Below are 57,671 nucleotides of genomic sequence, written 5' to 3'. Positions count from 1 at the left end.
TCTCGATATCGCGATCGGCGACGAGGCTGCGGCTGTCTATCCTAAAATTCAGGCGCTCCAAGCCCCTAAGGGTGTTTCGGCACTGCATGTTGTAAGTAACATATTCTCCGATCTCAGCCCGCTTCGTGAAAGCATTCCGCTGTACGAATACATTCTCCTCGACGAGAACCAGGGCACCGACACGGGTGTGCAGATCACTGTCAAGGACGGAAAAGTGAAGGCGATTTATCTGAATAGCGGCAAAAAGCTCGACCAATGGCCGGAAAAACAAAAAGCGGCTTCGTCCGTCCGTACAGGTGACGACGTGGCGGCGCTTTATGGAAAACTCGCCAACATCCGCGACATGAAAAATTATTCATCGAAATTCCAGCGTATCTTTCTGATGACCAAAAACCTGTCTACGACCTATGATCCGGCGATGGGACGGTCGCCGCAATGGTATTTCGGCTATGCGACAGGGCAGGACGCGATGGATCAGATCCAGGTGCATTTCCGGGCCGGGAAGGTAGCGAAGATCCGGATTGACCATTACTCGAAATATTGATATTTAAGAGGTGTCGATTATTTAATTGAAGCCAAAAAAGCGGACGATCCTACGTCCGCTTTTTTTGGCTTCATCAGGTAGGGAATCATGCATACTTTGGCCAGTCGTTGTTACGCATATTTCCGCTGGCAATTTTCGCAAAAATAGCTGCGCCGCTTGGTACGCCCGAGATATTCCTTGTGAAACGGAATGTCACATCGCGGACAAATTTTCCTGGTATGTGCCAGCCAATGCCTTTTTAAAGTCCCTTCCTTCTTCCATTTCAGAAAATCAAAAGCATAATTCCGTGTCTCCCGGACTATTTCCTTCAATTTGGTATCGGGGATTTCGCCAGCAACGCTCAGCGGGTGAATGCGGCAGCGGAAGAGCACCTCGTTTTTGATGATATTTCCACTGCCCGCGAAAATGTCCTGGTCGAGCAGCGCGTCGCAGATGAGCACTTTCGGCTTTGCTTTCAACTTTTTGAATGCGGCTGCCGGCTTCCAGGTTTCGGACATGATATCGGCCGACCAGTCGTACAGCTCGTCGGCCGGGGCCTCGATAAGCTGGATGGACGTAGTGTAAAAATTCAATACGTGTTCGTCGAATAGCAGGCTCAGGTGCGGGGGAGCTTTTTTCCGGTCGTCGATATAATAGGAGCCGAAGAGCAGGAAATGGATCCGGACCGTAAAATTTTCAAAGCAGATCAGGAAATGTTTTCCCCAGGATTTGAAACCGGTTACTTTCCGGTTGGTCAACCGGCCGATATCGATGCGTGCGGTGCCTTCGGCATGCCGCACGGTTTTCCCGCTCAGGTGCAGTGCTTCAACAGTCTCTCTCAAAATGACAATGGACGGTCCTTCGGGCATAATCGTTTTTTTTGATCGCTCGTTCTAAAAATGTGCCAGGGGGAGGGCGGAAATGAGAAAAGCGAGGAAGGGAAGGATGCGACATTCCCCCCCTTTCCCCTCCATCTGGCATCATTCTTGATGGGAATTTGAAAATCAAATACCACAACTATGCGCAATTTCATGATTACCATTGCCTCCACATCGGAGGAGAATATCCTGACTTTTGAACGCCACATCATCGAATCGGAAACGTATCCGAGCCGGTCGTATATCACGAACGTTGTGAACCGCGGGGGCCCTGAGCAACCCCGGGGCGAGGTGATTTCGATCGTCGAATTGTCCGATCAGGATGTTAAGGAATATGAGGGCGTCGAGTAATTCGCACCCCGGTCATCCGGTATCCCGCGTTGTTAAACCCTTACTTTTCATTTCTGATACCTTGCCATGGGACTGTTTTTCAAAAGTCGCAAACGCGAAGCGGGACCGCTCATGGAGCGCGATGGTTTCCCCTTCTACATCAAAGCCCCGATGGTCCTCATCGGGCTTTACCTGTTCTTTTATATCCTCAATCTGTTGCAGGAGATCATCGTCCCGTTTGCATTCGCCGGATTGATTTCGGTATTGCTCAACCCGATTTACAATCGTTTTCAGAAATGGAAATTCAACAAAATCCTCGCTATCGTGCTGACGATCTTCATCGCCATTCTGATAGTAGGCGGGATCATGTTTTTTCTTTCGTCGCAAATCGTCCAGTTCGGCGACATGATTCCGCAGCTGGAAAAGAAAACGATAAAATTGCTCGGTAACCTGCAAGCATGGCTGTCGTCGACCTTTGGTATTTCCACGGAAAAGCAAATGAGCATGCTCGACGACGCAATTAACAACAGCCGGGCGTACGTAGGTAAAACCGTGAACACGCTTTTTGGCATCATCAGTTATTTCGTACTGATACCGCTTTATATCTTTCTGTTGCTATTTTATAAGCCGTTGATCCTCAATTTTATATTTGAGGTTTTTGATGAGAATAATTCCGAACAGGTTGCCGAGATTTTACAGGAAACCAAAGGCGCCGTGCAAAGTTATATTGTGGGGTTGATGATCGAAACTTCCATTATCGCCGCATTGAACTCGATTGCATTGCTTATTCTGGGGGTACCGTATGCGCTGTTGCTGGGTGTCATCGGCGCCATTCTGAATTTAATTCCCTACATCGGCGGCATCATCGCCATCGCATTGCCGGTACTTATTTCATTCATTACCAAGGACGGATATACCACTCCGTTACTGATCATCGGCGCCTATACGGTGATCCAGTTTCTGGACAATAACATCATTGTTCCGAGGGTAGTATCCTCAAAGGTTTCCGTGAATGCGTTGATTTCCATTCTCGTGGTGTTGCTTGGCGGCACTTTGTGGGGAGTGAGCGGAATGTTTTTGTCGATCCCGTTCGTGGCGGTACTGAAAATCATTTTCGATCGCATCGACGAACTGAAACCATGGGGCAAACTGCTCGGCGATACCATGCCCGACGATCCTCCTGCACAGGTCGTGAACCCGCGCGAAGCAGAGGACAAGGAGCGGACATTATTCTAAAAAAACAGGCAGATATTCGCCGGAATATCTGCCTGTTTCACATCGATTGTCAATTAAATCAGTAACTCAGTTTCTGGATCGTGCCGTCGAAATAGCTTAGGACATAGAATGTCCGGTCGCCGCTACGCTTGATGTCGGTAGGCATATTGAGGCCGCTCAGCAGCGTCATACCGTCTTCGTTGAGGATCGAGCCCGTGCCGGGAACGAATCCGACCGGAGGGCCGGGAGGCGGCGCGAAATTGGCGAAGTGAAGCACGAGCGGCTTGTTATTGGCCGTCAATGTGAGGTGGGTGAGGGTGGTAAAGCCTGTTTTATAAGGACTAACTTGTCCCGCCGGCGTCACCTGGAAGATGCTGGCGGCACCTGGTGCGAACGGAAAGCCCGTGAGCGTGCTCAGCAGGAATTTACTGCCGTCGAAAACGATGCCTGTCGGGACCGCGTCGGTGGTTGGGGCAGGTCCGGGGATCTTGGCGAATACCGAAAGCATTTTGGTATCCTTGTCCCGTTTGATGATCGCATTCGCGCCGGCATCAGCGATATACAAATGGCCATCCGGACCTTTGGTCAGGCTGTACGGGTTGGAATTAAGAGGATTAGTGAGGTTTTGTGTCAGCACGAAATCGGCGATATTTTCCGTTGGAACCAGATTTTTGGCCAGCGGTGGGTCGCCGGCGTCGAAATTCGATACGTCGACGATGTACAACAAGCCCTCAACGCCGTGGAGCACATACAGCGTGCCGTTTTCGTAATACATGTGGCTGATGCCCTCGGGTCCTCCTTCCGGGCTCGAACTGGATTTGAAACCACTCAGGACGGTGGTCTTGACGCCGCCCGGCGTGATCATAACAACGGCGCCGTCGTTATTGCCGGTTCCGGCCTCGGATACCCAGAGCTGGCCTTTTTCGTCGACTACCAGTCCAATCGGAAAATGCAGGCCGCCGGTGAAACCGGAAACCGAGAATTGCGTCGGTTCAGGGATAGGTTCTACGTGGTCGGTACAAGCCACCATCAGCGCGGTGGCTGCCAGCACGGCAAAGGCGAGGAATGAGAGGAAATACTTTTTCATACTGGTTGAGTTGGTTTAAAATGGAAAAGATCGGAAAGGAATTAGCAAGAGGTACAGGCAAAAGTAAGGGTTTGATATTCCTTACTGTTGTATAAATGCGTCATTTTTAGATCGATTTATTAAGCGGTAAATCTCGGCTAACCCTTTTAAAAGTCGCCGAATATCGGTTTTTTGCACGCTTTATCTCCACCACCAAAACCGCTCATGAACCAGGACATCCGCCAGCCGCTACCGGCCGCTTATCTTTCCATCGACGAGGCGACCAAAGCCTCCGGCTTCACAATGGCCTCCGACATTTACACCTGTTCGTTATTGAAGACCCTCGCCGCATCGAAGCCCGGCGGCACGTTCCTCGAACTCGGCACCGGCACCGGCCTTTCTACGGCATGGATACTCGACGGCATGGACGCGCATTCCGCGCTTGTATCGATTGATAACGACGCGAACTTCCTCGAAATAGCCGAAAATCACCTGGGCAGCGACCCGCGCCTCACGCTCGTGCATACCGATGGCGGGGATTGGGTGAAGGCCCATCCCGGCGAAAAATACGACTACATTTTCGCCGATACCTGGCATGGTAAATACCTTATGCTGGATGAAGTCCTCGACATGCTCAATCCCGGTGCATTTTATATTATCGACGACATGCTCCCGCAACCCAACTGGCCGGAAGGGCACGACCGGAAAGCATCGAAACTCATCGAATACCTCGATACACGTCCTGATCTGTCTATTACCAAGCAGGTGTGGGCGACGGGCATTATCCTTGCCGTGAAACGCTGAGCCACGCGGTCTTTCCAGTCATTTCCTGAAATTGCCCTCTGGCACAATCGGAGGGTGATTTGTAACTTTTTATGGTTTATGTAGGAGTAAATTAAGAGGTAAAGACGCTTGACTTTGATAATTGTAAGATGATCAAAGATTTAGTACTAACCCTTAAATCTTAGCTTATGTGCCAAAACCATGGAGTAGCTTACATCCGGCCCGGTGAGGTCGAAGTGCAGGAAATCGAATACCCGAAACTCGCGCTGGGCGATCGCAAGTGTGAGCACGGCGTCATCCTGAAAATCGTTTCCACCAACATTTGCGGCAGCGACCAGCACATGGTCCGCGGCCGGACCACCGCTCCGGCGGGGCTCGTGCTCGGGCATGAAATCACGGGCCTCGTGATAGAGGCCGGCCGCGACGTCGAGTTTATCAAAGTCGGCGACCTCGTTTCCGTACCATTCAATATCGCCTGCGGTCGCTGTCGCAACTGCAAGGAAGGCAAAACGGGCATTTGCCTCAACGTGAACCCCTCGCGCCCCGGCGCCGCGTACGGCTATGTGGACATGGGTGGCTGGGTAGGCGGGCAAGCGGAGTATGTAATGGTGCCGTATGCCGACTTTAACCTGCTGAAATTCCCGGACAAAGACCAGGCGATGGCCAAAATCAAGGACCTTACGTTGCTGTCCGATATTTTCCCGACCGGCTTCCATGGTGCAGTCACCGCCGGGGTAGGGCCGGGCTCGATCGTATATGTAGCGGGTGCGGGCCCGGTTGGTCTCGCTTGTGCAGCCTCGTGCCACCTGCTCGGGGCGGCCGTTGTGATCGTCGGCGATATGATCCCCGAACGCCTCGCGCAGGCAGCCAGCTTCGGCTGCGAGGTGATCGACCTGACTAAAGACACGCCATTGGAGCAAGCCATTGCCGAGATCGTCGGCGTTCCCGAAGTCGACTGCTTCGTTGATTGCGTCGGCTTTGAGGCACGCGGCCACGGCGCCCACGCGGTAGAGGAACGCCCCGCTACTGTGCTGAACACGGCCATGGCCGTCACGCGCGCCGGTGGCGCCATCGGTATTCCGGGCCTGTACGTCACCGGCGACCCCGGAGCCCGCGACGCGGCCGCCAAAGAAGGCAGTCTCAGCATCCGCATCGGCCTTGGCTGGGCCAAATCGCATTCATTTTACACAGGTCAATGCCCGGTAATGAAATACCACCGCAACCTGATGAACGCTATTTTGTGGGATAAAATACAAATCGCGAAGGCCGTGAATGTGGAAGTGATATCCCTGCAAGACGCTCCGAGAGGCTACGCGGATTTTGACAAGGGTGCGGCCAAGAAGTTCGTGATTGACCCGCATGGGATGATTGCGTGAGATTCTGAATTTCCGGACGGGATCCATATGATTACCAACCAGCGCGGTTTGCACATTCATCTGTATCATACGTCCTTTGGAAGTCCTTTCTCAGCGGCTCTGATTTGTATTCTTGTAAAGTTCTCCCTAACATGCGGCCTCCTAAAAGCTAAGCCAAATGAAAAATTTTGCAAGAAATGCCCTGTTATGGTGCGGGTTCTGTGAAAACTCCCGGATGTCCGCTTAGCGACATTAGGACACCTAAAACAGGGCGCCTTCATTCATCCTTAAACGTCTAAGCCAAATGACCACACTATCAAACACCGAATCCCCGGATTCAAGACTTCTCGCGTATGGCCGCGAGGTGAGCACACTATTGAGCAGCGATAGCGCCGAAAGCTGGGTAGCCGAGCTCTGGACGATGTTCAGCGGCTTTATGCTCGCGCAGAAGGAGTTGGGTTACAGCCCGGAGATTGCAAACACCTTTTTTACCTTCAAAGACTTGCTGGGCTTCTTCGAAAGAGTCGAGCGGATTCGTAACACTGCATGACCGATGCGGTCGTAACGACCCGTTACCATGTTTCGGTGCGCTGCACCTTAAACACGTGGGGACAATATGGAAACGTATCTACAAGTATTTCGGTGCTCTGCACCTTTCGTCAATGGGGCAGAGCACCGGAATATTAGAAGCGTAGCATATTGTAAGCATTCTTCCCCGAGTGTCCCCTGGTCCAGGGCCCTTGGGAATGAAGGCTCTCAGTCATTTGATTGTTCCCGTCATTCCGTTCCATCGCGAGTCATTAAGTCATCCCGCTTTCCACGGCAACTCATTCAATCATCCACTCATTCACTCATTCAATCATTCAAAATTACCCCCACTGAAACGGGTCCCCCGATGCGACGTGTGTCACCTTAATGCCTGAAATTTTTGGCTGTAACCATTCGGCGAAATATTCCATTCCCGGCTCTTCGCTCACGGCGTGGCCGAGTACGATCAATGCCATTTTTGAGCCCAGTAAGCGGCCGTCGCGGGCGTATTCTACGCCTTCCCATTCAGGCGTTTCGCCTACGATGAGTACATCCGGTTTTTCGGTTTCGGCAACCGACACTTGCCGCTGGCCTCCCGCGGCGCCGGGCATGATGGCGAGCTTCGAACATGGCTGGTTTAGGTCGCCGATGAAGCGGAGTTTCTGGATGCCGAGTTTGGTTTTAAGGTGCTTCACCAACTCGCCGAGCGTAGTGGCGGGAATGGTCAATGCGGCGGTTTCGTTCTTATAATACTGCGTCCAGCCCGCTTTCCTGACCACTCCGTAGCGGATCGCGTCCGGTTTGAGGGAATGGCAGTAATCGTGAAAGCGCCAGACGGCGATTTGATGCTTTTCGAGCAATGCCCGCTTCTTTTTGACGATTTCATTACCTTTTACCCATTCCGGGTCGTCGCGGTGGTTATAGAAAGTAGGCTCGTGGGCGATGATGAAGTTTGCTTTCAGTTTGGCGGCCTGTTCGATGACGCTCGCCGTGGCGAACATCGTGGTAACGATGCCGGTGACGGACTGATCGGGACTACCGGATTTGATGGTGTCGACCGTGTCAGGGATCGGTTTGAGGTTGCCCTCTTTAAGGACCAGGTCGATGATTTGCCGGACGGTGTATACTTTGGGAGCTCCGCCGGATAGTATTTCAGGCGCTAGCAATGTGAAAGCGCCTGCTGTTAATGCGGCCTGGCCGAGGAATCGGCGGCGGTGGATGAAGTCGGGTTGCCGGGTCATGAAAATGCCATTAAGAGTACAAATAAAAGAGGCCGGTTTCCCGGCCTCCTACTTGTCATGCTTAGTGGATTTCTATTAACTTAGGTCCTTTTTGCTTAGCTTCCTCCCGTTTCGGGATAGTCAGCCGCAGGATACCGTTCTCGTATTGCGCGGTAATGTTGTCCTCGTCGACTACGTCCTTCGGCAGCACGAATGTCCGTTGGAACGATTGGTAACTGAACTCCCGACGGCTATAATTTTCCTGTTTGTCTTCCTGATTGCTCTCTTTGGTGGAAGAGATCGTCAGCGTATTACCGTCCAGGCGGATGTTGAAATCCTTTTTGTCCATACCCGGCGAAGCCATTTCTACCTCAAAATGATCTTCGGTTTCGCGGATATTGGCCGCAGGGATGGTAGTACTTGTGGAAGAAAAATTGTTCTGGTTCCAGTTGAAAAGATCCCGGCTCCAGAAGTCGTCGAATAGTGCTGGGAATGCCGGGAACATATCCCGGTTTCTTCTGATCAGTGACATAATTTACCTCCTTTTTAAGTGTTAAATAATGATTTATTTAAAAAGTAAATTGAAAGTAATTTACGTTTGTGTAAGACGCTTATCAAATTTCCGTGCCAGCAGGGCTCGAAGAAATTTTGACATTTTCTCAATGTCAAAATTTCAGTTAAAAGTGCCATTCTATTCACTACGCAGGCTTTTTACCGGGTTCATCAGCGCCGCCCGGACACTCTGAAAACTCACAGCCACCCAAGCGACGACCAAAGATGCCACGGCCGCAATGCCGAACATCCACCATTCGATATCGATCCGGTAGGCGAAGTCGCTGAGCCATAAGTTTACGCCATACCAGGCGATGGGTACGCCAATGACGACCGCGAGCAAAACGAGTTTCAGAAAGTCTTTGGAAAGCAGGGCCACAATGCCGGAAACGGTGGCCCCAAGGACTTTACGGACGCCGATTTCCTTTGTGCGCTGCGCAATGGTGTAGGACGACAGTCCGAAAATCCCCAGCGAAGCGATGAGCACGGCGAGCAGCGAGAAAAATGTGGTGATTTTCCCGAAGGTGCGGTCCTCCCTGTATTGTTCATCGAAGTGCTGGTCCATGAAAAAGTATTTGAAATTATTGCCGGGGAAAAACGCTTTGTACTTCTCCTGTACCGAAGCAATGCTTCCGGCCGGATCCGCCCCCTCGATTCGCATTGAAAAGTAGCCGGAAAGGGTGTAGAACGGCGCAAAAATGATGGGCTCGATACTATGTTTCAGCGATTGCTGATGGAAATCGCTCACAACACCGACAATCTCCCATTCCCTGCCATTGAAAATGAACTTCTGCCCCTCCGCTTCGGCGGCATTGGCAAAACCCAGCAACTTGATTGCCGACTGGTTAAGAATCGCATTTTTAACTTTGCCGGCGTCCGGATTCGAGTCCCCAGGCAGGAAATTGCGGCCGGCGAGCAATGCAATTTTGTAAGTTTCAAAGAAGTCGCCATCGACAGGCATACGGCTGAATGTGACGCCTTTCCCGTCACCGGCTCCTGCCCGCCGGATGTTGAAGCTGCGGCTTAGCCGGCTACCGAACACGGAACCGGAAGCGCTCGCTATCTCGACCGACGGGATGCGTTCCAGTTCGGTTTTAAAGCTGTTGATACGGTCAATGGAAGTGGAATCCCAGCGGGTAAGCTCGGGCCCGCGAACCACCAAAACCTGGTCCATATCGACGCCCAGCTTTTGTTCACGCATGAATTTGAGTTGTTTAAAAATAATGAGCGTACCTGCAATCAAGACCATAGACGCCGTATACTGGAAAATCACCAGCGATTGCCGTACCCATATCCCCCTGGCCGACCGCTTGAAAGAACCCTTCAGAACCTGTACAGGTTTGAATGACGATAATGCGAAAGCCGGGTAAAATCCGGAAAGCAGAATGCCGAGCATAAAAATGCCGCCCAGCGCAAATGCGAAGCTCCGGCCGCCGAAGCCTGCGCCCGTTAAAAGTGCGAACGACAGCGACTTGCCGATGATATCGTTTAAAGCCGGTTGCAGCAGCGAAGCGAGGACTATACCGAGCATCAGTGCCAGCCCGTTAAGCATGACGGACTCGGAGAGAAACTGGCCGACCAACTGCCCGGATGTGGCACCCGCAACTTTTCGCACACCTACTTCACGGGCGCGTTCAAATGACCGGGCGGTCGAAAGGTTAATGTAGTTGATCCAGGCGATAATCAGTATGAATACAGCGATAGTGAGCATAGTCCATACGGATTTACCGTTCTCGACCTTCCCGATCTCGTATTCATAATCGGAAAACAGGTGGGCACGGTGCAACGGCTGTAAGAAAAATTGCTCTACGCTGCCGGATACTTTGTCTCCGTGAAAATACCGGTCGCTGAATGCAGGCAGCTTCTTTTCCAGCGCATCGGCGTCGGCACCCGGCCGTAGCTTTACGTAATGCCACACATCCGAGCTTTCCCAGCTTGTTTTGATCCAGTCGCCCCAGGTCTGCGCAAGTGTTTCGTACGACATGAGCGCGCCGTATTGCAGATGCGAAGCCGCCGGAAAGTCCTTCATAATGCCCGTGATCTGATAAGGCTCGGTATCAAGGTCGACTGTGATGGTCTGGCCGATCAGCTTCATATAATCTTGCGGCTTTGCGTTGAAAATACGTTTGGCATTCCTTTCCGAGATCACAATCGAATGCGGTGCCGCCAGTGCGGTTTTAGGGTCGCCGGCAACCAGGGGAAATGTGAAGAGTGAAAGGAAGCGTTCGTCCGTGTAAGCGCCGTCTTCTTCAAATATCCTGCGATGTTTTTGCAAGCTGAAAGTACCCGGATTCGCCAGGGTGGTGTAGCTTTCGATCTCGCTGAAATCCCTGGCCATGGCGGGAGCGACAGCGGGGTAGGTAATGGTGCCGTGCTGGATGAGCTTGCCTTGCTGGAAACGATCGTTGGTAACGCGGTAAATGCGATCGGAATCCTTATGAAACCGGTCGAAGCTCAGTTCGAAGCTCACATATTGCAGGATCATCAGGCAGGCGGTAATGCCGGTTACAAGTCCTGTGATATTGAGTGCGGAAAAACCCTTGTTCTTCCACATATTGCGCAGGGCGATTTTGAAGTAATTCCGGATCATAGCAGGTTGAAATGCAGACGATGGGGGATATTTTGATACTTCTCTTTTGAATGCAAACGGGCGGGCAAGACTGAACACATCCCGCACATAGCGCGCACGTGCATAGCGGGCGCCGTTTGCGCGTGCGCGTCGTGCGAAGAGTTCCCGAAGATCGCCTTCGAGCTCTTCTACCAGATGCGGCGCGCAGAACAGCCGCAGCAGCCGGCCCGGCCAGCGAGGGGGATAAGGGGGCCTATTCATTGCGAAGACTTTTAACGGGGTTCATCAATGCCGCGCGAATGCTCTGGAAGCTGATCGTCGCGAATGCCACCATTGCAGAGAGCAATGCGGCAGCGACAAAAATCCATAAGCCAATGTCTGTTTTATAGGCAAAACCTTCCAGCCAGCGGCTCATACCGATCCAGGCCAGCGGTGCTGCGACGACAAACGCCAGGCCGACGAGTTTCAGGAAATCTTTCGATAACAGGCCTACAATGCTGGCAGCCGAAGCGCCCATCACCTTTCGCACACCGATCTCTTTGGTGCGCTGAATAGTGGAGTAGGAGGCCAGCCCGAGTAATCCCAGGCAGGAAATCACGATCGCGAGTACGGCGAAATTCGTAAATAGCCGTTGAAAGCGAACATCGGCCCGGTATTGCCGGTCGTAAAACTCGTCAAGGAAATAATAGCTGAACGGGCGGTCGGGGTAGTGGGTTTTCCATTGCTGCTCGATAGCCGATAATGTATTCCGAACGTCATTACCGGCGAGTTTGACGGATAGCAAATCACCGTTCCAGCGGTCGGCCAGACGGAACGTGAGCGGTTTGACCTGCTCGCGTAACGATTTGAAATTGAAATCTTTCACCACGCCGATGATGGTTCCCTGGCGTTCCCATTGGCTGAATTTTTTGTTGACAGCTTCCTCCGGCGACCGGTAACCAAGCAACTTCGCCATAGCTTCGTTAATTACCAGGGCCTTGGTACTGTCCGTGGCGAAATCCTTCGAAAACGACCGTCCGGCCACGACTTTCAGGCCATATTGAGGGATAAAATCGAAATCGACCTGGTACATATCGATCGTCGCCACCTGCATTTCGCCCTCGCTGTTCTCGATCCTCGAATGTGCCTGCGAATTGGGGCCACCGGGCACGGAGGCCGACAGGGCGGCGGATTGTACGCCATTTAAGTTTTGCAGGGCGGCTTTCAGGGCATTGCGTTCCGGGCCCGATGCCGACGGGATCACTACCATCCGGTCTTTGGCAAAACCCAGGTCATGGCTACGCAGGAAGTTCAGCTGCGTGTACACGATCATCGTGCCTATGATCAACGCGATGGAAATGGCAAATTGCACCGTTACCAGGCCTTTCCGCAGCAATGTGCCGTGGCCCGTCATGGCGAACTTCCCTTTGAGCACCTTCACCGGCTCTAAAGACGAAAGCACGACCGCCGGGTAAATCCCCGAAACGAGGCCGATCAGCATCGATCCGGCGAACAAAGCACCTACAAAAGGCAATTCATATTCGATGCCGCGACTGATGGTTTTGCCCGAAAGCTCATTGAAAAGCGGGATCAATGCGGCCGATAATATCAATGAAAAGATAAAGCTCAGAAAGGACATCAGCACCGACTCGGCTATAAACTGCCGGGCCAGCAGCCAGCGCCCCGCGCCTACGGCCTTACGCACGCCTACCTCACGCGCGCGTTCCAGCGAACGGGCCGTGGTAAGGTTTACGAAGTTGATACACGCGATGACGAGAATAAAAGCCGCAATGACGGTGAACGTGTAAATGTTTGCCATGCTGCCCGATTGCTCGGCTTCGTATTTGGAATGCAGGTAAATTTCAGGAAGCGGTTCCAACACGAGCGTCAGCGATATTTTTTCCGCTTGCAGCAACCGGCCCATGTGCCTTTGCAGGAATGCCGGAAACTTTCGGGATAATGCGTTTGCATTAGCCCCGGGTTTAAGCAGCAGGTAGGTGGTAGTCCCGAAATTGCCCCATTCTTCGTTCACAGCTTTATTGTAATGGCGGGTATGTGTAGTCATGGAAATGAAAATGTCGCCGGTCAGCTGCGAGTTCACCGGCGGGTCTTTCATAATACCGGTTACCTGTGCGGCATCGCCATTGTCGCCGACGAGCAACGTCTGGCCTATCGGGTTGGCGTTCCCAAAGTATTTCCGGGCACTGCGCTCGGTGAGCACTACGCTGAACGGCGCGGTCAATGCGGTAGCAGGGTTGCCGTGCAGCAGTTCCAGATCGAACACCCGGAAGAGCGTGGAATCGGCGAGCACCGTTTGTTCCTCGTTGAATTTCAGGTCGCCCTTCCTGAAAAGGTATTTTTCCTTGCTAACCCTTGTAAATGCTTCAATTTCAGGAAAGTCGGTTTGCAGGTTGGGGCCGAGCGGCCAGGAGCTTATGCTGTAATGCAATGTGCCGGCGCTGGAATTGATATCCGAGGAAAGACGGTAGATGCGGTCTGCCTTTTTGTTGAACGCGTCGTAGCTTAGCTCGAAATGGACATATAACGCAATCAGAAAGCAAGCCGTTATCCCGGCCGAAAGGCCCATTATATTGATAAAGGAGAACATTTTGTGCTTCGCAAGATTGCGGAAGGCGATTTTGAAATAGTTGCGTATCATGGCCGGCTGGATGAATGCGGGTTGCGGATATTTTTCTGGTTTTTCTTTCATGGCAAAAGGGCGGATCAGCGAGAATACGTCGCGTACATAACGCCTGCGCGCCTCACGCGGCCCGAGAGAGCGTACGCGCTGTGCGAAGAGTTCGAGCAGGTCGCCTTCCAGGTCGTCGACCAGCTGCGAGGCGCAGAACGTACGCAGGAGCCGGGTGGCCCATTGTGGCGGTTGGATAGGGGCATTCATGGCTCAGGCGGGTTTAGGAATGGCATTCCACATGCGGTTACGGATCTCGCGGATATTGTCCAGCGCTTTGGTCCCGGCCATTGTGACGGTGAAAAAACGCTTGCTCCGCCCGCCGCGCTCGGCCGTAGCCCCGCCCAGGCGCGAGGATAGCAGGCCCTTTTCTTCCAGCCGGTGTAATGCGGCATGCACGGCGCCCAGGTTCACCGACCGCCCCATTTGCTGCTCGATTTCGCTGGTAATGGAGGCCCCGTAGGCGTCACCGGCCAGTATCGCCACCGCCAGCAGGACTACCTCTTCAAATTCTCCCAGATAGGTTCCTTTCATAAGGGGTTTATTATTTCTGTAAATGTATAACAAATGGCGTGCCGCTGTTGAAAAATAGCGTTTTCTGCTTGTGAATGCGGTTTTTGGAAAAACATCATGTCCGAAACCGGACACCGCGCGCAAATGCCGGACAATGCGTGCGGCCATTTGCGACGAAAGCCTTTTCTTTGCTTTTGCATATTTACCGAACTGTCATTTCATGGTTTTCGATTTCCGTTTGCAGGTTTTCCAAACCGTAGTCCGCCGCCTGAGCTTCACTAAGGCCGCCGCAGAGCTTTTCATTACCCAGCCGGCTGTGACGAAGCACATTCACGAGCTTGAAAATCAGTTGAAGACACAGCTTTTTGAAAGAAACGGTTCAAAAATCGGTCTAACGCCGGCGGGGGAAGTATTGCTCCATCACGCCGAGCAGATTTTCGATATTTACCGGAATCTGGAATTCGAAATCAACAGCCTTTCCCAGCGGAACAGCGGGAAACTGCGTCTTGGGGCGAGTACAACGGCGGCGCAGTATATCCTGCCACCCATTCTGGCTGCATTTCACCGGAAGTTCCATAACATCGAGGTGACGCTGACAACCAAGAATACCGAAGAAATAGAACATGCCTTGCAGCAGAAGGAGATCGACCTGGGGGTAATCGAAGGCGTTTCAAGGAATGCGGCGATCAAATACACCGAGTTTCTGAACGATGAGATCGTGCTGGTGGCGAACAGCCGAAATCCGCGTGCCGTTACGGGTTTGATTACCCCCGCGGAATTGCGTGAAATACCGGTGCTGCTCCGGGAGCCGGGTTCGGGAACGCTGGAGGTAATCGCTCATGCGTTGAAGTCGGTGGGGTTGGGACTCTCTGACCTCAATGTGGAGATGCAGCTCAGCAGCAGCGAGAGCATGAAATTGTATATCCTGCATTCCGACAGCATGGCATTCATTTCGGTACACGCGGTTTTGAAGGAGTTGCAAAGCAAAGAATGCCGTATCGTGGATGTGGAAGGGCTTTCTATCGAACGTCATTTTCATTTTACGACCCTCCACGGGCAGCAGGAGGCATTGCCCGACCTGTTCATGCGGTTCGCATTGCACCAGCGTAAATAGCCGGGCAGATAACCTGCTGGCGGTCTGGACCCGCGTACTTTTCTTGCAACGAAATCCCGGTTATTAGAGTAGTTCCGCGCATTATCCTATTTTATTAGTCCGTGTACTGTACCAATCGACTCTCTGAGAAAGGGTTGAGATTATTTTGTTAAACTATTTATGTTAAAAATCACATTGAGCGTATCGGCGTTCCTGCTCATGCTATGGACGACGACCGGCACCCTGCAAAAAGAAGAACGGGCGGAAACCCGCAACCTGGCCCGAATCGATTCCCTTCCGAACGCGGCCGCCTGGCCGGCTGAACTCGACGTAACGCATTTCGCCGGACATGATCTTACACCCAGCCCCGCCTGTCTGGCCGTTGCGCCGACGGGAGAAGTATATGTCGGCGTCGACATGATCGGTTCGCTGGGTAAAACGCCGGGAAAAGGAAGCATTGTGCGACTGGTGGATACCGATAACGACGGAAAGGTTGATCAGCACACCACATTCGCGATGGTGGACAACCCTCGCGGCATCATTTCGCAAGGCGACCAGCTTTTTGTGCTGCATACTACGTTTTCCCAGGAAACCGGCAAAGCATCGGGAATGGATCTGGTAGTTCTGGAAGACAAAAACCATGATGGAGTCGCCGACGGACCCGCTAAACCGCTGGTCCGGAACATATGTTCGCCCAAATTCCTTCAAAGCCGCGGCACCGACCATGCTACCAACGGAATCAGGATGGGTATCGACGGCTGGATTTACATTGCGGTGGGCGACTTTGGTTTCCACGACGCGGTGGACCGCTCGGGCAGGAAAATGACCCAACTTGGCGGCGGTATCGTGCGCGTCCGTCCCGATGGAACGGAAATGGAGGTGTATACGCACGGTTTGAGAAATATCTACGACGTGGCGATAGATCCCTACATGAATATCTTCACCCGCGACAACACCAACGACGGCGGCGGTTGGAATATCCGTTTCAGTAACCAGATCCAGACGGGTGAATACGGCTACCCTGTTCTGTTCAAGCATTTTACGGAAGAGATTATTCCCGCTTTGGTCGATCTCGGCGGCGGTTCGGGCACGGGTTCGCTTTTTATGGACGACCCCAACTGGCCCGCCAAATATAACCGTGTGCCGATGATGGCCGACTGGGGGCGAAGCCAGGTGTATGTACACCGTGTTACGCCGGATGGTCCTACCTTCCAGCAGAAAGAAGAGGAGTTTATCAAACTTTCTCAAGTTACCGACCTCGATATCGACGCTTCGGGCCGGGTATATCTGGCGGCCTGGGATGGTGCCGGATATTCGGGAAACCCGGGGAAGGGTTTTGTGGTGCGCGCGGTCCCTCGCGGATGGAAGTATAAAGCATTCAAAGACCTTAATAAATCGTCGGTGAAACAACTGGCGGCATTGCTGCGGTCGGAAAGCGCGGTACAGCGCCTGGCAGCGCAGCAGGAAATGCTCAGGCGCCCTGCGAAAGAAGCGGCAAAAGCCGCGTGGGCAGTTGCGGAGGATAAAAAAGCGCCCTCGTACGTACGCGTTGCAGGCATGTACACTTATGCGCAGGCGGCAGGTGCGGATGGCATCGGCAATCTGGTGAAACTGGCTTCCGAGGCCGATATGCGTGAATTTGCACTGCGTGTGCTGGCCGATCGTAAACCGTACACGGCAAAAGTACCTCTCGAACCGTTCCTGCAAGCAATTGAAAACGGGAACGCCCGTGAAAAAGTGGCCGCGGCGATCGGGTTGGGCCGTTTGGAAAGACCCGAAGGTGCCCAGGCATTGTTGAAAGTGAAAGTGCCCGGTTCGTTTGTAGCGCCGGCCAAAGGCACCGAAGGCCCGCATGCAACTCCAAACTCGGCGATCGTGACGCCCCATATCGCCGTGCGCGCACTCGTGGCATTGAACGCGGTGGATGCCTGTGTGAAGGCAGTGGGTACCGAAAATTCAACCATCGCTTTATGGGCACTGCGCTACATGCATGATCCCGGGGCGGTCGAGGGGCTGATTGCCGCTTATGGCAAAACGGCCGACAAGGCCTTGAAGGACCAGATACTGACTACGTTGGGAAGGATTTACAAAAAAGAAGCGGACTATGATGGCTCGTGGTGGTGGAGCACCCGCCCCGATACGCACGGCCCGTACTATAAAGGTGTTGATTGGGAATCGTCTGCGAAAATCAGGGAATTCCTGATGAAGGAATGGGCGAAGGCCGGTGACAAGCAGTTCTTCGCGGATTTGAATGCACGTAACCGGATGGGTATCGCTGAATTTGGCGGCGAGGAAGTGGTGGCCGCCAAAGAAGAAGTAAAAGTGGACCTGGAAAAAATCAGGAACAAAAAGGGCCAGGTAGGGGAGTCGTCGATCGAGGATGTGATGCTGGCGATGGCGAAAATCCAGGGCGACCCGGCGGTGGGTAAAAAGCTGTTTACCAAGCAGGGATGCGTGGCCTGCCACAGCCTGAGCCGCAATGAAGTAATGAAAGGGCCATTCATGGGGCAGATCGGCTCGATCATGAACCGCGAGCAGATCGCCGAATCGATCCTGAAACCGAATGCGTCGATCTCGCAAGGCTTTGCCTCCGTGCTGATCACAACCAAAGGCGACAAGAGTTACATGGGGTTTGTTTCGGAGGAGTCGGCCGAGAAGCTGGTCATCCGCGACATCACCGGTCAGGTGAACACCATTAAAGTAGCGGATATCACTTCGCGCAAGGAAATGGAAACATCGATGATGCCTTCGGGGCTGGCGAACGAACTGTCCTACGAGGAATTTGCGTCGCTGATTACCTTTCTTTCGCAGCAGAAAAAATAGGACGGTTCAAGAGCTGTCGGGGAGCCGGCCGTCTCACATACAGGCCGGTTTTTTAATGAATAGCTACCCGGTTTGTAGAATACTATTTAATGCCCGTAGACCGTATAAAAGTATGCATTTCCGGTTTTAGGGCGATTATTTGAATAAATTCAAACAGTTTTGACGAATTTTTACGCAAATGCGGTCGTATTTTTGCACGAACTATGGAATTTAGCGGTACCTTAGCAGCCTGATAGAAGTAGTTTGATTAGTTGAGTTAAATATCTCTCGCACCCATCGTCTATTACTCAACGTTTATTTATACAGCATTCCCCGGCAAGTAACGCTGCGCCGGGGATTTTTTTGTCAGCAGCACATTCAACTTTTTGGCCAGCAATACTGTTCACACCGTGGCATTTTATGATCTGTCGAAGTCCGAAAGGGCCGATCGCGTACAGGCGATCCGAAATGACATCAGGCATTCGTTGCTAGTCCGGATGCCTGAAAGAGTGCGTTTTTATTTCGCGGATGCCGATACCTACATACGGAAGTCGGCATACCTCGTTACCGGCCGGTTATACGAAGAGGACGAAGCGCTGCGGCTTCCGGTGCTGGCTATGCTGCGCCATTTTTTTCGCGACGCCGATTTCAAGGTGCGGCAAACCGTCATCAATGCGGCAGGCGAAATCGGCAAAAGACACTTCGACGAAGTTCGGTCCTTTTTTGATGAAGGGCTGAAAGATTCGCATCACTCGCCGCGGAATGCAGTGATCGGTTCGGTGAAGAAAATGGGAGAGGTGAATCCGGCACCGGTGCTGGCGTGGGCAAAAGAATACCTTCATCACAGCGACAAGGAGATCCGCCGCGAAATCTGTCATGGCATCGAACTGCGGGGACGGAAATATCCCCAGGACATTCTCCCGCTTTTGCGGGAACTTCAACACGACCCGACCGGCCGCGTACGTAATACGCTAGTGCACGTGATCGGCCAGATCGCTTACAAGAAAGGCTGCCTGGACACAGTTCTGGCGCATTTAAAGGGCTGGGAAAACAGGAAACTCGTCGATGCCGCCCTGGAAGAAATCATCGATGTGCACCATCGTTACCGAAGTTTTGCCGTGCTTACGCAAGCAGAGGCGGTCAGGATCATCGACGAGCATTTTCCCGACCGTAAGCGATGATTTCGTCCCGATTGCCCCTTCGAAAAGTCGCGATTCCCCTGTACTTAAATGCCAGGAAGCAGCTATTTTTGAAGCTGACAGGCTTATGGCGGCGCTGATGTTCGCTGTGCAGACGAACTGGTATCTTAAAGGAAAATGAAATGGCTGATTCAGATCAAAATCTGCGGATTTGCCCGAAAGGGCATCGGTATTACAAAAGCACCGATTGCCCGACCTGTCCTGTTTGCGAAGCTGCGAAAAAGCCCCAGGCCGGCTTCCTGTCGTTGATTAGTGCGCCCGCGCGGCGTGCATTGGAGAACAACGGCATCCATACTTTGAAAGACCTGGCGGTTAAAACGGAAAAAGAGGTACTCTCGTATCACGGCATGGGGCCTAACGCCATGTCGAAGCTCAAAACAGCCATGGAAGAGGCCGGAATGGCCTTCGCCTCCGAATCATAAATTGATCAGAACTTAAACCCGTTAAAACAATGGAAAGCCGGAAACTGGAAATCAAGGCCGCGATTCAGATTTCAAAAACGGCCCGAGAGGTATTCGAAGGCATAGTAGAACCCGTGCACATGACGCATTACTTTATTTCGGAAAGTACCGGCCGCATGGAAGAAGGCAGGGAGCTGGTGTGGCGCTTCCCCGAGTATGACATGAATGTACCTGTCCGCGTAGGGAAGGTAGAACAGGACCGTCTGGTAACTTTCCATTGGGGCGACCCTGGAAAGGAAACGGAGGTGCGGATCGGGCTGGCACCATTCGGAGAGGGCAACAAAACGACTGTCGTGCGGGTCACCGAAGGGACGATGGATCTCGGCGAGGAAGGGATTAATTGGCTGATTAGCAATACCGAAGGCTGGGCCAATTTCGTGGCATGCCTGAAAGCCTATCTTGAATACGGTATCAATCTCAGAAGAGGTGCTTTTGATTTCCGGGCCTAGGCTGTCACGCTGAATTGGCAAGGCGTGGGGAAATTTGTATGATATTTTAAATTGAAATACATATGTCTGTATTGTCCAGACTGGCATCATCCCTGAACCGCCGTGATGAAGTGCCGAATCAGGAGCTGGCAGCCGAAATCGTTCAGAATGCCGATGAAGCGGCAGTGAAGGAACTGGTAGACGGGCTAGACCATCGGCGAAAGGACGTCCGGCATGACTGCATTAAGGTCCTGTACGAAATCGGGGCACAGCGTCCCGGCCTGATAGCTGGCTATGCCCGCACATTCGTTTCCCTACTCGACGACAAGAGCAACCGGATGCAATGGGGCGCTATGACGGCCCTTAATACTATTGCGCTGGAAAGGCCGGATGTGGTTTTCGAGGCCATTCCCGGGCTGGCCGCTGTGGCCGGCAAAGGCTCCGTAATCACCCGTGACAATTTTGTGGCTATTCTGACCAAACTGGCCGGCATCCCGGGTTACAGCGAAGCAGCGCTTCTATTGCTGAATGAACAGATGCTCGGCTGTCCGTCCAACCAGCTGCCGATGTATGCGGAGAACGCATTGCTTGTGATGGCCGGCGCCCTCAGGCAGGAATTCGTTCGCACGCTGACTTCCCGCCTGGCCGATTTCGAGAAGGAGTCGAAGCGGAAGCGGGTGGAGAAGGTTTTAAAGCGGCTTGGATAGGGTGGTATAGGTTGGATCAGGATGGCCGTCGTGATAGAAATTTGCCAGTTCTACCGCTGCTATTGTTTCTTCGACCATACAGACGTTGTCTTGTTTGAGCTGATTCGTGAAATGTTTTACAAACGAAGGCGCAGCACTTAACTCGTCGAGGGTTAAGCTGGAAAGTAAATAATATCTGAATTTTGCTCGATTAATTGAAACAAGGTCTTTGTGGGAGATTCAAATTCATGGCCGAAATAGCCGCCAAAAACAGATGTGTCAAGGTATAGTTTCTTGCTCGTCGACATTGCGATGGAGGTAAGGTTCGTGTCGGGCGTCAAAAAATGTATTTCGGAGTTGAGAGAGTTTAAACGCTTTTCAAAGTACCCGATTGAATAATCATTCGGTTGGAGAATAGGACTAGCGATTTTATCCTCTGGCATCATTTTAGCCGGTACGATTTCAAAACAAACCAGTTGTAACTATGGAGCAAGTAACCAGGCATTTGAATGTGGCAATGAGCGCGATGGCCGTATCGTCGTTTCTGAAAGCGCTGAATGATCAGGATTATGAAGCGGCTGGGGAATTTATGGATGAGAATATGCGCTTCGAGGGCGTGCTCGGAAGCGTGGACGGAAAAGAGGAGTACCTCAGCCAGATGGCGAAAATGAAGTTCCGGTATGATGTGAAAAAGCTGCTGTACGACGAAGATTCCGTATCCGTGCTCTATGAAATCGACATGGGGGGCAAGGCGGTGCTTACCTCCGGGTGGTACGAAGTGCAGGAAGGAAAGATCACGCACATTCGTGTCATTTTCGATCCGCGACCGGTACTTTCCTGATCATCAGAAGGTCCGGAAATAGGGGCGGGCAGACAGTGGCGAAAATGGCCAGGGGATGGCGGCCAGGATGATGACAAATGCGATAGCGTAGTATATCGTCATTGTCCTGAACTTGGCTGGCGCGTGTTCTTGCCGCTTCGCCACGGACGAACCGATGGTGATCACCACGACTGCAATAGTCATCAGGGTAATATGGACCATACCGAAAAACACAAAGTCGAACTGCTTAATGGCTTCCTTGTAATGCGTCCGAAAATAAGCGATGAACGGGCTGTTGAAGTACAGCACATAGCCGAGCATCAGTTGGATGTGGGCAAACGTGGCCGTTACGTGCCGGACGGTGTTGTCCGTTTTCATGAATGGCAGCTTTCCAAGCCAGCCCCTGCAACCGCGAAACAGGGCATAAACAAGGCTCGATACAACAAACCACCGGACGATAGAGTGGGAGAGAAGCAGAAAAGTGTACATCGGCGAGGAAACGTTTACTGGTAATGACGTTTTCCAGCACTTTTTTTACTTCAAAAATGACTTGTTTTTTCGACAAGAATACCATTCCCGGCATAGTACCGGTTGAGTTTTAACCGGTTATGGCGATGTAATCAATTGATTATGAAGTTTGTTAGGGCTTTCTCCGCCTTCCCGTTGTGTCCCGGGGAGTGTTATAACCACTACGAATAACTGTCTTCTTTCTTTTGATTGTATAAGTTGTATCGGCATCCGGCCGGCCGGTACTGCTGCGGCTGCCGTCGATGGCGCCGGTGGAGTTGACATTGCCGTTGTCGTTCAGGATAGGGCCGGTTTCGGCATTGGACGAATCTTTGAGGATGGCGTTGAGGTCGGACGAGTCGGCGGACTTTACCTGATGCCTGGCGGTTTTACGCTGATAGCTACTCTCGTGCCTGGACGAGCGTGTTTGCTTGCGGTCGGATTGCGCCTGCACACCCAGGGACGTGAGCAATATGAGTGTCGTAAGGATTGTTATGAACGGTTTCATAGAATGGTTTTGATTTGTTGCCTCGATATTTCTTCAAATACCGTTCCAGTTACCGTCGCTGACTTCAAAGACGACCGCTGTCGCCCGGGCGATTGTTTTGCCGATTTGATAATGCTGACGAAAGACCGCAGTGGTGCAGCCTTTCGTCCTGGTCTTTACTCCAAAGTGAGCCCGTCCATATCTTCCAGCCTTGCTATCAGCGCCCAGCCATAAAAATCGTTGGCTAACGCCACCGTCAGCTCGTTTTTTCCGGTTTTGAATGGTATTACAAACGACGTGTTTTCAATGGAGCACCGGCCCGCCGGTTCTTTCATAATAGGGGCGGCAAATGTATTTTTATCGACGTACAAATAACGGCCATTCAGGAACACCCACACATCGTCGCTGAAACCCAGAGCGATTTTCTTTTTCTGATCCGTTTTGGAATTGATATTGACCTTCATCCACACCACGCGGCGTTCCTTGCTCATGCCATATTTGCGGGTCAGGTTAATCATTCCCCTTCTTTCTGCCCACACCGGTTCCCATGTGGTTTCGGCCTTAGGGACGAGATCGGTACTGAAATCGACATATTTGGGGAGTGTCATGGGTTGGGTTACGTGCCATTTGCGAATGTAACGCGGATCGTGCGCGACGGGGTCGGGACCTTCGTATGCGGGAAGGCCCTCCGTTTGTCCCGGTTTGATGACGAGGTTGGAAACAATACCTTCGCCTTCGAATGCAAGTGAGCCCTCCATTACATTGCCTTCCATTCGCGGCACTTCCATAGTTGGCCGCCCCATATCATTTACATAAACCCGCAACTGGTAACCCGAGGCAACGAGTTTTACGTGGTTCCACGTTTTGTTCTGAAAATTGGCCCTTCCCTGGTAGTGGGGCAAGAGGTCCCAAAGATTAACCCCCGCGATAACCGGTGAATATTGTACGGCTTCGATTCCCGTCGAGTCGCCCGCCCGATGGGTGCGGAAGTAAAAAAGCTCGTTTTCCTGGCTGTTCTTATAGCGGAAGTAGAAGGAAGCGAAACGCTGGTCGGTCGGAATATAGTCGAACTCGACGGTGCCGTCCGAGAAGGTCGTATTTTTCAAAACCACCTGGCCCGGCTTGGGCAGGACTTTCAATACCGGGCGCCCGTCGTGGGTGGTGAATTCGGCGTTGGCGCCCGGTGCATCCCAGTTGTCGGCGGACAGCGGCACATTAACCACAGGGGGAATAGCGGCGGCTTTCGCGGTTTTTCTCTGGGCAAACGAGGTTAGGGAAATGCAGACCAATGCGGCTGCGATAAGCGTCTTTTTCATGACTAATAATGCAAACGATAAAAATAGTTGTATTAAGGAATGTTTTTCTTGAAAATGCCTGCATGGAGTTCCGCGCCTGCCGAGCCTGGTAAAGGGTTGAGATAATCTTTGGGAAGCCCGTTTACACTCACTTCGCTGAGCAGCACCCGGCCAGTTTTGCCGACGTTCCGTTCGGTGTGCTCGTTCCGCTCCGTGGGCAGGGTGCCGTTGCGGCCGTAATAGCCCATGTAATGCTTCAAACCGGTAAACAGGCAGTCCGAAAATGCGTATTTGGGGAATGTGTTTTCCTGCCGCAGCCAGAGGTATTCACTGTTGGCAACGATGTTATTTTTGAAAACGAAAGGGCTATTGAACGATCCGAACCAGACCGCCGCTTCATAGGCACCGAAAATAATGGAATGGGTTAACGAAAAATCTTTAATGCCTTTGAACAGCAGTAAGGCATTTTTAGTCCCGTAAAAAATGCAATGATCGACATGCGTGCCTGCACCATGCGCCCAGATGCTCCCCTGAATGGGCGCCGAATTGCGCTCGCCAATAAAATAGCATTGCGAAACGTTAAGGCCCGTGAGGGTCGAATCTTCGCGGTTAAGAGGATAGTAATATTTAACGTCCGGGTTGGCATTGCCCAGGAATTTCAGGCCACGGATGGCAATATGGTCGGCGGCGATGAGAAACCCGATCGAATGCGGGAATTGCGTAACAGAGTTATTGGTTGATATGGACTGGATAACAGGCATTTTGGCGGGCGCCCAGTCGGCGTCGTCGGGCATTACGGCCGCTTCGATGGTCAGCCATGCTTCTTCGGTGTTCCGTTTATCGATGTTGAGCTTGTCGTTCAATAAATACAGGCCCGGCAATACTTTAATTGTAGTATTTTCATTGCTTTTGAACGTACGGGCGAGTTCCATAGCTTTCGGCAGGCTGGCCACGGGTGCTTGCTGGCTGCCCGGGTTTGAATCCTTGCCGTTTTGTACATCTACAAAGATGCTTTGGGCCGATAAATGATCCCCGGCGAGAAGCAACACAATGCATAATAAATACCGTAATTTGCACATGTTTCAGATGGTTGTGAATGAAAGGGAAGAAGTTCGCAGCAGCCTATGACCGCCGCTTCCGCAAACATAGCATCATGACTGCGGGAAGGTATTTCAAACACAGATCAAGTTTTGTCAAGTTGTATCATGCTTATATACAATGGTTTCCGAGCTTAGTGAATTGCAGCGGTGTAAGGGGCTCATCGAGCAACGACTCGACTGGGGGCCGGCGGACACCTGGCAAACGACCGATTTTGAGAATCTGAGCGAGCTGATCCTGAACGAAACGGGTGTATCGCTCAGCACCAGTACGCTTCGGCGGATATGGGGCAGAGTGGAATACAACCATTTACCGAGCACCACTACGCTGAATACCCTCGCGCGTTTTGCCGGCGCCGGCGACTGGCGGGCATTCGTAAAGCAGAATAAAGCCGTTACCGTAGAACCGGAACAACAACCCGGGGCGGTTAGGGAGCAAAAGGGGACCCAAAGCTGGAAACGCCTGGCCTGGATAGCGACGGCCGCCGTCGTGGTGATTCTGGCCAGTATGCTCGCGTTCGATAAAGGGGAGCCGCAGCTGGAAAAGAACGCCTATACATTTACAAGCCAATCGGTGACCAAAGGCATTCCCAACTCGGTTATTTTTACCTACGACGCATCCGCTTCCCCGACTGACTCGGTGTTTATCCAGCAGTCATGGGACGACAGCAAAAGAGTGCTGGTGGATAAAAATTCGCATAAACACACTTCGATCTACTATGAACCCGGGGCGTATCAGGCCAAATTGCTGATCGGGGCCCAGGTGGTGCAGCAGCACAAGCTCGTGATAGGAACCGCCGGATGGGCGGCGCTGATCGACCGGCCGAAAATGCCTGTGTACCTGAAAAAGGAAGAATTCTTGCGCAAAGATGGTATGGGAGCGGACATAACAGTCATCGGGCAAAAGAACATTTCGCTCCAACCGGAACCCCCGATGATCAAATATTTCAACGTAGGAAATTTCGAGCCTGTACCGCTGGATAACTTTTCTTTTTCGACCGAAATAAGGCACGACTACAATGAAGGCGCCGCCGCTTGCCAGTTGACCTACATTTCGCTTCTCACCGACGACACGCCGATCGTGATTCCGCTTTCAAGCAAAGGATGCGTGTCGGATCTCAACCTGCTGAGCGTGGATAGTTATGTCTCCGGCAAAAAGGCCGACCTTTCTGCATTGGGCGTCGATTTTACGGATTGGGTGAGTGTTTCCTGCCTGGCTTCAGGTGGGAAGATCCGCTATGCCATAAACGGGCAGCACGCATTTGAATTTCCGGTTCCCAGCCGTCCTATCCGTGTACTTGGTATCGCCTTCGGTTTTCGGGGAGCCGGTTCTGTGCGGAACGTCAGCCTGCGGACGGGTGGAAAGACAGTTTTCGAGGCGTTATAAAGATCGCCTACCGCATTCAAGGGCGGGCGTAATTTCAGGCCCGGATGCTCTGGTAGCGCCTGATAATGCAGGCGGCAAATTGGTGTACCCGATTTTTCAGCCCAAATAAAATTTCAAAATGACTAACTTCGGCGCTTTCAACTGAACAGCTGTTTCGATGGACAATGATCCTGTCGGCCTGCGGACCGTGAATGTACTCCGTTATCTGACTCCGCTGAGGGAAGGAGGTTCGCTGCCCGCCATTGCGGAGGCGGACGATGATTTTTTATATGTACTGAAATTCAGAGGTGCCGGCCAGGGCACGAAAGCGCTGATTTCCGAACTGATAGGAGGGGAACTGGCCCGCTTTCTAGGCCTGAAAGTGCCGGAAATCGTATTTGCCAATCTCGACGAAGGATTTGGCAGGACAGAGCCGGACGAGGAGATTCAGGACTTGCTCAAAGCGAGTACGGGCCTCAATCTGGCGATGCATTATCTTTCCGGAGCTATTACCTTCGACCCCGTGGTGACCAAAATAGAGCCGCGGCTGGCTTCAGAGATCGTGTGGCTGGATAGTTTTCTGACTAACGTCGACCGTACGGCCCGCAACACGAACATGCTCATGTGGCATAGAGAGCTCTGGCTGATCGACCACGGCGCGGCGCTTTATTTCCACCATTCATGGCAAAACTGGGAAGAACAGGCCAGGAGGCCGTTCGCACAGGTAAAAGACCACGTTTTGCTGCGAAACGCCTCGTTGCTGGAAGAAGTGAATGCCGAGTTTCGCCAACGGCTGGAAGGCGATATTATCCCGGCTGTAGTATCCCTTATCCCCGACGATTGGTTGTTGAGAGATTCTCCCTTTGAAACTGCCGATCAGCACAGGCAGGCTTACATCAGTTATTTGCAAGCCCGCCTGTCAGTATCTGAAATCTTTGTGAAAGGAGCCCGGGATGCCAGATAGATTTTTATACGAATATGCGGTCCTGCGCATAGTGCCGCGTGTTGAGCGGGAGGAGTTCATCAACGTGGGCGTGGTGTTGTATTGTCCGTCGCGTGGGTTTCTGGCTTGCCATTCCGCGGTCGACGCCCATCGTTTGAATGCGCTCGCGCCCGGTACCGACCCGGCCGAGGTGGAAGCTTATCTCGATGCATTCAGGCTGGTTTGCGAAGGCAACCGGCAATGCGGCAGCCCTATCGCGTCCTTGCCGGCGGCGTCGCGTTTCCGGTGGCTGACAGCCACACGCAGCACGGTGTTGCAAACGTCGAAAGTCCATCCCGGTTTCTGCGAGGACCCGGAAGAAACATTGAAGCGGCTCTTCCAGCAGCAGGTAAAATAGCCGGTCATTTGATTTTCAGATATTGTTGAACGAGCTCTTTCTTACGCCTCGAAATTTCGATCCGCGAGCCGTCCGACAGCAACAGAAACTGGTTGTTGTGCGTCACCTGCTTGATGTACTTCGGATTGACGAGATGTGATTTATGTGTGCGGATGAAATTGAATTCCGCCAGCATTTCATCGAAATGTTTGAGCGTCTTGCTTGCCAGGAACGGGCGTTTCCCTACAAGGTGAATGGACGTGTAATTTTTGTCCGCTTCCAGTCTCAGGATTTCGTCCAGCGTAAAAAAAGAAAACGCCTTCGCTGGACGGTACCGCCAGCCTGAAATCACGGACGTTCTTTTTCTCGATGTTATGGACGAGATTGTCGTAAAGCTGCTGGGTTTGCTGCTTGGATTTTTCCTGCACCTTTTCGAAGTGCCGGTTGATAGCCGACTGTAATTCTTCCGGATCGACCGGTTTAAGCAGATAATCCAACGCGCTGAAACGGATCGCCTGGATGGCGTACTGATTGAAGGCCGTGGTAAAGACGATGTCGTAGGGCGGGTTTTTTCGGGCAAGCAGAAACTCGAACCCGTTTTGGTGTGGCATTTCCACATCCAGGAAAACAATGTCGGGCTGGAAATTTTCCAGCACATGGAGGGCTTCCTCTACCGATTCGGCATGGCGGGCCTCAACTTCCAGCGAAACCGAATTATTGAGATAGTGATTCAGAACATTGCGTGCTTTCTGTTCGTCATCGATGATCAATGTTTTAAGCATAACGTCTCAGGGTATTTACAGTGTGAAATCAGGTGTCTAGTGAAGTGGAAAGCTCTATCACCACCTTCGTACCGGTGGCTCGATCGTTGCAATCGTATTTGTCGATGATTTCGACCGATGCGTGCTGGCCCTGCCGGTCGATCAGGTCAAGGCGGTCCTTGGCTATCTGGAGGCCTTTGGATTTGTGTCTTTTGGTATGCGCATTCTTCTGTTTGATTTCAAAGGATTTCCGTCGCCCGATTCCGTTGTCATCGATTGTGCATTTGAAAACCTCCTCATCGATGCGGTCGAATGAAATTTTCAGCTCGCGATAGCCGTCTTTGTGCATTAGCCCGTGCCAGATAGCATTTTCGACATACGGCTGCAGTAACATCGAGGGCAAAAGGATATCGTCCGCTTCCAGCTCGTCGTCGATGTCGATGCTGTAAACGAAGCTCTGTTCGAATCGCATTTGTTCGAGTTCCAGGTAAAGTTCGAGCACGTCTTTTTCCTCTTCGACCGTGACCAGGTTCCGGTCCGAATTGTTGAGCACCATGCGGAAGAGCTTCGAAAATTTGTTGAGATACTTGCTCGCCTCGCCATATTTCTGCGTTACGATGCATTCCTGAATACTATTGAGGCAGTTGAACACAAAATGCGGGTTCATTTGTGCCCGGAGCGCCATCAGTTGGCTTTCAGCCAGCATCCGGTTGATTTCCAGAAGCATGATTTCCTTTTTGGCGGCTTCTTCTTCCGCCTGCGCTTCGGCGATTTTGTTGGCGTTGATGGAGGCGATGGTAACGAGCGTGCGGGCCTGTTCCTCCGTAAAAAAGTTCTTTTTGCTATGCTCCGAGTCCAGCACACCGATCAATTTACCTTCGTGGAGAATAGGGACTGCGATTTCGGAGAATTTGCTGGGGTCTTGGCGAATGTACCTCGGATCGAGAGAAGTATCGGGAATTATCAGCGTTTTCCTGATTTTCGCCGCAACGCCTACAATACCTTCCCCGAGTTCGAGCTCCAGAGGATTTAGAAGTTCGTTTTCAATTGGATCTTTGGAGCCATACGTAGCTTTTTGCAGTAGTTTCTGGCGATCCTCATCCCATAGAAATACGGTGCAATCTTCGAAATGTAGCTGAGAAGTGCAGCTGCGGACAATATCCCAGCAAATTTCGCTTACTGAATTTTCGCCATAAATTGAGTTTACGAAGTATTCGATTGTTTTTGTAAGCTCCCGTTTGTGCTTTCTATTCAGATACCCGTGGTAGGTAAGGTAGAGAAATGCGCCGGATACACAGCCGACCAGGAGGAAGAACCACCAGCTTTGCCACCAATACGGCATTATTCTGATTTTCAGTGTAGTATATTGATTCATCCATTGCTCGTGTTCGTTTGTGCTACGGACCTTGAACACGTAATCGCCGGCCGCCAAGCTGTTATAGCTAACGCTCAAATTCCTTCCCGCGTTAACCCAATTCTCGTCAATTCCCTCCAGTTGGTAACTATACTGTAATGACGGGATATCGCGATGCTTCCATGAGGCAAATTGGAATGTGATAAAATCCTTGGTGGGACCGAGAATCAGAGAAGGCGGGGGGAAATCCGAAATTTCATTTCCGAACACCTTGATAGAAGTAATTTGAGGGGCGTTTTTTACGGGAATACGCGCAAATTTCATTGGATCTATTACGACGACGTGGTCAAGCATAGCCGCATAGACGCGGTCCCGCGTCGCAAGGACATAATTCCAGTAATCCTGCAATGTTTTGCCCAGATTGATCTTTACTTGCGTAACTTTCTTTGTTTCAGGGAAGAAGAATAGCAATCCGGTTGGCCCTGCCGCCCATATCGCCCCTCTGTTGTCCAATGCAATGCTGTTAATCAGGGTGGTCACAAACCCGTTACGGCGTGTCAGGCTGTCAATATACTGACCCCGCTCATTTAATTTGAACAGTCCCCGTTCCAGCACAGCCGCCCACCAATTTCCTGCTTGGTCCTCAATCATTTGCATGGCATGAAAGCGTTTTTTGTCTGCAACTTCGATGACATTGAACTGCTGCGTGCGTTCGGAAAAGCGTAGAATGCCCTCACCTTTCATCGCGAAAAGTAAGTCGCCGTTCCTCAATTTCAAGGCACTCTGGCACGGTTTGTACCGGAAACGGCCCCATCGGTCATCGGTACCGTCTATACGCTCGCAAATGTTTGTCTTGGGGTCAAATCGATATAGGGCTTCTTTCCAAACCTGGAACCAGATTCGTCCCCGGAGATCGATAACCACGAAATTGCCGGGTGAGAATGGCTTTTTTAATTTACTGTGAGTAAATGGCCGAAGGCTTTGGTCACCACTACGAAGGGTGTACAACCCGCCGTTCCCTGCAATCCACCATACTCCCTCGGAAAGGGCGGCATCAGAAAGCCGGTTTCTGATAAGGATATCTTTTGAACCAATAAATTGCCTGAATATTTTCTCGCTTTGTTTAAAGAGAACCAGGCCATCTTCCTTTAATGCCAGAATCGTATCACCTCTGGTTGCCAACGCATTAATCCCCGCAAAGTTAACCTGAAGGAAGAACTGCCTGCTCGGTAGTTTGTAAACCGCTTCGAACGGATTATTGTATGTCAGTTTACTCAGCCCATTGATGGTACCGAACCAGATATCCTTTTCGTCGTCTTCGATAATTTCATTAAAGAAACCATAACCGATGGAATATGCTGCGTCTTGGCTATAAGGCAATTTTCGTATCGGTTTGCCCGGCTCTTTTAGGTAAGCTGCATACATCCAGGTGGATATCCATACCCTGTCCTGACCGTCTACAAACAGAAAGTTGACGCCGTCGGTTGACCGGACATTGTCAAGGTGCAAATAAGAAGTATCGTTGGGAACGTCGGGCTTGGAGAAATGTAGGGAAAAGTCGATCGTCGAACCATACCAGAGGTCATCGTTATTATCCAGGGTGATGGCGGTTACTTGCCTTTGATTCAGAATGGGCCATTTGTGCGGATTATTCTTGCTGTCGTAAACAGTTTTATTGCCACAATCTATGAAAAGGCAGTCATACCCCCCGACCCAGAACCCTTTTCTTTTTTTGTCCCAGCAAAAAGCGCTTTTGGCTGCGAATGAAAGGTCGTGATCGGCGACTCGTCTGGCCCATGGAAACAGGTCGGTCAGTTTCCATACCTTCACGCCGTCGTAAACGAATATCTCCGATTTTCCGATAAACCAGATTCTCTTTTCACCGTCTTCCTTAATAGCTAGTAAGGGCATGTGGGTAAGTGCTTTCCATCGCTGATCGGTTTGATACCTGCCGGCGGATTTATTAAATAATTTAAGCCCCCGCGATGTCGCGACAAGCAGATTGGCGTTTCCGTCAACGGGATAAATGCCATTCACCTCTACATTGTGTACTGCCCTTAGGTCGTCGTAACACTTTATGGTGTTCCCATCGTAACGGTTAAGCCCGTTCACGGTTCCTATCCATAGAAATCCATCAGTATCCTTATACATGCAATGTATGTCCTTGGAGCTTAGCCCATCCTCCTCTTTAAGATTCTGGAAAATGAATTGAGCGCTGGACGTGAGAGGCCAAAGAAGATAAATAAGCCAAAAGACCTGAAAATGACGCATGTACAGGGTGATTTTCTGCTGATTGTGTAAGGTACCTATAAGGAAGATCAAAGTAAACATAGATGAACAAAAGGCGGAGCCGAATTGACTAACGGGAAAGTGCACGGTGCAAGGCTTGCCCGACTTAGCCTGGAATCAACCCAATTATTTTGACCATTTAATCATTGATACCTCGCCGTTCATACATCCCATTTTTATTACCTGAGTGACCGGATAATTTTGCTTAAGACACCGACGGTAACCTGCTAATTCATCAATTTGAACGAATACCATGAGACTCTATCTGATAGGATTCCTGATCGATTGCATTGCCTTGCTGGCAGTATGCGGCTATTATCTCTACTATATAATAAGGAAAAAAGAGCCCGAAGAGCCGAGGCATTATTTCTGGATCGTCATCTTATCGATTGGCGCCGCCGTTGCCGGTTCGTTATACTTTCTTTTGAACGACAATCTCGATACCGCATCCATTCTGGTGTGGGTAATGGCGGTGCCTGTTCTTATCACCACCCTTTTTATCCTGCTCATCATTATTTTCCGGCCCAACTGGAATTGATGTCGTGAAAAGCACATTGCTGCCAGGGCATTCACCGCAAGAGAGTTTAGCCGCAAATCACTGGGCTCCCGTTAATGTGGTGAACGGATATTATAAAGCCTCGGCCGGGAGGCTTTCGCCATCCATTTTTCGCCATCCCATTTTAAGTAGCCCGCAGAATACGTGATCCTCCGACCATGTAGCTCTTCCCAATGCCGTAAACATTGCAATCTGCCATCATTAAGAGTCAACCCGGGAATTACGGCTCCCCAATTTGCTTGCTTTTGCACTAACGGCTTTTGGGTATTTACAAGAAAAACCGATCGTTTTCCGAGACCTGCCAGATGATCATCGGATTCTTTTTGAGTAGAGTGATGAATGTAGATTTGAACATAAAAATTTTTAATTAAGCCGGATTAATAAAAATAAACGTGAATGAGAACGCCTTCCCAATTTGGATTTGGAATTGAATTTCACTCAAACGTAAATGTATTATGAAGAAGTTTTTTTTACACACGTTAGTTAGTTTTCTGGTTCTTGTCAATGGGGCACTGGCGGTAGACTTTCCCAAAACATATACCAGTTATTCTTGTGTTAATTGTACGCCTGCAGGGTATACAATTGTAACAGGTGGGCCGGTTGCACTTTCCAATATGAACGGTTTAGGTGGAAGCCCTACTAGGCCATGGCTGGACGGCTTTTTGCCGCCCCCTTCGTCAACTAAGGCAATTGATCAGAACGGTAATAATATATTCCTTTCTCTTCGATATGGTAATGTTCAAAAAGACAAGTTGAAAGCTAATGTTGGAGGTTTTGAGATCGGAAATAAGTACACATTGCATTACTATGTCATGACTGCTCGAGTAGACTTAACTACTGGAAACTCAGACTATGCGGCATCGGCGACTATTGAGGTGCAAACAACAAACTTCGTTTCGATAGCAAGTAAGACTACTACTTTCTCGCAGGGGGTAAACGTAAGCAAATGGGTAGAAGAGACTTTGACATTCGTTGCTCCAGCTACTGATCTTGTTTTTTATTTATCTGGAATGTCCAACCCGCAACAAACGGCATTTGTAAATTTTGACATTCATCCGAAATCTTTTGACTGTGTGGTTCCTGGTGGACAGGTTGAACTTTTCCATGGAGGAAGTCAAAGCACACCCTTCGCCTGCGGAACGACCAATTTGTATGATTTGATAAAGAGTACCACGCCAGCAGGAGCAGTTCCGGTATGGGGTATAAATCCCAGTAGCAGTTATCCGCAATTGACAGAACAAGAAGCGAAAACGGCGGGCCCTAAGGCGGCAGGCCAATACTATTATGCGTTCTATAAAACACCCGGTGGCTGTTACAATACAGATATATCGACTGCTAAGGCGTCGTTTATCGCTACACCTACACAAGTAGCCCTTACTAGTAATCAAAAGTCAATCGACTGCATCAACCAATCTGGTGTAGACCTTAATGCCCAATTATCTCCGACTACTTATAAGGTGCATTGGTTTACAAATGATAAGCACCAGGGAATCCCATTTGATAACCCCCCGAGTGCACCTGTAAACTCATACTATGCCTTCTATTTTGACTCGAAAAACAATTGTTACTCTGTTGATAAAGCGGCATCCAGCGCATTGTTTTCTGTATATGGTTCTACAATGTGCTGTAATGACCCCAGCGATCCATCTAACCAAGTTCCTCTGCTGAATACTGATGTGAAAATCGTCGCACCCGCACAGACTTATGATCTAACAAAACTAATTCCTTCCAATATTTCAATACCGCCTAATGCGATCATCGAGTGGTATACCACATCAGATCATTCCAGTGCTCCAATCTCTGATCCTCAGCACGTCAGCGCGGGAAAATATTACGCCTTTGTGCACGACCTAAGCAATGGATGCTTCAACGTTCCTCTTTCTAAATCTTCTGTTAATGTTTCAAAAGCTTGCAACGCAGGAAGTACGCCTGTTGCCTTAAAGACAGTGAATAATCTGTATTGCCAAGAGGGCGAGCCGCCAATAAATTTGAATGATTTTGTCGCCAGTGTTCCTCCGGCCGGACTGAGTGTGGTTTGGTATACAAATAACCAACACAGCGGTAACCCCGTTACAACAGGACAGGTGGGCGAGGTCCCGTATTTTGCATTCTTTTATGATAATGCCAATCAATGCTTTTCACCTCCTTCTTCATCGCTTTATTTTACTACCATGCAAGTTACACTAAATTGTCCTTATGAGGATGGATGTCAGTATTCAACGTCTTGTCCATCTGGAGGAGTGAACTTAAATGCCTTGCATTCGGGCCCGATACCAAGTGGCTGGGAAGTACGATGGTTTAACAATCGCTTTCATACTGGTCAGCAGATCGCGAATCCTGATAATTTAACTGAGGAAGGTGACTACTATGCGTTTTATTATAGTCCGACTAAACAGTGCTACAATAAAACAGGATTTCAACAGGACGGTACCGAGGATTTGAGCAATAAAAAGATCACTATTGTGAACCAGCCTTGCGGCACGCAGTTGGACTTACGTGTCGTACTTCAAGGAGCGAGGTTGTCAGGTACTGGTGACGACATCATGCGGAACGACTTACAACTTTATGGGAACTCCGGATTACTGCCAACAGTGAGCCCATATGGCGATCTTGAAACTTGCCCAGATATAAATAATTCTTTAAAAATGAGCAATGTAGCGGATTGGGTGAAGGTAGAAATTAGGGACGCTACAACCCCATCGACTCTGTTGGAATCGAGAAGCTTAATTCTATTGTCGTCCGGATTTGTCGCTGATTTGGACGGTTCGTTGCCGCCTGTTTTTACAAGCCAATCAAAGCCGGTTAGGATCGTTGTCAAGCACAGAAACCACTTACCTGTTATGAGTAACCCGATCCAAGATTTTAGCACAGGAACTGTTAGTTACGATTTCACCACTGCTCTTTCCCAAGCGTCTAACGCATTCGGTGATTCTCCGCAGATGGTTCAAAAGAATGGAACATGGTGTATGCCTTCTGCAGACTTAAATGCGACTCAGGACTTTGTTATCGACGGTAAGGACGGAACTTTCTTCAACACACAATTCAGAACAGATGTATTTGATTCTTATGATCGGGCTGACCTCAACATGGATGGAATTGTGGATGGAGTAGACGGTACACTGTTTAATATCAATTTCTACTTGGATATCTTTTCTACACTAATTAATTATTAAACACTTAGACTATGATCAGGACTTCTAAAAAATGGATCGCACTCTTCTCGATTCTCTTGGGTTTACAGTATTTGAGTAATGCTCAAACGATTCAAATAGCGTACGAGAATGGAGTGCTTAATGCAAGTAAAACAAGTTACACATTTGATGTCAGAGCGATAAGAGGCTTAAATTATGACGTAGCCAACCCTGATAGCAGCAACTGGCAGTTTATGAATCTTAGGTCAGATGTTCAGGTACCCCCAGGGGTAACAATTCAAAGCACCAATTATACATTCAACCCGGCTTATTCTAGCGGAGGAGCGATTTCGAACAATACACCAGGTAGCCCGCCGAATGATGGCGGATCTTGGGCAGAATTCAGCATCAACCTTACAAGAACAATGCAAGCCGAGATTCCCGAGGGTGCCGGAGTGGTTTTGGGTACAGGAACTTTGAACTTTTCGGGCCCGGTGATGAGCAGCAATAAAATTACTATCCGGCCCTATGACGGTACTACATTTAAAGCATTTTGGACTAACCTAGAACCGATTAACGCACGGAAACGAATTGACGGTACAGCTAATTTAGCTCTGCCGGTTTCATTGATCGATTTTTCGGCGACCCGTGAAGGTAGCTTGGCAACTCTAAGCTGGTCTACGTCCGAGGAATCCAACAGTGACTATTTCGAAGTACAACGCAGTGGGGACGGCAAAACTTGGGAAAAGTTGAAAATAGTTACCGCAAAAGGAGAAAGCTCTGTGGAAGTACAGTACTCTACGGTAGATGAAAGCCCGATGAACGGAAACAACTTGTATCGCCTCAAAATGGTCGACAAGGACGGCACGTTCGCTTTGAGTAAGATCAAGAGTGTTGAATTCAATTTGAAGACTGGTTATTTGTATCCCAATCCTGTAAGCGATAAATTAAATTTCAGGTCAATTGAGGATTGGAATAGCATAGCCAGCATCAAGATATACAATGCACTGGGGGTTGAGGTATATACATCACCGTCAGTGCCGGAGAAGGAAGTAAATGTCAAGAACTTACTTGCCGGAACCTATGTGGTGAAACTTTCGCGTAAAAGTGGAAAGTACAGCAGTTACAAGGTGATCATCACCCGCTAACTCTGGCAGTGTGTATGTATTCTATTCAGGTTGATGACGTGTGCGCCGTCTTTTGCCCACTTCAAGGCGCCACGTCGTCACTGAATTGTTAGCTGTGACTTACTCATTAACATACTTCATCATGACAAAGAGGTTTTGGAAAACCGCATTGATTACTTGTCTCGCAAGTTCCTGTGGACATGACAAAGAATGTGTCCCACCGGCTTTAGAAGAACAAATTGTAGGAACCTGGAATGCTGAATTCGTTTCCGAATCAGGAGCGCCCCAGGAAATTACATTTGAAAAAAGTGGAAAGTTTAATGAAAGTAAAGGCTTGCTATTTGGGGTTTATTTGAAGTCGGAAGGCAATTGGCGGGTAAAGAAGGATTCATTAATTGTAGAAGGAAAATTCTCAAATGGTAAGCAGACAACATTCGAGTTCTCGGTAATTAGCAGAACATGTAATGAGATATTGTTTGATTTGGAAGGTGCGGAGCAGATGAAATTGATTCAAAAATAGATTGTAAATATATATGAAAAAGATATTGTTAATAGGTCTGGTCATCACTGCTGTAACTTCAATTTTAGTGGTGAATTTAATCAGGCGGGAGCCAGACGGCATCTAAGATAAACCAGTTCAAGTTCATAGTATAAAGGGAAACTCAACCCACGCACGTTATGAAGCGATTTATTCAACGTTATTTTGGATTGTTTTACTTAGTTGTTCTAAAAAACAAAATTAAGTACTTCTGACTAATCAGGCGCGATGTTCATCGGAGCTGGTGTGTGTTTAGTTTAGATTCCGGACGCCGATTTGTGCGTCCGGAATTTTTTTGTTTAATTTTTGGCCGGATATTATTGCTTAATTCAGGTATAGGTACATTTTTTAACAATATGTTTTATAACCAATCAAAATTGCGGTGGTATTTTAATACTATTACCGCCAGCGGCGGGAGTGTCAACGGAACGGAATGGACACGGCCGTGCCGGGGAATAGGATAACTTTCGGTTTCTTCCCGACAGACAACGTCGGACCCCCCCGTAGCGAAGATTATCGCTATTGAATACCTCCCGGTAATAACCCGGTCTCGGAACACCAATCCTGTAATTTTCCCTGACTACCGGCGTAAAATTGGCGATAAACAACAGCTCCTCGGAAGGCGAAGCGCCTTTCCGGATCCAGGCCAGTACACTGTTGGTCGCATCCTGGTGATCGATCCATTCAAAGCCTTCCCGGGAAAAGTTCCGTTCGTAAAGCGCGGGTTCGTTGCCATAAAACTCGTTCAGGTCCTTTACCAGCCTCTGGATGCCGTTGTGCGCGGGGTGCTGGTTCTCACCCCAATCGAGGCTGTAATCATGGCGCCATTCATGGTTCTGTCCGAATTCAGCTCCCATAAAGAGCAGCTTCGCACCCGGATGCCCGTACATGTACGTATGCAGGAGGCGCAGGTTCGCGAAGCGCTGCCATTCATCGCCAGGCATTTTGTGCAGAAGCGAGCGCTTTCCATAAACAACTTCGTCATGGGAAAGCGGCAACACAAAGCGCTCCGAAAATGCATAGTGCAGACTGAACGAAAGTTGCCCCTGGTGATAAGACCGGTAAACCGTATCTCTTTGAAAGTAAGCCAGCGTATCGTGCATCCAGCCCATCATCCATTTGAGATCGAAGCCTAGTCCGCCGCTGCTTACAGGGTGCGTTACCCCTGGCCAGGCGGTGGATTCTTCTGCAATGGTAAGTACCTCCGGAAAGGATTGGTGAACGGCGGTGTTAAAATCGCGCAAAAAGTCGATGGCTTCAAGGTTTTCACGCCCGCCATATTTATTGGGTATCCACTCGCCTTCTTTTCTGGAATAGTCCAGGTAAAGCATCGAGGCAACGGCGTCGACGCGCAGGCCGTCGATATGAAATTTGTCTAGCCAATAAAGGGCGTTGGATATCAGGAAGCTTCGCACTTCGTGCCGGCCATAGTTGAAAATGGCACTTTGCCAGTCGGGATGGAAGCCCTGCCGGGGGTCGGCGTGCTCGTATAAATGTGAACCGTCGAAATAGCCGAGGCCATGCTCGTCGGTAGGAAAGTGGGAAGGAACCCAATCCAGGATCACACCGATGTTGGCTTCGTGCAATGCATTGATCAGGAACATAAAATCCTGTGGCGTTCCATATCGGCTCGTTGGTGCGAAATAACCGGTAACCTGATATCCCCATGAACCATAAAAAGGGTGCTCCGCCATGGGCAGGAACTCTACATGGGTAAATCCCATGAACCGGCAGTATTCGGGCAGCTCCGCGGCGAGTTCCCGGTAGGTCATCCACCGGCCCTCTTCCTCGGGGACTTTTCGCCATGAGCCGGGATGTACCTCATAGATCGATATCGGGTTGTTCAGTGCAGGCGCCTTCCTTTTTTCCATCCAGGTATGGTCGGTCCATTCAAAACGGAGGTCCCATACGACTGACGCCGTGTGTGGGGGTGTTTGCCAATACGTCGCATAAGGATCGCCTTTTTCGACCTCATAAGCATTGGCAGAGCGGATAAAATACTTGTATAACGCCCCTCGCGACACCTGGGGAATAAAGCCCTCCCAGATACCTGAACCGTCGCTACGGGCCGACAGGGGATGAGCATCTCGCTTCCAGTCGTTAAAACTACCGATAACCGACACTTCCACCGCGTTCGGCGCCCACACCGCGAAATGTACCCCCCTGAATATCGGCCTCACTCCCGGTGTGGGCTCCAAGCTTGTTGTAAATATGATAATGCTTCCCGGATCGGAACAGGTCGACGTCGTAGCCGGAAAGCAATGTAGGCAATTCCTGTTGTTGCGTCATAATTTATTGGTTAAACCATCACACCAGCCTCGGTTTTGTCGAGAATCGCCCGGATACCTCTGAGCGGCACCATTACCCACGATGGCCGGTTGTTTACTTCATAATTGAGCTCGTAAATCGCTTTTTGCAGCAGGAAGGTCCTGAGAAGTATTTCGAGGTCACCCTTCTGATGCGGGATGATGGGGCTGTTACCCACAGTTTCGAGATAAGCTTTCATAAAAAAGCCGCCCATGTAGTGATGCCATTGCTCCACAAACGGCAGCAGCTTGCTGGCGTCTTCGGGCCTGATCTGGTTGTCGAGATAAAGGCTGCTGTGCGCGACGTAATGAAACGACCGAAGCATACCGGCAACATCGCGAAGAGCCGAGCGTTTCAACCTGCGCTCGCTGTAACTTCTCGCGGGTTCGCCTTCGAAATCGAGCAGGACAAAGTCTTTGCCCGTGAACAGCACCTGGCCCAGATGGTAATCCCCATGGATGCGGATCTTGGCCGTATCGATTTTATGACTGTATACTTTTTTAAGCTCCATGAGTATTTCCTCCCGCAGTTGCATTACCTCCTCCGCCGCCTGCCGGGTTTTGTCATCCAGCTTTTTCATATTGCGATTGAGGCTCTGGAACGCGACGCGCACCAGCGATTGAAGCGAGGAATACACAGATCGCTGGTAATGGAGGGAGAATTCCTCCGGCTTGAAATCCGGGTTTTCTTTTTCGCTCGCCAGCGCCAGGTGCATTTCGGCGGTTCGAATGCCCAAAAGCCTGGCTTGCTCGGCCACGTGAACATCGAGCAGCTCTTTCAGTATTTCGGGGATATCTTCATAACCGACGGGCTCCGTAAGTGTTCCGCGTAGTTCGGAAGGCAATTCCAGGCCGGTTGTGGACAGCACTTTTTCATTGAAACTATCGAGGCGATCGAGCATATTGGCCCAGGCGTCGGTGGCGTTGCCGACCATTTCCTGCATCATGCCCAGCACCATCGAATCCTTTTTGTACCTCCATTCAATGTTACCAATATAGGCGGGTATGTTCTTGAACTTCGCTTTGTGGGTAAGGTATTGCGTAATTTCCACATCGGGATTAATCGCCCTGTCGACTTTGCGATAGAGTTTGAAGAAATACTTGCCGTCGTAGGTAATGGACGTGTTGCTTTGCTCGCCCGAAAGGACGCGTGGTTTTATCCGATCGGTTTCTTTCATGTGCCGGGCCAATTGCCGGTTGCCCGAAAAATGGATCTGGCTGTTTTTTGCGTTCAGCCGCTCGTTTTCCGCCATATCGCGGATCAGCGCTTGTTGCAGTTCGAGCCCGTAAATAGCGTCGAACAGCACGCCTTCTTCTTCGCCTTCGATCTGCATGCGAGCCAGCACGGCCTGGGGACAGTTTTCCCGCACATTAAATGCGAAAGGCTCCTTGCCGAATGCAACCGGAAGCTGATACATTTCGGGGAGGTCGTTCTGGTAGGATGTTTCGAGCAGCAACAGAAAGCAAGGCGGATTGTCGCCCAGCGGAATAGCGGCGTGCGATACGATGCTAACCTTATCGAGCCCCTTCCCTTTTCCTCCAAACCATCTCATTTTCATCAGATAGGAGGGCAGAATCTTAGTTTCGAGCATTTCCAGCGTCTCCTGTTCCAGCAGATCCTTCCATTTTTCAAGCTTAACCAACGGCAATTCACGGTTCTCATCGATCTCCGGATGCGTTTTTTGCATCACAAAGCACTGGCAGCCATAAGCTTCCAAAGTGAAGAAATAAGGTGTGTTATCCTTCACTCCCGGAAATTTGTTCCTGCTGTAAATTTCCACCGGCTGAAATCCCTTGTACTGATCCAGGTCGAGCTCCACGGGCTGTGGGAATCTCGAAAGGTTCGCTATTACCAGCATCGTTTCGTCTTCGTGGCTGCGGGTGAACGCCAGGACTTTCGCATTCTCATGGTTCAGGAATTTGATATCGCCCCGGCTGAATGCCTTGTATTTTTTGCGGGTGCTGATGGCCCGCTTCATCCACCATAGCAAGGACGACGAGTTTCGCGACTGTAATTCCACATTAACCGACTCATAGTGGTATTGCGGGTCGAGGATAAGCGGCAGATAAAGGCGCTGCGGATTGGCCTGTGAAAACCCTGCATTGCGGTCGGGGCTCCATTGCATGGGCGTCCGCACTCCATCGCGGTCGCCAAGGTATACGTTGTCGCCCATTCCGATTTCGTCGCCGTAGTAAATGATCGGCGTTCCGGGGAAGGTAAACAGCAATGTGTTGAGCAGCTCGATTTTCTTGCGGTTGTTTTCCATCAACGGTGCCAGCCGGTGCCTGATCCCGAGGTTGATTCTCGCCTTGGGATCTTTTACATACACTTTATACATGTAATCACGCTCTTCGTCGGTGACCATTTCGAGGGTCAAGCTCGTCGTGGTTTCGGAGAAAAATACCCCACTGACAGTTGTCGGGTATGGCCGGGGTCTGATCGAAAATGTCGGTAAGCGGGTACCTGTCCTCCATTTGAAGCGACATAAACATCCGCGGCATAATCGGGAAATGGTAGTTCATCTGGCATTCGTCGCCGTCACCGAAATAGGATGCCGAGTCTTCGGGCCACATATTGGCTTCCGCAAGCAGCAACGTGCCGGGATACCGGTCGTCGACATACTTCCTCAGTTTTTTCAGGAATGCATGTGTTTCCGGCAGGTTTTCGCAGTTGGTGCCATCGCGCTCGAAAAGGTACGGTACAGCATCCAGTCTGAACCCGTCGACCCCCATTTTACACCAGAAATTGATGATTTTGAAAATCTCCTCCTGTACATCCGGGCTGTCATAGTTCAAATCGGGTTGATGGTGGAAAAAGCGGTGCCAGTAGTATTGCTCGGCTTCGTTGTCCCAGGTCCAGTTCGACTTTTCATAATCCTGGAAAATAATGCGGGCGTCTTTGAACTGGCGCGGGTCGTCGGTCCAGACATAAAAATTCCGGTATGCCGAACCTTTGGGTGCACGACGGGCGCGCTGAAACCACGGATGCTGGTCGGAAGTATGGTTGATCACAAGCTCCGTAATTACTTTCAAACCACGTTTATGCGCTTCGCGGAGGAAAGTTTTAAATTCGTGAATATCCCCATACGACGGGTTAATGGTATAATAATCAGCGATATCGTAACCATCGTCTCGCAGGGGCGATGGGTAGAAGGGGAGAAGCCAGATCGCCGTAACGCCAAGGTCCTGGAGATAGTCCAGCTGTTCCATCAAACCCTGAAAATCGCCGATCCCGTCGCAGTTACCGTCTTTGAAGGCTTTAATATGAAGTTCATAAATGATCGCATCTTTATACCAATGCAGATTTTTTTCGGGCATTCCTTTCCTGTATTCCATGTGCTCTCTCAATTCAATCGTTCAACTTTCAGAATGTGTGCCGGCATTTCCCAGGGATTCATTTGTACGTAATTGTATTCCCCCCGCCATTTGTATTTTTCCCCGCTGAGCATATCGCGGATCAGGTACGGCTGGTCGTACCCGATGCCAAAGCGGTGCAGCGGTACCCGAATGTGTGCGCCCTGTGTGTGATGATGGTCCAGGTTGACGGCAATCAGCAACGGCTCGCTGCCATCGGTAGGCGTTTTGGTGTAGCTGATCACCCGGTCATTGTTGGTTTCGTTAAAATCGATATTCCAGGTCGACTGCATGGCCGGATAAGCCCTCCTGATCCGGTTTACCCGCGTGATAATCTCCCGCGTGCGGCTGTACCGGTCCCAATCCCAGTGTTTGATCTCGTATTTTTCGTTATCTGTATATTCCTCCTTTCCGGGGTGCGGTGTGTTGATACCGTATTCATACACTGGCCCGTATAGGCCGTAATTGGAAGAAAGCGTGGCCGCCAGTATCAACCGGATGATGTGAGCATTTTCGCCCCCTTCCACAAGGTGGTGCGGCAGAATATCCGGCGTATTCGGCCAGAAATTAGGGCGGAAATAATATTGCCGGTCGGTTTTGGTAAGTTCGTAAAGGTATTGTTCCAGCTCCCATTTGCTGGTTCGCCAGGTGAAATAAGTGTACGACTGGTTGAAGCCTATTTTTGCCAGCCGCTCCATTACCCTCGGACGTGTAAATGCTTCGGCCAGGAAAATTACCTGCGGGTGGGCTTTCCGTACTTCGCGGATCATCCATTCCCAGAACGGAAATGCCTTGGTATGCGGATTGTCGACCCGAAAAACATTGACCCCGTGCCCGATCCAGAAATCGATCACGCTTTTCAGTTCATTCCAGAGATTTTGCCAGTCCGCCGTTTCAAAATCGAATGGAAGAATATCTTCGTATTTTTTTGGCGGATTTTCCGCGTATTGTACTGTGCCGTCGGGGCGCCACTTGAACCATTGCGGATGTTCTTTCACATAAGGATGGTCGGGCGCGCATTGGTACGCGATGTCCATAGCGATTTCGATGCCGAGTTGCCTGGCCCGCGTTACCAGTTCGGTAAAGTCCGCGATGCTCCCAAGCTCGGGATGGATGGATTTATGCCCGCCGAAGCGGTTACCGATCGCCCAGGGCGATCCTGGGTCTGTAGCAGCCGGAACGAGCGAGTTATTTTTTCCCTTCCGTTTCATTTCCCCAATGGGGTGAACAGGCGGAAAATAGAGCGTGTCGAAGCCCATTTTGGCGATTTTCGGCAACAGCCTGAGAACGTCCCGGAACGTTCCGTGCGCACCCGGCATCTCGGCCGCCGACCGCGGAAAGAGTTCGTACCAGGTACTGAACCCCGCCTTTTTTCGCTCGACTTCCAGCCGGAACGTCTGATCGAAAACGCTGATGCGGTCGGTGTATCGGATTTTTGACATCGCTTCGGAGAGTTGGTCGCTTAACGCCAGGTCGATTGCCCGCTGCGGGTCGCGCCCGTTTTGCAGCGCTGAAATCCATGGCTGAAATGCGGACTGGTCGTCTTTGGCAGCCAATCCGGCCGCTTCGATTAATATTTCCGCTCCGATCAGCAGCTCTACGGAAATATCCTGGCCGGCGTCGAATTTCTTGACCAGCCCTTTCTTCCAGGTCGTGAAGTGGTCGATCCAGCCAGTGAAGCGATATTCGTAAAAGCCCTCTTTTGCCGGCGTCCAGGTCGCGGTCCAGTGGTCGTTTCCGGTGTGCGACAGCGGCACGTCCTGCCATAGTTGTTCGCTTTCGTGGCGGAAAATCACGCTTGCGGCTACGGCGTCGTGACCGTCGGCGATGATATCCGCCGAAAATTCCACGCTTTCGCCGATCGCCCGTTTGGCGGGAAATCTTCCGTATTCGACCTGAGGTCTTACATTGCTGATCACTACCCGCTTCCTGCCGTCCAGCGTGCTCATTGTCGATAACCTTTTTAGTTGTTGATTGATGAATGTCCGAAAACGATAATCAAAATCGTGCCTGCAGAATTGGCACGACGGGCGGGACGAGGTCCGCGGAATGGCGATCGTTAATTTATTTTGAGAGTAAAAAATCTATTCAGTAACTTTTACCGGTAATAGCCCGCTTCCAACCGATTTCATATCTCAACGATGGCCGATCGACAGGCCGAAAAATGACTCAGATAGTGCCCGCTTATCGATGCAGAAATGGATCTGATCGCCTGGCGTGACAGGCACTTTCACGCCTGAATTGGCGTTTCCGGGAAAGTATTAGGCTGCATTTGCCGATTTTCAGTTAGATTTACAAGCTTTGTAGCTTATTTCCGACAGCCATTTCTACAATTTATATCAAATGTAGAAAAAGGAGTAAATCCGGTTGATGCGGAATGCATGCGCGATATGATTGTTCTGAACCCTTCTCATACCATGCAATGGAATTTATTATCGTAGACGACAGTGTTTTCGATCTGTTTACCCAGGAAAAACTGTTACTGAAAAGCGGTTTAACGGAAACGGTCAGGACATTCGGCGTGCCGCAGGAGGCGATAGAGTATCTTATGCAGCAGGACGCGGACATGCCCGAAACGGTGATCCTGCTCGACCTGCAAATGCCGGGCATCAACGGCTTCGAATTTACGGAACACTACGGGCTGCTGCCGGAAGAAGTCCGAAAGCGGATCCGCTTGTTCATGATCTCGTCCACCGTCGATATTTCGGATATCGAACAGGCGGAGGTCAATCCATACATAATCCGGCTTCTGTCCAAGCCGCTCGAAATACCCCAGTTGAGGGAGCTGCTCAAATAACGATGGCCGAATGCTGGCATAATATTTAACGGGCTGACGGTACACTTATCATCAGCTACATGAACAACCCAGTTTCTACCTACCGGCTTCAATTTCATCAGGCATTTTCATTTCAGGACTTCGAGTATCTGATCCCTTACTTTCAAAAATTGGGGGTCGGAACGATCTATGCATCGCCGGTGCTGGCGTCGGCGAAAGGCAGTACGCACGGATACGACGGGACCGATCCCGGCAGGATCAATCCGGAGATCGGGAGCCTGGCGCAATTGCGAAACCTTTCCGCCGATCTCCGGAAATCGGGGATAGGCTGGTTGCAGGATATCGTCCCCAATCACATGGCTTTCAGTACGGAAAATCCCTGGTTGACGGATGTGCTCGAAAAGGGCAGGCAGTCGTTGTATGCTTCTTACTTCGATATCGCCTGGAACAGCGCGCTTTTCCACGGGAAGGTGATGGTGCCGTTTTTGTCGAAGAATGTCGATGAAATGATTGCGGCGGGCGAAGTGAAAGTGCTTTTCACCGGCGAACGCCTCGCGCTGGATTTCGGGGGACTGACATTCCCGCTGAACCTGCGGTCTTATAAGGCGATTCTCGAAAAAGTAGAAGGAGCATCGCAGGCGCTGGCACAGCTTGTGGGCCAGTTGGAAGATCTGAACCAGGTCGAGGATGCTCATGTATTTTCGCAGCGCTGGGACGAGTGGGCAATGCAGTTTCGCGCGCTGTATGCACGCGATGAGGAGAAAGCGGTGATCGACGCCGCGCTGGCACGCCTGAATGCGGATTCGGCCGGGCTCCAGACACTTGCCGACCAACAGAACTATGTACTTTGCCATTGGCAGCGAACGGAAGAAGAGATCAATTTTCGCCGCTTTTTTACGGTAAATGGCTTGATCTGCCTGAATATGCAGGACGATGCCGTTTTTGAAAAATACCACTCGCTGATCAAGCAACTGACGGAAGAGGGTATTTTCCAGGGACTGCGAATCGACCATATCGACGGGCTTTTCGACCCCTCCGGCTATCTGGCCAGACTGCGTGAGGAAATGGGTGACGGCATTTACATTATCGCAGAAAAGATCCTGGGCGAACATGAAGATTTGCCTGTAAAGTGGCCGATACAGGGTACTACGGGCTACGAATTTCTGGCGGTCGTCAACAACCTTTTTACCAACACATCGGCAGAGGGCGAATTCACTGCATTTTACAACGAACTCACAGGTGATAACCGGCCTGCGAATGAGCTTTTGCTGAGCAAAAAAAGCGATATTCTGTATGGGCACATGGCTGGGGAGCTGGAAAACCTGTACCAATTGTTCGTATCGCTGGAACTGGCAGATTCGGAAACTATCGAACGCATTGGCGCCGAATTGATCCGCCAGGTAATCGGCGAATTTCTGATCCATTGTCCGGTGTACCGCTATTATGGCAACGCGGTGCCGCTTTCCGACGAGGAGTCGCAGGCGGTGAAAGCGATTTTTGTAGATATTAACAAACACCACCTCGATTTGTCGCCGGCGGTGGAAGTGCTGGAACAATGCTTCCTGCACAGGCCGGTATTGGGCGATGAGGATTACAACGGGCGTGTAGCCGAGTTTTATCAGCGTTGCATGCAGTTCACCGGCCCGCTGATGGCCAAAGGGGGAGAGGATACGCTGATGTATACCTATAACCGCTTTATAGGCCACAACGACGTCGGCGACTTTCCTGACCGTTTTGGCATTACTGCCGACGATTTCCATCAGTACATGAAAAAACGCAGAAAAGAATGGCCCCTGGCGCTTAATGCGACCTCTACGCACGACACCAAACGGGGAGAGGATGTGCGCGCGAGGCTGAACGTACTGACGGACTTATCGGCGGAATGGATCAGTAAGCTGAAAGAATGGCAACGGGCAAATGCCGGATTACGCCAATCCGCCGGCCCCGACCCCAACGACGAATACCTGATTTACCAAACGATCATCGGTGCCCATCCTATGCCCGGGGAAGACGACGACGATTTCGAAAAACGGTTGGAAGAATATCTGCAGAAAGCTTTACGGGAGGCCAAAATGAACTCTTCCTGGTCGGCTCCAAATGAAACGTACGAGCGCGGAACGGCAGCATTCGTGCGGGAGATCTTAAAAAAGGATTCTTCGTTTTCCAAATCGATGCAGCCATTCCTGGCATCGGTGGCGGATTTCGGCATCATTAATTCGCTGGCGCAAGTGGCATTGAAATTCACTTGTCCCGGAATTCCCGATGTTTATCAGGGCTGCGAGTTGTGGGATTTGAGCCTGGTCGATCCGGATAACCGGCGTGAGGTCGATTTTGGTAAAAGGAAATTGTGGCTGGAAGAACTGGATGGCTACGAGGAGGACCGGTTACTCGAAAAACTCTGGAATGAACGCCTCACGGGGCAAATTAAGCTCTGGCTTACCTGGCGGCTTTTCCAGCTGCGACGGCAATATCCGTTACTTTTTACACAGGGCGAATACATTCCGCTGAAAATCCGTGGTACTTACAAGGATAACCTGCTCGCTTTTGTCCGGAGGCATAAGCGGGATGTCGTGATCACCGTGGTTCCCCTGCACACCGCATCGATGAGCCGCGAACAGCAAAAGGATTTTTTCGGGCTCGACTGGAAGGATACGCATGTGGTGTTACCGGAAAACCTGCTTCCTGAATGGGATAATGTGCTGGCAAATAGCCGGGACGTTTGGCGATCGAAGCTTTTCCCGGGTGAACTGTTCAAACAACTGCCAATCGCGATTCTCAAAGGCGGGCGCATGGATAACGAGCGTAATGCCGGTCTGCTGCTGCATATCAGCTCCCTGCCGTCGCCGTTCGGCATAGGCGATATCGGGCCGGCTGCCTATCAGTTTGCGGATTTTCTCGAAAAAACATACCAGAAAATATGGCAGATCCTGCCACTCAACCCCACGGAAGCCTCCCAGGGGCATTCGCCGTACAGCGCGCTGTCGAGCCGGGCCGGTAATCCCTTGCTGATCAGCCCCGAAATGCTCGCGCGTGAAGGCTTGCTTTCCGAACAGGACCTGGACGAAAACCGGTTGCCGGATTCGTCGGCCGTCGATTTCGACGCGGCGAAAAAAAGCAAGGAAATTTTACTGGAACGAGCGTTCCGGAATTATGAAGAGCGGGCCGGTGGAGAGGCCGCCGAAATGGGAGAGTTCGTAGTGGGAAATGCGGCATGGCTGGACGATTTCACGGTTTATATGGTGCTGAAAAAGCGCTACCGACACCAGCCCTGGTATACCTGGCCGGAAGAGCTGCGTAACAGGGACCGGAGCGCGCTTGATGAGGTACGCAGAAGCGAGCGTGAGGAGATCCGCCGGGTGCAGTGGCAGCAATTCGTATTCGATAAACAGTGGAAAGCGTTGCGACGGTATTGCAACGACCGGGAAATCAGGTTGCTGGGGGATATCCCTTTTTATGTCAGTTACGATTCCGTCGACGTTTGGGCAAACCGCGGGTTGTTTTGCGTGGATGAGGAAGGTAACATTACGGGCGCCGCGGGTGTGCCGCCGGATGCTTTCTCGGAAAGCGGGCAGCTTTGGGGAATGCCGGTATTCAACTGGGAAGCCATCCGGTCGCAGGGGTACCAGTGGTGGATCGACCGGCTGGCGAGGAATATGGAAATGTTCGATCTGGTTCGGCTGGACCACTTCAGGGCATTCGCCGACTACTGGGAAGTGCCGGGCGGAAAGACAACCGCCGTCAACGGAAGCTGGAAAACGGGGCCGGGGGAGGAGTTTTTTAACAAGATCGGCGCCGCGCTCGGGCAGTTGCCCTTTATAGCCGAAGATCTGGGCGAGATCAGTCCCGAGGTGTATCTGCTGCGCGACAAATTCGGCCTGCCCGGAATGAAAGTACTGCAATTTGCATTCGATGAGAATATGCCGCAATCGGACCATATCCCTCACCATTTCAAGCACAATTTTATTGCCTACACCGGCACGCACGACAACAATACGACCAGGGGCTGGTTCCGTGAAATGGGCGCTACGGTGCAGGAGCGGCTGGAATCTTATCTGGGAAAACCGGTTTCCGAAGAAAATGTGGCCGTCGAACTTGCGCGGACCGTTTTTGCTTCTATTGCCAAAACGGCTGTTTTACCTGTTCAGGACCTTCTTAATCTGGACGAAAGCGCTAAAATGAACCAGCCCGGTTCCAGCGAAAACAATTGGGCATGGAGGATGCTTCCCGGCCAGATCACCACGGAAGCCGGGAACTTCCTCACCGCTATCACATGCCTCTATAATCGTGAGTAGACGCTAAAATTCCCCGGGTTTAAATCGGAAGTCCCATACAGTTGTGGCTATATTTGCGCATAGCCACCAACTGTGATTCGTCATGCTTTTCAGAAAAATTGCCGCTTGCGTCCTGCTGCCCTTTGCCGGCACAGTAATGTTTTCGTGTGACCGTCCGGCTAGCTCGCCTCAGGAAGCAGCGCAGTTTCTCACCGCCGTGCCGCGGTGGGAAATTGAAGAAATCGCGGTTAACGACGCGGTCACATTCAAGGATGGCAAAATGACGCAGCAATTCGGCGGTATTGATTTCCAAAGGTATATGGAAACCGTGCAGGTGAAAAAGGACGGTGTTTTTTCCGGTGTCTTCAAGGGCGAAACCACCCCGTTTTTACTAAAATGGCAGATCAGCGACAAAAATATCACGATCGGCGCGCCGGAAGGCGGTAAGAAGGGGGAATGGACAGTGCGTCCGGGCGATGTCCGGAAAGATTCTTTCGTGATGAAAACCCGAAGTACCGCTTACGACTACCCGCGTATGACGACCATCGCGCTGAAATTCAGGGCGGTCCGATAGCATTAACCTTACTGAATCACCATGAGCAAGCTCGACAAAGCTTTTGAACTTTTTGATGCCTACAACAAACGTTCGCCGGGGCGCGTCATGTGGGAAAACGTGGAATATCCGGTTGAGTACTTCTACGCCTTAAAACTGTATGAATGGGTCAGGAACCTTGACCCGCAAGCCAGCGAAAGCCTACTGCTGGCATCGCGGTGCCAGCACATCGGAAGATGGGAGATCGCCCGAAGCAGCTATCCCGACGGCCGCGTGGGCTATTTGAAATGGCGCAGCGATCTTTCAAAATATCACGCGGGGATTGCTTCCGAAATCCTGAACGAAGTTGGGTACGATAAAGAAACGATCGGTCGCGTAAAGCAGATCGTTCTGAAACAGCGCCTTAAAAGCGACGCCGACGTACAAACGATGGAAAACGCATTGTGTCTCGTTTTTCTTCAATACCAATACGACGATCTGATCGCAAAAATGAGTGAGGAAAAAATGATCGATATTCTCCGAAAAACCTGGAATAAAATGAGTGCGCCCGGACGTGACGCCGCATTGGGACTTTCATACAGTGAGCAGGGCAAGAATTTGATTTTGAAAGCATTAAAAGAAGACTGATACATCATCGCGGGTTGCGAATTATGCTCACCGGAGTGCGGGAGCTAATGCAACGCGGAGAGGGCTTCGCATTTGAAACCACTTTGGCAACGAAAAGCTACGCTTCGCTCATTAGGGAAGCTAAGGCTTTGGGCTATCAGGTTACTTTGTTATATTTTTGGTTAACAACGCTTTATGTAGCCCTCGATCGAGTGAAGAACCGGGTACGACTGGGCGGACATTTTATCCTGCTCCGACCGTACTTGCAGAGAGGAATCTTGGTAGAGAAACAAATGTTTCCGATGAAGTTCTTTGGAACAAAATTAAGACCCAATGGAAATGAAAGCAGGTACTCGGAATACTGATGATCTTTCGAAAGAATCATTTTAAGTGTCAGGAAGGCAGTACGCAAAATGATTGAAGAGAGGGCTTCGGCTGGCGATGTTGTAATAGTTGGTGACGGAGAAAAGGGATTTAAGTATTTGCCGGCCAAAGAGGTATTTGAATCGTTGAATCCGGATGACGAGTTTAAAAAATAGAAACTAGCGGGAAATGTGCCGGCTAGTTTCTATTCTGGTACAAATCACTTCTCCGCCGTCTCCCGTGAACCATCCAGGCTTTGTGCGAGCTTCACAAGTTGTACAAATTCGGAGCGGTAACCTTCTTCATCCTTCCCAAATGCGCCGCGGGCGTGCCGGATGACGTCCGTATAAGTTGCCTTACCCCTATATTCCGAGCCACGCAGCAACAACCCGAACTCCGCTACGGCGCTGGCGAACCGAAGGTTCTCGGAGCATTGGTCGAAAGCTACGGATCGTGCTTTGACCGGCAGATCAAAGAGCACGCTTTTTTCGCTGTCGGCCTTTTTTATAACGAACCTTTATCGTCATCATTTCGTCGCTGTTACCGGTCGTGGACCGGTGGTCAGACTGATATTTCAAGGCTTCGGTTTTTCCGATGTACGGAGTTTCTACGCCATGCGGCACGATCTCGTAAATCGCAGTTACGGTGTGGCCCGAGCCCATATCGCCCGCGTCCTTTCGATCATCGTTGAACTCGTCGTTGCGTAATGCGCGGTTTTCATAGCCAATGAGTCGGTAAGCCCGTACGAGCTCCGGGTTGAACTCGATCTGGATCTTGACATCTTTGGCAATCGTGAACAACGTGCCGCCGAATTCCTGCACAAATTCTTTCCGCGCCTCCTGAATGTTGTCGATATAAGCATAATTCCCGTTGCCTTTGTCGGCCAGCGTCTCTACATGGCTGTCCTTGTAATTGCCCATTCCGAAACCCATTACGCTCAGGAAAATGCCTGCCTTGCGCTTTTCTTCGATCAATTTCTGTAATTCGGATTCATTGGAGACTCCCACGTTGAAATCACCGTCGGTGGCCAGAATAACCCGGTTGTTCCCCTGGGGCAGGAAATTGTCCTTTGCCAGCTTGTAGGCCAGTTCGATACCCTCGCCCCCGGCCGTCGATCCCCCGGCTTCGAGCTTATCGAGCGCGTCTTTGATCATCTTTTTCTCGGTCCCCGATGTTGGCGGCAATACCAGCCCGGCAGAACCTGCGTAGGCGACGATAGAAATTTTATCGCCGGCACGGAGCTGGTCTACGAGCAGATTGAATGCCTGTTTCAGCAAAGGAAGCTTGTTGGCTGCATTCATGGAACCCGAAACGTCGATCAAAAAGACCAGGTTGGAAGCGGGAAGGTTTTCGGTGGAAACGGTTTTCGCCTGTAATCCGATGTGTACGAGTTTCAAACCTGCATTCCATGGCGAATCGGTTGTTTCGGCCGTGATCGCAAGAGGATGGTCGCCGGCGGGTTGCGGGTAATCGTAGTCAAAATAATTGATCATTTCCTCGACCCTTACCGCATCCGCAGGCGGCAACTGGCCGTTGTTGAGAAAACGGCGTACGTTGCTGTAAGCGGCGCGATCTACATCGACGGAGAAGGTCGTGACAGGCTGCTGACTTACGGACAGAAAGCCGTTTTCATTAACAGGTTTGTAGCTTTCGGTTTCGGGGAGGGCTTGCAGGTAAGTTCCGCCGAGCGATGCCGGCGCGGAGGTAACTGTCTGGAAATCGACGGTTACTTTTTCGGCCGCTTTCGGCCTGCCGGTCACTACCAGCTCATTCAGTGTCTGCGCGTTAGGGACCAGCATGACTTTCAAGACCGAATCCCGGGTAACGGGCACAGTGAGAGCCTGGTAACCCGCTTTCCGGAACACCAGCGCCCTGCCCGGAGTGGATACCCGGATGGAAAAATGGCCAGCCTGATCGGTGACCGTTCCTGCGGCGCTGCCCTGAAGTGATACGCTTACACCCGCGAGCGGAACGTTCGCGGCGTCGGTGACGGTGCCTTTGACGAGCCGGTCGGGCAGCAATGCGAAGGCACTCAACAAGATGGCTAGCAGAATAATGATTCTCGTTTTCATGGTACAGATTCGTTGTTTATTCGCTGGATGCATGCCTCCGGGTAATTCCACAAAAGTTTTTCAGAATTTTTTATGGAATTTTGATAAAACCGCATCCAGTAGCCGGAAATGCCGGAACACCGGAACACATTCCCCGTACACACGTGAACTTTTTGAGATTCTTTCAGGGTAAGGGTAAAGAACCGATGCCGGAGGCCGAGCGGCTTACGGCTTACCGGCATTCGGGCGACGTTGCCATACTGGGCGCATTGTATGAGCCTTATATGGAAATGGTATTCGGTGTGTGTTACCGATATCTCGGGGACGAGGAAGAGAGCAAGGACGCGGTGATGCAGATATTCGAGAAATTGGTCTCGGATTTAAGGCAACACGATGTCTCGAACCTGAAAAGCTGGCTGTACAGCGTTGCCCGCAACTATTGCCTGATGAAACTCCGGGCGGCACGGGTAACTGCCGGTGCCGCAGAGGCCGGCGCGCGGGAGTTCCGGATCGAAACGCCTGTGCAGGACGACTTCCTCGTACTCGAAGCAAAGCTGGACGCAATGGACAAATGTCTCCAAAAGCTCGCGAACGAGCAGCGGATCAGCATTGAACTATTCTATCTGCAAAGCAAATGCTACCGCGAGATCGCCGGCGAAACGGGGTTCGAGATGGGCAAAGTGAAAAGCTATATCCAGAATGGAAAGCGGAACCTGAAAATCTGCATCGAAAGCAATGGACGCTACCGATAACCTTTTACCGGATTTTGACGACTTCGAGCGCTATTGCAGCGGGCAAATGCCGCCTGCCGAACAACGCCTGCTGGAAGCAAGAATGCTCGACGAGCCGCTGGTGGCCGAGGCGTATGAAGGCTTTCTCGCGTGGCGAGCCCCTTATGCCGACGCCGCGCGGCTCCGTGCGGATTTACATGAACGCCTGCACACCCGTGCGTCGCGCACGCGCAGGAAGGCATTGCCATTGTGGGCTTACGGTTCGGCTGCGTCGGTATTGCTGGCCCTGTTTGTTTACCGGGTCGCTTTTTGGGGAGGCCGTAAGGCTGATACACAAAGACCTGCCGCCATTGTAACGCAACGGGATCAGCCGGGCAGCAAGCATGGGGTTCCGGAGCAGGCTTCGCCCGTTGCACAAGCACCTGCGCCTGCAATCGCCGGGCCAGCCGGAGCGCCGCAACTGGCCGCTTCGGCGCAGGCCCGGAGGGAGGAGATTACACCATCCCCGGGTATTGTCGCAAAATCTGCCGCGCCGGCATCCTCCACAGCCGCCGGGCCGGAGCAACTGGATGGGAAAGAGGAAACCGATACCGTTTCGGCCGATTCGGAGCTCGCCGGAAAGGCTGCTGCACAACTTGCCCCGGCACCTGCCAGGGCATTGGCGGTGCCCGGTTCAGTACAGGCAGTTGGAAAATCAATGGCCGGCAGAACGAGAGCCACGGCTTCGGCTCCGCAAATTGTGTCACAAAAGCCTTCGGGGACTAGTTCGCTCACTGAAAACCTGAATGAGATCGCGGCGACCGGCATCTCGTCCCAGTCAAAGAAAACGGCGGTAAATGTTCCTTCCGAAGCCGACCGTGCCGATCCGGCGCCGGTTGGAGGCTGGGAGGCGTACCATGTCTATCTCGATGAGAATACGGCGTCGGCTACGACGACCGGACAGGTAACCGTAACATTTGTAGTCAACCCGACGGGTACATTGTCGGGCTTTAAGGCAAGGGGTACCGGGGAACTTCGGGACGAGGCGATCCGCATTGTCCGAAAGGGGCCAGTCTGGCTACCTGCGCGAACCCAGGGCGCGAACACCGCCCGTTTGGTGGAGGTACAGCTTCAATTCCGCCGGTCCGAATAATTGTGACCTAATCAGGAGGTTAGGCCATGATTTGTAGAATTATTTTTAAAAAATACCGGGAATTAGAATGGTTATTTTTTGCGATCTACTTCTCAGTGCTTAATTTTACTACAAGCTCTGAATCACTCACCTCTTAATTTTTTGCATACCTGAATTTGTACTTCCTCCTTCCTGGTCCTGCAATGGCGTTTTCCGACATTGCCAGGCGACCGATGAGGTGGAACTGCGATTGTCTGGCTTAAATTTTGTTATGGCAAGTATTATTACTATTTCTACGAAGTAATTGAATGCTATCCTCCTCGTTACGACACCAAAATTTGCTTATTTATACTCAACCTATGGACGATAGAAGGAATCTGCTGATTATAGACGACGAACCCAGCATAACCAAAATACTGGAACATTTTCTTAAAAAAGATTTCAATGTAGTGATCAAAAGCGACGGTTCCGAAGGGATGTTGTGGCTCGAAGAAGGCAACCAGGCCGACCTCATCATCGCAGATCTCCATATGCCGAATCTGAGCGGCAAGGAATTTCTGAAAGTAGCGAAAGCGAGTAATCTCTATTCGGAAATACCGATTATTATCCTTTCCGGCTCCGACGAAAGCAGCGAGCGCATCCAATGCCTCAATCTGGGAGCGGACGATTTCATGGTCAAGCCTTTCAACCCAATGGAGGTGCACGCCAAAATCAATGCCGTATTGCGGCGCAGCAAACGCTTTTCCTAAAATACGGATAGTATGGAACTGGCCGGCACAACGACAGAAATGGCAGCGGCGGGGAAAACCTACCTTGCCCGGTTCAGGGTTATTTACGTTCATACCGACTTCCAGGAATATCTGCGGTTCGCGGAACGCTTTGAGGAATATCTCCAGGTGGAATATTTCGATACGCCGGCGGGCGCGCTGGAAGCATTGAGAGAAAGTTATCCCGCCGATGTGATCGTTGCGCACGACCGGAGCGGAGGCCTGGAACTGCTGGACATCATCCGCGGCAGCGCCGGCTTTGGGAATATCCCTTTCGTGTTACTGGTCGACAGGATCGACCGCCAGGCGATCGATGTGGCCCGCAGCAAGCGTGCCGACGATATATTCTCGGTCCGTTTCGAGGACGGCGACCTCATTACCCGCATCAGGTATTTCAAAAAGCGCCAATGGTACGTTGCCAACAAAGCGTCGCAGAAAATCGGCTCGCGAAGCCATAAAACGCCGCTTTGGAAAAGGGCGATCGATATCGCGACTACGGGAACGGCAGTGATCCTGCTGCTTCCGGTATTCATTATCGTAGCCATTCTGATAAAGCTGGATTCGAAAGGCCCCGTGTTTTACAAATCCAAACGGGTAGGAAGCGGTTACCGGATTTTCGACCTGTATAAGTTCAGGACCATGCGGACAGACGCCGACCAGCTGATCCGTAAAATGGCCGCGTTCAATATGTATTCGAGGTCCGAACCGGTAGCCCAGATCGAAACGCAGGGGCTTTGCGACGAATGCCGGGCGGGCAACGAATGCAAAAACCTGCTTTTTCATGACGGTAAGGAGATCTGCGAAAAGCTGTACCATTTTCAGAAGGAGCAAAAGGCGGCGTTCATGAAGTTCCAGAACGATCCGCGCATTACCCGTCTGGGCCGGTTTCTCCGGAATTCGAGTATCGACGAACTGCCGCAGTTGCTCAACATCCTCAAAGGCGATATGTCGCTGGTGGGGAATCGCCCGTTGCCCCTGTACGAGGCCGAAAAAATGACCACGGACGATAAAATACTGCGTTTCGCAGGTCCCGCCGGGCTTACCGGCCTGTGGCAGGTCACCAAGCGCGGCAAGGGCCAGGCCGATATGACGGAAGAGGAGCGTACCCGGCTGGATATTACTTATGCCCGCGAATTCTCCTTCAGAATGGATATGGAGATCATCCTGAAAACATTTCCGGCGCTGCTGCAGTCGGAGAATGTCTGACGGAATAACAACGCTATGTCAGGAAATTTTTGCCCAGTCCTCGTGTCCGGGATCGTACCG

48 protein-coding genes and 1 pseudogene (2 of these 49 cut by a window edge) are annotated in these 57,671 nt (G+C 51.0%); 28 read left to right on the top strand and 21 right to left on the bottom strand.

What is annotated here, in order from left to right; all coding sequences use genetic code 11:
• On the top strand, positions 1-544 hold the 3' portion of the coding sequence (locus ABV298_RS02970) for a hypothetical protein (protein WP_353720710.1). Its footprint begins 140 nt before the window's first position; 544 of the gene's 684 nt are visible here — the last part of the coding sequence; the start codon falls outside the window, past its left edge; it ends in the stop codon at positions 542-544.
• A gap of 110 nt (positions 545-654) precedes the next feature.
• On the opposite strand, the gene ABV298_RS02965 is transcribed toward ABV298_RS02970, so the two are convergent.
• Positions 655-1,392, bottom strand: coding sequence for a DNA-formamidopyrimidine glycosylase family protein (locus tag ABV298_RS02965; RefSeq protein ID WP_353720709.1), 738 nt, complete (start codon positions 1,390-1,392; stop codon positions 655-657).
• 150 nt (positions 1,393-1,542) lie between these two features.
• On the opposite strand from ABV298_RS02965, the gene ABV298_RS02960 reads away from it, so the two are divergent.
• Together ABV298_RS02960 and ABV298_RS02955 are read left to right on the top strand one after the other, a co-directional pair.
• Complete coding sequence (locus ABV298_RS02960) at positions 1,543-1,752, top strand: hypothetical protein (protein ID WP_353720708.1); 210 nt, start codon at positions 1,543-1,545, stop codon at positions 1,750-1,752.
• A 66-nt stretch (positions 1,753-1,818) separates the two neighbouring features.
• Positions 1,819-2,967: an AI-2E family transporter gene (locus ABV298_RS02955; RefSeq protein ID WP_353720707.1), complete on the top strand. Its 1,149-nt coding sequence runs from the start codon at positions 1,819-1,821 to the stop codon at positions 2,965-2,967.
• Positions 2,968-3,025: 58 nt separating this feature from the next.
• On the opposite strand, the gene ABV298_RS02950 is transcribed toward ABV298_RS02955, so the two are convergent.
• Positions 3,026-4,033: a ScyD/ScyE family protein gene (locus ABV298_RS02950; RefSeq protein WP_353720706.1), complete on the bottom strand. Its 1,008-nt coding sequence runs from the start codon at positions 4,031-4,033 to the stop codon at positions 3,026-3,028.
• A 204-nt stretch (positions 4,034-4,237) separates the two neighbouring features.
• Here ABV298_RS02950 and ABV298_RS02945 point away from each other — a divergent pair, with 204 nt between their 5' ends.
• The 3 genes from ABV298_RS02945 (at position 4,238) to ABV298_RS02935 (ending at position 6,700) form a co-directional block, all read left to right on the top strand.
• The gene (locus tag ABV298_RS02945; protein ID WP_353720705.1) at positions 4,238-4,816 is read left to right on the top strand and encodes a class I SAM-dependent methyltransferase; all 579 of its coding nucleotides are present in this window, start codon (positions 4,238-4,240) and stop codon (positions 4,814-4,816) included.
• A gap of 167 nt (positions 4,817-4,983) precedes the next feature.
• Positions 4,984-6,171, top strand: coding sequence for a formaldehyde dehydrogenase, glutathione-independent (gene fdhA / locus ABV298_RS02940; protein ID WP_353720704.1), 1,188 nt, complete (start codon positions 4,984-4,986; stop codon positions 6,169-6,171).
• Positions 6,172-6,454: 283 nt separating this feature from the next.
• Positions 6,455-6,700: a hypothetical protein gene (locus ABV298_RS02935; RefSeq protein WP_353720703.1), complete on the top strand. Its 246-nt coding sequence runs from the start codon at positions 6,455-6,457 to the stop codon at positions 6,698-6,700.
• A gap of 319 nt (positions 6,701-7,019) precedes the next feature.
• Here the strand turns inward: ABV298_RS02935 and ABV298_RS02930 are convergent, their stop codons facing one another.
• From ABV298_RS02930 to ABV298_RS02910, 5 genes are all read right to left on the bottom strand, one after another.
• Positions 7,020-7,919, bottom strand: coding sequence for a Nif3-like dinuclear metal center hexameric protein (locus ABV298_RS02930; RefSeq protein WP_353720702.1), 900 nt, complete (start codon positions 7,917-7,919; stop codon positions 7,020-7,022).
• A gap of 61 nt (positions 7,920-7,980) precedes the next feature.
• Positions 7,981-8,430 carry an Hsp20/alpha crystallin family protein gene (locus ABV298_RS02925; protein WP_353720701.1) on the bottom strand — a complete coding sequence of 150 codons (450 nt, stop codon included), beginning with the start codon at positions 8,428-8,430 and terminating at the stop codon, positions 7,981-7,983.
• A 159-nt stretch (positions 8,431-8,589) separates the two neighbouring features.
• Positions 8,590-11,280, bottom strand: a complete 2,691-nt coding sequence (locus ABV298_RS02920; RefSeq protein WP_353720700.1) for an ABC transporter permease — start codon at positions 11,278-11,280, stop codon at positions 8,590-8,592.
• On the bottom strand, positions 11,273-13,897 hold the full coding sequence (locus ABV298_RS02915) for an ABC transporter permease (protein ID WP_353720699.1): 2,625 nt from the start codon (positions 13,895-13,897) through the stop codon (positions 11,273-11,275). Before ABV298_RS02915 ends, ABV298_RS02920 begins: the two co-directional genes overlap by 8 nt.
• 3 nt (positions 13,898-13,900) lie before the next feature.
• Positions 13,901-14,221: a helix-turn-helix transcriptional regulator gene (locus ABV298_RS02910; protein ID WP_353720698.1), complete on the bottom strand. Its 321-nt coding sequence runs from the start codon at positions 14,219-14,221 to the stop codon at positions 13,901-13,903.
• 199 nt (positions 14,222-14,420) lie between these two features.
• On the opposite strand from ABV298_RS02910, the gene ABV298_RS02905 reads away from it, so the two are divergent.
• The 7 genes from ABV298_RS02905 to ABV298_RS02875 all read left to right on the top strand — a co-directional run bounded on the left by ABV298_RS02905 (position 14,421) and on the right by ABV298_RS02875 (position 21,710).
• Entirely contained in the window at positions 14,421-15,314 is an 894-nt protein-coding gene (locus tag ABV298_RS02905; RefSeq protein WP_353720697.1) for a LysR substrate-binding domain-containing protein, read from the top strand.
• Between the two features lie 159 nt (positions 15,315-15,473).
• On the top strand, positions 15,474-18,116 hold the full coding sequence (locus ABV298_RS02900) for a heme-binding protein (RefSeq protein ID WP_353720696.1): 2,643 nt from the start codon (positions 15,474-15,476) through the stop codon (positions 18,114-18,116).
• A gap of 389 nt (positions 18,117-18,505) precedes the next feature.
• Entirely contained in the window at positions 18,506-19,276 is a 771-nt protein-coding gene (locus ABV298_RS02895) for a HEAT repeat domain-containing protein (protein WP_353720695.1), read from the top strand.
• Positions 19,277-19,416: 140 nt separating this feature from the next.
• Positions 19,417-19,716, top strand: a complete 300-nt coding sequence (locus tag ABV298_RS02890) for an RNA polymerase alpha subunit C-terminal domain-containing protein (protein ID WP_353720694.1) — start codon at positions 19,417-19,419, stop codon at positions 19,714-19,716.
• 29 nt (positions 19,717-19,745) lie between these two features.
• Complete coding sequence (locus tag ABV298_RS02885; protein WP_353720693.1) at positions 19,746-20,204, top strand: SRPBCC domain-containing protein; 459 nt, start codon at positions 19,746-19,748, stop codon at positions 20,202-20,204.
• Positions 20,205-20,266: 62 nt separating this feature from the next.
• On the top strand, positions 20,267-20,890 hold the full coding sequence (locus ABV298_RS02880) for a hypothetical protein (protein WP_353720692.1): 624 nt from the start codon (positions 20,267-20,269) through the stop codon (positions 20,888-20,890).
• A 463-nt stretch (positions 20,891-21,353) separates the two neighbouring features.
• A complete protein-coding gene (locus ABV298_RS02875) occupies positions 21,354-21,710 on the top strand; it encodes a nuclear transport factor 2 family protein (protein WP_353720691.1) in 357 nt (118 codons plus the stop codon).
• Between the two features lie 3 nt (positions 21,711-21,713).
• On the opposite strand, the gene ABV298_RS02870 is transcribed toward ABV298_RS02875, so the two are convergent.
• The 4 genes from ABV298_RS02870 to ABV298_RS02855 all read right to left on the bottom strand — a co-directional run bounded on the left by ABV298_RS02870 (position 21,714) and on the right by ABV298_RS02855 (position 25,057).
• Positions 21,714-22,067, bottom strand: coding sequence for a hypothetical protein (locus ABV298_RS02870; protein ID WP_353720690.1), 354 nt, complete (start codon positions 22,065-22,067; stop codon positions 21,714-21,716).
• A 262-nt stretch (positions 22,068-22,329) separates the two neighbouring features.
• Positions 22,330-22,704 (bottom strand): hypothetical protein, encoded by a 375-nt coding sequence (locus ABV298_RS02865; protein ID WP_353720689.1) that lies wholly within the window; start codon positions 22,702-22,704, stop codon positions 22,330-22,332.
• 155 nt (positions 22,705-22,859) lie between these two features.
• On the bottom strand, positions 22,860-23,999 hold the full coding sequence (locus ABV298_RS02860; RefSeq protein WP_353720688.1) for a hypothetical protein: 1,140 nt from the start codon (positions 23,997-23,999) through the stop codon (positions 22,860-22,862).
• A gap of 32 nt (positions 24,000-24,031) precedes the next feature.
• Positions 24,032-25,057, bottom strand: coding sequence for a hypothetical protein (locus ABV298_RS02855; protein ID WP_353720687.1), 1,026 nt, complete (start codon positions 25,055-25,057; stop codon positions 24,032-24,034).
• Positions 25,058-25,196: 139 nt separating this feature from the next.
• On the opposite strand from ABV298_RS02855, the gene ABV298_RS02850 reads away from it, so the two are divergent.
• The 3 genes from ABV298_RS02850 (at position 25,197) to ABV298_RS02840 (ending at position 27,781) form a co-directional block, all read left to right on the top strand.
• The gene (locus ABV298_RS02850) at positions 25,197-26,462 is read left to right on the top strand and encodes a hypothetical protein (protein WP_353720686.1); all 1,266 of its coding nucleotides are present in this window, start codon (positions 25,197-25,199) and stop codon (positions 26,460-26,462) included.
• A gap of 157 nt (positions 26,463-26,619) precedes the next feature.
• On the top strand, positions 26,620-27,405 hold the full coding sequence (locus tag ABV298_RS02845; RefSeq protein WP_353720685.1) for a HipA family kinase: 786 nt from the start codon (positions 26,620-26,622) through the stop codon (positions 27,403-27,405).
• Positions 27,395-27,781: a DUF3037 domain-containing protein gene (locus ABV298_RS02840; RefSeq protein ID WP_353720684.1), complete on the top strand. Its 387-nt coding sequence runs from the start codon at positions 27,395-27,397 to the stop codon at positions 27,779-27,781. Before ABV298_RS02845 ends, ABV298_RS02840 begins: the two co-directional genes overlap by 11 nt.
• A gap of 4 nt (positions 27,782-27,785) precedes the next feature.
• On the opposite strand, the gene ABV298_RS02835 is transcribed toward ABV298_RS02840, so the two are convergent.
• Genes ABV298_RS02835 through ABV298_RS02825 form a run of 3 tightly spaced genes read right to left on the bottom strand, consistent with a single transcriptional unit; the run spans position 27,786 to position 32,146 of the window.
• Positions 27,786-28,016: a LytTR family DNA-binding domain-containing protein gene (locus tag ABV298_RS02835; RefSeq protein WP_353723130.1), complete on the bottom strand. Its 231-nt coding sequence runs from the start codon at positions 28,014-28,016 to the stop codon at positions 27,786-27,788.
• The gene (locus ABV298_RS02830; RefSeq protein WP_353720683.1) at positions 27,958-28,542 is read right to left on the bottom strand and encodes a response regulator; all 585 of its coding nucleotides are present in this window, start codon (positions 28,540-28,542) and stop codon (positions 27,958-27,960) included. Before ABV298_RS02830 ends, ABV298_RS02835 begins: the two co-directional genes overlap by 59 nt.
• Positions 28,543-28,570: 28 nt before the next feature.
• Complete coding sequence (locus tag ABV298_RS02825; protein ID WP_353720682.1) at positions 28,571-32,146, bottom strand: histidine kinase; 3,576 nt, start codon at positions 32,144-32,146, stop codon at positions 28,571-28,573.
• A gap of 271 nt (positions 32,147-32,417) precedes the next feature.
• Between ABV298_RS02825 and ABV298_RS02820 the strand changes: the two genes are divergently transcribed.
• The 4 genes from ABV298_RS02820 (at position 32,418) to ABV298_RS02805 (ending at position 37,498) form a co-directional block, all read left to right on the top strand.
• Positions 32,418-32,702 carry a hypothetical protein gene (locus ABV298_RS02820; protein ID WP_353720681.1) on the top strand — a complete coding sequence of 95 codons (285 nt, stop codon included), beginning with the start codon at positions 32,418-32,420 and terminating at the stop codon, positions 32,700-32,702.
• Positions 32,703-33,175: 473 nt separating this feature from the next.
• Positions 33,176-35,893: a hypothetical protein gene (locus ABV298_RS02815; RefSeq protein WP_353720680.1), complete on the top strand. Its 2,718-nt coding sequence runs from the start codon at positions 33,176-33,178 to the stop codon at positions 35,891-35,893.
• A gap of 11 nt (positions 35,894-35,904) precedes the next feature.
• Positions 35,905-36,999 (top strand): T9SS type A sorting domain-containing protein, encoded by a 1,095-nt coding sequence (locus ABV298_RS02810; protein ID WP_353720679.1) that lies wholly within the window; start codon positions 35,905-35,907, stop codon positions 36,997-36,999.
• Positions 37,000-37,120: 121 nt separating this feature from the next.
• Positions 37,121-37,498: a hypothetical protein gene (locus ABV298_RS02805; RefSeq protein ID WP_353720678.1), complete on the top strand. Its 378-nt coding sequence runs from the start codon at positions 37,121-37,123 to the stop codon at positions 37,496-37,498.
• Positions 37,499-37,887: 389 nt separating this feature from the next.
• On the opposite strand, the gene glgB is transcribed toward ABV298_RS02805, so the two are convergent.
• From glgB to ABV298_RS02785, 4 genes and pseudogenes are all read right to left on the bottom strand, one after another.
• Positions 37,888-39,639: a 1,4-alpha-glucan branching protein GlgB gene (gene glgB / locus ABV298_RS02800; protein ID WP_353720677.1), complete on the bottom strand. Its 1,752-nt coding sequence runs from the start codon at positions 39,637-39,639 to the stop codon at positions 37,888-37,890.
• Entirely contained in the window at positions 39,623-39,805 is a 183-nt protein-coding gene (locus ABV298_RS02795) for a hypothetical protein (RefSeq protein WP_353720676.1), read from the bottom strand. The genes glgB and ABV298_RS02795 overlap by 17 nt, the downstream gene beginning before the upstream one ends.
• Before the next feature lie 10 nt (positions 39,806-39,815).
• Positions 39,816-43,158: pseudogene (gene treS / locus ABV298_RS02790) on the bottom strand (maltose alpha-D-glucosyltransferase).
• Between the two features lie 8 nt (positions 43,159-43,166).
• A complete protein-coding gene (locus ABV298_RS02785; protein WP_353720675.1) occupies positions 43,167-45,125 on the bottom strand; it encodes an alpha-1,4-glucan--maltose-1-phosphate maltosyltransferase in 1,959 nt (652 codons plus the stop codon).
• Between the two features lie 473 nt (positions 45,126-45,598).
• Here ABV298_RS02785 and ABV298_RS02780 point away from each other — a divergent pair, with 473 nt between their 5' ends.
• From ABV298_RS02780 to ABV298_RS02765, 4 genes are all read left to right on the top strand, one after another.
• Entirely contained in the window at positions 45,599-45,973 is a 375-nt protein-coding gene (locus ABV298_RS02780) for a response regulator (RefSeq protein WP_353720674.1), read from the top strand.
• A gap of 59 nt (positions 45,974-46,032) precedes the next feature.
• Complete coding sequence (gene treY, locus ABV298_RS02775; protein WP_353720673.1) at positions 46,033-50,244, top strand: malto-oligosyltrehalose synthase; 4,212 nt, start codon at positions 46,033-46,035, stop codon at positions 50,242-50,244.
• Positions 50,245-50,326: 82 nt separating this feature from the next.
• Entirely contained in the window at positions 50,327-50,797 is a 471-nt protein-coding gene (locus ABV298_RS02770; protein ID WP_353720672.1) for a hypothetical protein, read from the top strand.
• 21 nt (positions 50,798-50,818) lie between these two features.
• Entirely contained in the window at positions 50,819-51,403 is a 585-nt protein-coding gene (locus ABV298_RS02765) for a DUF4202 domain-containing protein (protein WP_353720671.1), read from the top strand.
• Positions 51,404-51,965: 562 nt separating this feature from the next.
• On the opposite strand, the gene ABV298_RS02760 is transcribed toward ABV298_RS02765, so the two are convergent.
• Both ABV298_RS02760 and ABV298_RS02755 read right to left on the bottom strand, forming a co-directional pair.
• Positions 51,966-52,226, bottom strand: coding sequence for a YfbK domain-containing protein (locus ABV298_RS02760; protein WP_353720670.1), 261 nt, complete (start codon positions 52,224-52,226; stop codon positions 51,966-51,968).
• Positions 52,216-53,817 (bottom strand): von Willebrand factor type A domain-containing protein, encoded by a 1,602-nt coding sequence (locus ABV298_RS02755; protein WP_353720669.1) that lies wholly within the window; start codon positions 53,815-53,817, stop codon positions 52,216-52,218. The genes ABV298_RS02760 and ABV298_RS02755 overlap by 11 nt, the downstream gene beginning before the upstream one ends.
• Positions 53,818-53,960: 143 nt before the next feature.
• Between ABV298_RS02755 and ABV298_RS02750 the strand changes: the two genes are divergently transcribed.
• The 4 genes from ABV298_RS02750 to ABV298_RS02735 all read left to right on the top strand — a co-directional run bounded on the left by ABV298_RS02750 (position 53,961) and on the right by ABV298_RS02735 (position 57,611).
• Positions 53,961-54,548, top strand: coding sequence for a sigma-70 family RNA polymerase sigma factor (locus ABV298_RS02750; protein ID WP_353720668.1), 588 nt, complete (start codon positions 53,961-53,963; stop codon positions 54,546-54,548).
• Positions 54,532-55,659 (top strand): hypothetical protein, encoded by a 1,128-nt coding sequence (locus tag ABV298_RS02745; protein ID WP_353720667.1) that lies wholly within the window; start codon positions 54,532-54,534, stop codon positions 55,657-55,659. Before ABV298_RS02750 ends, ABV298_RS02745 begins: the two co-directional genes overlap by 17 nt.
• A 338-nt stretch (positions 55,660-55,997) precedes the next feature.
• Complete coding sequence (locus ABV298_RS02740; protein WP_353720666.1) at positions 55,998-56,387, top strand: response regulator transcription factor; 390 nt, start codon at positions 55,998-56,000, stop codon at positions 56,385-56,387.
• Between the two features lie 12 nt (positions 56,388-56,399).
• On the top strand, positions 56,400-57,611 hold the full coding sequence (locus ABV298_RS02735; RefSeq protein ID WP_353720665.1) for a sugar transferase: 1,212 nt from the start codon (positions 56,400-56,402) through the stop codon (positions 57,609-57,611).
• 18 nt (positions 57,612-57,629) lie between these two features.
• On the opposite strand, the gene ABV298_RS02730 is transcribed toward ABV298_RS02735, so the two are convergent.
• Positions 57,630-57,671: the 3' portion of an acyltransferase gene (locus tag ABV298_RS02730; protein ID WP_353720664.1), read on the bottom strand. 576 nt of this gene lie beyond the right edge of the window; 42 of the gene's 618 nt are visible here — the last part of the coding sequence; its start codon lies beyond the right edge, outside the window; it ends in the stop codon at positions 57,630-57,632.

The sequence above is a fragment of the Dyadobacter sp. 676 genome (genome assembly GCF_040448675.1).
Classification (GTDB): Bacteria; Bacteroidota; Bacteroidia; order Cytophagales; family Spirosomataceae; genus Dyadobacter.
The sequence above is the reverse complement of the archived record's forward strand: the minus strand, read 5'-3'. Positions and strand labels throughout refer to the sequence as shown.

What these genes read in the sequence shown, in the direction of transcription:
- ABV298_RS02965 (WP_353720709.1), bottom strand. Translation starts at nt 1,392, where the DNA reads ATGCCCGAAGGACCGTCCATTGTCATTTTGAGAGAGACTGTTGAAGCA.
- ABV298_RS02960 (WP_353720708.1), top strand. Translation starts at nt 1,543, where the DNA reads ATGCGCAATTTCATGATTACCATTGCCTCCACATCGGAGGAGAATATC.
- ABV298_RS02955 (WP_353720707.1), top strand. Translation starts at nt 1,819, where the DNA reads ATGGGACTGTTTTTCAAAAGTCGCAAACGCGAAGCGGGACCGCTCATG.
- ABV298_RS02950 (WP_353720706.1), bottom strand. Translation starts at nt 4,033, where the DNA reads ATGAAAAAGTATTTCCTCTCATTCCTCGCCTTTGCCGTGCTGGCAGCC.
- ABV298_RS02945 (WP_353720705.1), top strand. Translation starts at nt 4,238, where the DNA reads ATGAACCAGGACATCCGCCAGCCGCTACCGGCCGCTTATCTTTCCATC.
- fdhA (WP_353720704.1), top strand. Translation starts at nt 4,984, where the DNA reads ATGTGCCAAAACCATGGAGTAGCTTACATCCGGCCCGGTGAGGTCGAA.
- ABV298_RS02935 (WP_353720703.1), top strand. Translation starts at nt 6,455, where the DNA reads ATGACCACACTATCAAACACCGAATCCCCGGATTCAAGACTTCTCGCG.
- ABV298_RS02930 (WP_353720702.1), bottom strand. Translation starts at nt 7,919, where the DNA reads ATGACCCGGCAACCCGACTTCATCCACCGCCGCCGATTCCTCGGCCAG.
- ABV298_RS02925 (WP_353720701.1), bottom strand. Translation starts at nt 8,430, where the DNA reads ATGTCACTGATCAGAAGAAACCGGGATATGTTCCCGGCATTCCCAGCA.
- ABV298_RS02920 (WP_353720700.1), bottom strand. Translation starts at nt 11,280, where the DNA reads ATGAATAGGCCCCCTTATCCCCCTCGCTGGCCGGGCCGGCTGCTGCGG.
- ABV298_RS02915 (WP_353720699.1), bottom strand. Translation starts at nt 13,897, where the DNA reads ATGAATGCCCCTATCCAACCGCCACAATGGGCCACCCGGCTCCTGCGT.
- ABV298_RS02910 (WP_353720698.1), bottom strand. Translation starts at nt 14,221, where the DNA reads ATGAAAGGAACCTATCTGGGAGAATTTGAAGAGGTAGTCCTGCTGGCG.
- ABV298_RS02905 (WP_353720697.1), top strand. Translation starts at nt 14,421, where the DNA reads ATGGTTTTCGATTTCCGTTTGCAGGTTTTCCAAACCGTAGTCCGCCGC.
- ABV298_RS02900 (WP_353720696.1), top strand. Translation starts at nt 15,474, where the DNA reads ATGTTAAAAATCACATTGAGCGTATCGGCGTTCCTGCTCATGCTATGG.
- ABV298_RS02890 (WP_353720694.1), top strand. Translation starts at nt 19,417, where the DNA reads ATGGCTGATTCAGATCAAAATCTGCGGATTTGCCCGAAAGGGCATCGG.
- ABV298_RS02885 (WP_353720693.1), top strand. Translation starts at nt 19,746, where the DNA reads ATGGAAAGCCGGAAACTGGAAATCAAGGCCGCGATTCAGATTTCAAAA.
- ABV298_RS02880 (WP_353720692.1), top strand. Translation starts at nt 20,267, where the DNA reads ATGTCTGTATTGTCCAGACTGGCATCATCCCTGAACCGCCGTGATGAA.
- ABV298_RS02875 (WP_353720691.1), top strand. Translation starts at nt 21,354, where the DNA reads ATGGAGCAAGTAACCAGGCATTTGAATGTGGCAATGAGCGCGATGGCC.
- ABV298_RS02870 (WP_353720690.1), bottom strand. Translation starts at nt 22,067, where the DNA reads ATGAAAACGGACAACACCGTCCGGCACGTAACGGCCACGTTTGCCCAC.
- ABV298_RS02865 (WP_353720689.1), bottom strand. Translation starts at nt 22,704, where the DNA reads ATGAAACCGTTCATAACAATCCTTACGACACTCATATTGCTCACGTCC.
- ABV298_RS02860 (WP_353720688.1), bottom strand. Translation starts at nt 23,999, where the DNA reads ATGAAAAAGACGCTTATCGCAGCCGCATTGGTCTGCATTTCCCTAACC.
- ABV298_RS02855 (WP_353720687.1), bottom strand. Translation starts at nt 25,057, where the DNA reads ATGTGCAAATTACGGTATTTATTATGCATTGTGTTGCTTCTCGCCGGG.
- ABV298_RS02850 (WP_353720686.1), top strand. Translation starts at nt 25,197, where the DNA reads ATGGTTTCCGAGCTTAGTGAATTGCAGCGGTGTAAGGGGCTCATCGAG.
- ABV298_RS02845 (WP_353720685.1), top strand. Translation starts at nt 26,620, where the DNA reads ATGGACAATGATCCTGTCGGCCTGCGGACCGTGAATGTACTCCGTTAT.
- ABV298_RS02840 (WP_353720684.1), top strand. Translation starts at nt 27,395, where the DNA reads ATGCCAGATAGATTTTTATACGAATATGCGGTCCTGCGCATAGTGCCG.
- ABV298_RS02830 (WP_353720683.1), bottom strand. Translation starts at nt 28,542, where the DNA reads ATGCTTAAAACATTGATCATCGATGACGAACAGAAAGCACGCAATGTT.
- ABV298_RS02825 (WP_353720682.1), bottom strand. Translation starts at nt 32,146, where the DNA reads ATGCGTCATTTTCAGGTCTTTTGGCTTATTTATCTTCTTTGGCCTCTC.
- ABV298_RS02820 (WP_353720681.1), top strand. Translation starts at nt 32,418, where the DNA reads ATGAGACTCTATCTGATAGGATTCCTGATCGATTGCATTGCCTTGCTG.
- ABV298_RS02815 (WP_353720680.1), top strand. Translation starts at nt 33,176, where the DNA reads ATGAAGAAGTTTTTTTTACACACGTTAGTTAGTTTTCTGGTTCTTGTC.
- ABV298_RS02810 (WP_353720679.1), top strand. Translation starts at nt 35,905, where the DNA reads ATGATCAGGACTTCTAAAAAATGGATCGCACTCTTCTCGATTCTCTTG.
- ABV298_RS02805 (WP_353720678.1), top strand. Translation starts at nt 37,121, where the DNA reads ATGACAAAGAGGTTTTGGAAAACCGCATTGATTACTTGTCTCGCAAGT.
- ABV298_RS02795 (WP_353720676.1), bottom strand. Translation starts at nt 39,805, where the DNA reads ATGACGCAACAACAGGAATTGCCTACATTGCTTTCCGGCTACGACGTC.
- ABV298_RS02785 (WP_353720675.1), bottom strand. Translation starts at nt 45,125, where the DNA reads ATGAGCACGCTGGACGGCAGGAAGCGGGTAGTGATCAGCAATGTAAGA.
- ABV298_RS02780 (WP_353720674.1), top strand. Translation starts at nt 45,599, where the DNA reads ATGGAATTTATTATCGTAGACGACAGTGTTTTCGATCTGTTTACCCAG.
- treY (WP_353720673.1), top strand. Translation starts at nt 46,033, where the DNA reads ATGAACAACCCAGTTTCTACCTACCGGCTTCAATTTCATCAGGCATTT.
- ABV298_RS02770 (WP_353720672.1), top strand. Translation starts at nt 50,327, where the DNA reads ATGCTTTTCAGAAAAATTGCCGCTTGCGTCCTGCTGCCCTTTGCCGGC.
- ABV298_RS02765 (WP_353720671.1), top strand. Translation starts at nt 50,819, where the DNA reads ATGAGCAAGCTCGACAAAGCTTTTGAACTTTTTGATGCCTACAACAAA.
- ABV298_RS02755 (WP_353720669.1), bottom strand. Translation starts at nt 53,817, where the DNA reads ATGAAAACGAGAATCATTATTCTGCTAGCCATCTTGTTGAGTGCCTTC.
- ABV298_RS02745 (WP_353720667.1), top strand. Translation starts at nt 54,532, where the DNA reads ATGGACGCTACCGATAACCTTTTACCGGATTTTGACGACTTCGAGCGC.
- ABV298_RS02740 (WP_353720666.1), top strand. Translation starts at nt 55,998, where the DNA reads ATGGACGATAGAAGGAATCTGCTGATTATAGACGACGAACCCAGCATA.
- ABV298_RS02735 (WP_353720665.1), top strand. Translation starts at nt 56,400, where the DNA reads ATGGAACTGGCCGGCACAACGACAGAAATGGCAGCGGCGGGGAAAACC.